The sequence below is a fragment of the Pseudomonas sp. SDT291_1_S447 genome (assembly GCF_054070155.1).
In genome coordinates, this window is record NZ_JBSVXS010000035.1 from 1 (window position 1) to 50,475 (window position 50,475).

A 50,475-nucleotide genomic window follows, 5' to 3' on the forward strand; every position below is an offset into this window, starting at 1 on the left:
TCAAGATTAAATTCCGAAACCCCAATTGCGAAAGCAGTTGGGGTTTTGTTTTGCCCGCAGGAAATGTATCTGCTTGATTTCTATGCAACGGCCCGGGGCATGGCTATTATTCGGGCCTCATTGTGAGGCGAGACCTGCATGCTGACGTTGTTGAACCTTCTGAAGGATGGTCGATTCCATTCTGGTCAGGATCTGGGCGCTGCCCTGGGAATAAGTCGAAGTGCGGTATGGAAGCAGCTTCAGCATCTGGAGGCTGATCTTGGCTTATCCCTTCATAAAGTTCGGGGGCGGGGCTATCAACTGGCTGCACCATTGATGCTGCTCGACTCTCTGACTATATCTGCAATGGCGCCAAGCTGGCCGGTGACCGTTCTGGATTCGGTCGACTCGACAAACGCTGAGGCTTTGCGCGCGATCGGCCAAGGTAGTTTGGCCCCCTTTTTGGTGCTCGCAGAACGGCAGGTCTCCGGGCGTGGGAGAAGAGGTCGTAAATGGGTGAGTCCGTTCGCTGAAAATCTTTATTACAGCCTTGTCCTGCGTATTGATGGCGGAATGCGCCAGCTCGAGGGCTTGAGTCTTGTCGTGGGGTTGGCTGTCTTGCAGGCTCTGCGAAATTTTGGTGTGCCAAGTGCCGGATTGAAGTGGCCCAACGATGTCTTGGTAGGTAACAAGAAAATCGCCGGCATTCTTCTGGAGCTCGTTGGAGATCCGGCAGATGTTTGCCATGTGGTGTTGGGTATTGGTATCAACGTGAATATGCAGCTTGCTGATGAGGTTGACCAGCAGTGGACCTCTATCCGGCTTGAGTCAGGCAAGAGCAGTGATCGTAATGCTTTGGTGGTTGAGCTGAGTGAGCAGTTAAGTGCTTACATCCAGCGTCATCAGACGGATGGTTTCTCGGTTCTCCAGGCAGAATGGGAGGCCAATCACCTGTGGCAGGATCGGCCTGTATCATTGATTGCGGGTTCGAGTCAGGTAGATGGCGTGGTGCTCGGAATAGATAGTCAGGGTGCTCTGCGCATGAAGGTGAGTGGCGTGGAAAAAGTCTTTAGTGGTGGTGAGCTCAGTCTGAGGTTGCGTGATGATTCTTGAGCTCGACTGCGGGAACAGCTTTATTAAATGGCGAGTACTGAAGGCTGCGCCCGACGCTCTCTTTTCTGAAGGGGTTGTCGACTCTGATCTGGCGTTGCTTGATAGTTTGAGATCTCTTGATGGGCTTGTGCTGCGCAAGTGTCGCCTGGTGAGTGTCAGGACTGCAGAGGAAACTGATGCATTGATCGATGCGATCGAGCGGGAGTTCGGTATTTCGGTTGTGTGCGCTGAGTCCGCTCGTGAAATGTCTGGTGTCAAAAATGGTTATGAAGACTACGAGCGTCTCGGGCTCGATAGATGGTTGGCCATGCTTGGCGGGTTTCATCTGGCATCGGGCAGCGCTTGCCTGGTACTCGATTTCGGTACGGCAGTAACTGCTGATTTTATTGCCGCTGATGGAGAGCATTTGGGCGGCTTTATTTGCCCGGGGATGCCGTTGATGCGAAATCAGTTGCGTACTCATACCCGTAAGATTCGCTATGGCGACCTGGCGGCTGAACGCGCGCTGTCCAGCAATGCGCCTGGGCGGAGCACTGTTGAGGCGGTGGAGCGTGGGTGTTCGTTAATGTTGCGAGGTTTTGTGCTGACTCAACTGGAAATGGCGAGTTCCTACTGGGGGAAAGATTTCGCAGTCTTTATAACTGGCGGTGATGCTGTTTTGGTCGCAGATGTCGCGCCTGAGGCCCGAGTCGTACCCGACCTCGTTTTTGTGGGCTTGGCTATGGCGTGTCCTTTTTCCTGAGGTTTGTATGCGTTGGTTGTTTCTCCTGCTCCTTGTTCTTAATGGTTTCTATTATGTCTGGCATCAGCAGGAGGCGCCCTTGCGGGCGAAGGACGTGACGCCTCTTAGTTTGTATCGAGGTTCCCAGCAAGACATTCGCTTGCTCAGCGAAACGACGGGTGAGGTTCGGGAGGGGCAGGCGGGGCGTCGGCAACAGTGTCTTTTCCTTGGCGGTTTTTCTCGGCAGGAATCGATTCCAGCGCTCCAGCAGCGTCTGGCTGAAATGGGGGTTGATGTAAAATCTTCGACGAGGGATGTATCTGGGGCTGGTTATTGGTTGTCTGTTTCGCCTCAGGGCCAGCGTTTGCTGGGGGATGTACAGTTGCAAAACCTTTCCAACGAATTCAATGAGTTAAAACATAAAATAATGCTATGTGAGGGGGTTGCACCTACTGAATAGTTTGCATAGAATGGCGCCCGCTCCACAGCGAAGACCTAAACAGGAATTCAAAGTGAAGCGATGTCAACGCAGCTAACCTCAGGTTTTTAAATGAGAAAATGCTTGACAAGGGTTTGGCATAGTATAGAATGCCGGCCTGATTAGGAGGGGTTCCCGAGCGGCCAAAGGGATCAGACTGTAAATCTGACGTCTACGACTTCGAAGGTTCGAATCCTTCTCCCTCCACCAGATTTAAGCGTGAGCTGCAGGCTCTGCGGGTATAGTTTAGTGGTAGAACCTCAGCCTTCCAAGCTGATGATGCGGGTTCGATTCCCGCTACCCGCTCCAAGTTTGCAGGTTGTGCAAAGTGTTTTGCTCTTGTAGCTCAGTTGGTAGAGCACACCCTTGGTAAGGGTGAGGTCAGCGGTTCAAATCCGCTCAAGAGCTCCATATAACAAGGCAGATATGAAAATATCTGCCTTTGTTTTAATGGTTGATATTGTTTGTCTAATTTCTTCTGTTGAGGGTGATATCGATGGCTAAGGAAAAATTTGATCGTTCCCTGCCCCACGTCAACGTTGGGACCATTGGTCACGTTGACCACGGTAAAACCACTCTGACCGCTGCTCTGACTCGCGTCTGCTCCGAAGTTTTCGGTTCGGCCGTAGTTGAATTCGACAAGATCGACAGCGCTCCAGAAGAAAAAGCTCGCGGTATCACCATCAACACCGCGCACGTTGAGTACAACTCGCTGATCCGTCACTACGCTCACGTTGACTGCCCAGGTCACGCTGACTATGTGAAGAACATGATCACCGGTGCTGCTCAAATGGACGGCGCTATCCTGGTTTGCTCGGCCGCTGATGGTCCGATGCCACAAACGCGTGAGCACATCCTGCTGTCCCGTCAGGTAGGCGTTCCGTACATCGTGGTTTTCCTGAACAAGGCTGACCTGGTAGACGACGCAGAGCTGCTGGAACTGGTTGAGATGGAAGTTCGCGACCTGCTGTCCACCTATGACTTCCCAGGCGACGACACTCCGATCATCATCGGTTCGGCTCGTATGGCTCTGGAAGGCAAAGACGATAACGAGATGGGCACCACTGCCGTCAAGAAGCTGGTTGAAACTCTGGACAGCTACATCCCAGAACCAGTTCGTATGATCGACAAGCCATTCCTGATGCCAATCGAAGATGTATTCTCGATCTCGGGTCGTGGTACTGTTGTGACTGGTCGTATCGAGCGGGGTATCGTTCGCGTTCAGGATCCGCTGGAAATCGTTGGTCTGCGTGACACCACCGTTACTACTTGCACCGGTGTTGAAATGTTCCGCAAGCTGCTCGACGAAGGTCGTGCTGGCGAGAACTGCGGCGTTCTGCTGCGTGGTACCAAGCGTGACGACGTTGAGCGTGGTCAGGTTCTGGTTAAGCCGGGTTCGGTTAAGCCGCACACCAAGTTCACCGCAGAAGTTTACGTTCTGAGCAAGGAAGAAGGCGGTCGTCACACTCCGTTCTTCAAAGGCTACCGTCCACAGTTCTACTTCCGTACTACTGACGTGACTGGTAACTGCGAGCTGCCAGAAGGCGTTGAAATGGTAATGCCAGGTGACAACATTCAGATGACTGTTACCCTGATCAAAACCATCGCGATGGAAGACGGTCTGCGTTTCGCTATCCGTGAAGGCGGTCGTACCGTCGGCGCTGGCGTCGTAGCTAAAATCATCGAGTAAGTGGTTGTAATGTATTTTTCGGGCCGGCATAATGGTCGGCCTGATTTTGTTTTAGGTCAGTAGCTCAATTGGCAGAGCGACGGTCTCCAAAACCGTAGGTTGGGGGTTCGATTCCCTCCTGACCTGCCAGATTCACTCGGTGTGTCTGGCTTTCTTTTCACAGGATCTTCATAGATGACTCCTAAAGCTGAAGCTCAAGGCTCTCGCTTCGATCTGCTCAAGTGGCTTGTAGTTGTCGCTTTGGTGGTTGTTGGCGTTGTTGGCAATCAGTATTACTCTGCTTCGCCGATCCTGTACCGTGTACTCGCTTTGCTTGTCATTGCTGCTGTAGCTGCCTTTGTAGGCCTGCAGACTGCGAAGGGCAAGTCTTTCTTTGTACTGGTTAAGGAAGCTCGCACCGAGATTCGTAAAGTCGTGTGGCCAACTCGCCAAGAAACCACGCAGACCACCCTGATTGTGGTGGCTGTTGTTCTGGTTATGGCGTTGCTGTTGTGGGGGCTTGATTCCCTGCTCGGCTGGCTTGTTTCCTTGATTGTCGGCTAAGGGTGTCCCGTGGCTAAGCGTTGGTATGTTGTGCATGCTTACTCGGGTTACGAGAAGCATGTGATGCGCTCGCTTGTCGAGCGCGTGAAGCTGGCTGGCATGGAAGATGGCTTCGGCGAGATTCTGGTTCCCACTGAAGAAGTGGTTGAAATGCGTAATGGCCAGAAACGCAAAAGCGAGCGCAAGTTCTTTCCAGGCTATGTTCTGGTTCAGATGGATATGAATGAGGGTACTTGGCACTTGGTCAAGGATACTCCTCGGGTGATGGGTTTCATTGGCGGTACAGCCGATAAGCCTGCACCAATCACCGATAAAGAGGCGGAAGCAATTCTGCGTCGTGTTGCTGATGGTAGCGACAAGCCTAAGCCGAAGACTCTCTTCGAGCCGGGTGAAACGGTGCGAGTCAACGACGGTCCATTCGCTGATTTCAATGGCGTTGTTGAAGAAGTTAACTACGAAAAGAGCCGGATCCAGGTGGCAGTGCTCATTTTCGGTCGCTCTACCCCGGTAGAGTTGGAGTTCAGTCAGGTCGAAAAGGTCTAGCTGAACAAGCATCCCAACCCCGCAGCCGTAGGCTGTGGGGTTTTGTCGTCACTGGGATAAACGCGCAAGTAACCGGGGAGCCTTTCGAGGCGTTCGAACCCGTAATTGGAGTGCCTCATGGCCAAGAAAATTACCGCTTACATCAAGCTGCAAGTGAAGGCCGCTCAGGCTAACCCAAGTCCACCAGTTGGTCCTGCTCTGGGTCAGCACGGCGTGAACATCATGGAATTCTGCAAGGCTTTCAACGCCCGTACTCAGGGTCTTGAAGCTGGCCTGCCGACTCCAGTGATCATCACTGTCTACAGCGACCGTAGCTTCACTTTCGAAACTAAATCCACCCCTGCTTCGGTTCTGCTGAAGAAGGCGGCCGGTCTGACTAGCGGTTCCGCTCGTCCGAACACCGTTAAGGTTGGTACCGTTACCCGTGCTCAGCTGGAAGAAATCGCGAAAACCAAAAACGCGGATCTGACTGCAGCTGATATGGATGCAGCCGTGCGTACTATCGCCGGTTCTGCTCGTAGCATGGGCCTTAACGTGGAGGGTGTGTAATGGCTAAGCTGACTAAGCGTCAAAAGGCTATCGCCGGCAAAATCGAAGCAGGCAAGGCCTACAACATTGTAGACGCTGCTGCTCTGCTGGCTGAGCTGTCGACTGTCAAGTTCAGCGAGTCGTTCGACGTTGCTGTAAACCTGGGTGTTGACCCGCGTAAATCCGACCAGGTTGTCCGTAGCGCTACTGTGCTGCCACACGGCACTGGCAAGACCGTTCGCGTTGCTGTGTTCACCCAAGGTCCAGCTGCTGAGGCCGCTCTGGCTGCCGGCGCTGACCGTGTAGGTATGGACGACCTGGCTGCCGAAATGAAAGGCGGCGACCTGAACTATGACGTAGTGATTGCATCCCCGGATGCCATGCGCGTTGTAGGTCAACTGGGTCAGATCCTCGGTCCACGTGGTCTGATGCCTAACCCTAAGGTTGGTACTGTAACTCCAGACGTAGCTACTGCGGTTAAAAACGCTAAAGCTGGTCAGGTTCGTTATCGCACCGACAAAAACGGCATCATTCACACTTCCGTTGGCAAGATGGGCTTCGACGCCGTCAAGCTGAAGGAAAACGTTGAAGCCCTGATCGCTGATCTGAAGCGTATCAAGCCAGCTTCTTCGAAAGGTATCTACGTCAAGCGCGTTACCCTGAGCACCACTATGGGCCCAGGTCTGGTCATCGACCAGAGCTCGCTCGACGCGTAAGACAAAGGTTGGCGCGATGGTTCGCGCCAATTGAAAGATTGGGGTCCCTGCCTGGCGGGGGCTATCCAAGACCGTAGGCGACGCAAGTCTTAAACCATAAGCCTACGCAGATGGTGCTCCCGGTTCCTTACCGAATCAGACACCAAAACGACATTCGGTTCCGATCGAATGAAACGGTAACAAGCAGGAGTTAAACCCGTGGCAATTAATCTCGAAGACAAGAAGGCCATCGTCGCTGAAGTCAACGAGGCTGCCAAAGTCGCTCTGTCCGCTGTCGTGGTTGATGCACGTGGCGTAACAGTAGGCGCAATGACCGGACTCCGTAAAGAGGCTCGTGAAGCTGGCGTTTACGTACGTGTTGTACGTAACACCCTGCTCAAGCGCGCTGTTGCTGACACTCAATACAGTGTCCTCAACGACGTGTTCACCGGCCCGACCCTGATTGCATTCTCGAACGAACATCCGGGTGCTGCTGCCCGTATCTTCAAAGAGTTTGCCAAGGGTCAGGACAAGTTCGAGATCAAGGCAGCTGCGTTCGAGGGCAAGTTCCTCGCAGCTAATCAGATCGACGTACTGGCAACTCTGCCGACCCGTGACGAAGCAATTTCTCAGCTGATGAGCGTGATTCAAGGCGCTACCAGCAAATTGGCTCGTACTCTGGCGGCAATTCGCGACCAGAAAGAAGCTGCCGCAGCCTAAGGCTCGTCAACTTCTCGCGTTTTTTGTTTATTTCGATGGTCGCGTAGGCCGTCCCCCAATTCAGGAATTGAGTCATGTCTCTGACTAACGAACAAATCATCGAAGCAATCGGCCAGAAATCCGTAGTGGAAATCGTTGAGCTGATCAAAGCGATGGAAGAAACCTTCGGTGTTACCGCTGCTGCTGCTTCGGCTGGTCCAGCTGCTGCTGCCGCTGTTGTTGAAGAGCAAACCGAGTTCAACGTTGTTCTGCTGGAAGCTGGCGAGAAGAAGGTTAACGTGATCAAGGCAGTTCGTGAACTGACCGGTCTGGGCCTGAAAGAAGCCAAAGAGAAAGTAGACGGCGCTCCTCAGGTTGTAGCTGAAGGCGTTTCGAAAGAAGCTGCTGAAGACGCCAAGAAGAAGCTGGAAGAAGCAGGCGCTAAAGTCGAACTGAAATAAGTATCGACTTTGCTCCTCCAGCCCGAGCGTCAAGCGACAGGCTGATGGCTGGTGGCTCTTGCCACCGGCCTTTTTCCGTTATTGGCAGCCGACTGGGTCGGTGCTGATAAGGGCGCTGTAACCACCCGATGCGGTGGAGCAAACCATGGGGTTTGCACGATTTTCTGGCTGCTCCCGTCGGGAGGGGCCAAACAAGCAGGTGACCAAGCTGGGGAACGCTGATGGCTTACTCATATACTGAGAAAAAACGTATCCGCAAGGACTTTAGCAAGTTGCCGGACGTCATGGATGTGCCTTACCTCCTGGCCATCCAGCTGGATTCGTATCGTGAATTCTTGCAAGCGGGAGCGACTAAAGATCAGTTCCGCGACGTGGGCCTGCATGCGGCCTTCAAATCCGTTTTCCCGATCATCAGCTACTCCGGCAATGCTGCGCTGGAGTACGTCGGTTATCGCCTGGGCGAACCGGCATTTGATGTCAAAGAATGCGTATTGCGCGGTGTAACTTTCGCCGTACCTTTGCGGGTAAAAGTGCGCCTGATCATTTTCGACAAAGAATCGTCGAACAAAGCGATCAAGGACATCAAAGAGCAAGAAGTCTACATGGGTGAAATCCCCCTGATGACTGAGAACGGTACCTTCGTAATCAACGGTACCGAGCGTGTAATCGTTTCCCAGCTGCACCGTTCCCCGGGCGTGTTCTTCGACCACGACCGCGGCAAGACGCATAGCTCCGGCAAACTGCTGTACTCCGCGCGCATCATTCCTTACCGCGGTTCGTGGCTGGACTTCGAGTTCGACCCGAAAGACTGCGTGTTCGTGCGTATCGACCGTCGTCGCAAGCTGCCGGCATCGGTACTGCTGCGTGCGCTCGGTTACACCACTGAAGAAGTGCTGGACGCGTTCTACACCACCAACGTCTTCAAGCTGAGCGGCGAAACCCTCAGCCTGGAACTGATTGCTTCGCGTCTGCGTGGTGAAATTGCGGTTCTGGACATTCAGGACGAGAAGGGCAAGGTCATTGTTGAAGCGGGCCGCCGTATTACCGCGCGCCACATCAACCAGATCGAAAAAGCCGGCATCAAGACTCTGGAAGTACCTCTGGACTACGTCCTGGGCCGTACTACCGCCAAGGTCATCGTGCACCCGGCCACCGGCGAAATCCTGGCAGAGTGCAACACCGAGCTGAACACTGAAGTCCTGGCAAAAATTGCCAAGGCTGGTGTTGTTCGCATCGAAACTCTGTACACCAACGATATCGACTGCGGTCCGTTCGTCTCCGACACTCTGAAGATCGACTCCACCAGCAACCAATTGGAAGCGCTGGTCGAGATCTATCGCATGATGCGTCCAGGCGAGCCGCCAACCAAAGACGCTGCCGAAACCCTGTTCAACAACCTGTTCTTCAGCCCTGAGCGCTATGACCTGTCTGCGGTCGGCCGGATGAAGTTCAACCGTCGTATCGGTCGTACCGAGATCGAAGGTTCGGGCGTGCTGTGCAAGGAAGACATCGTCGCGGTACTGAAGACTCTGGTCGACATCCGTAACGGTAAAGGCATCGTCGATGACATCGACCACCTGGGTAACCGTCGTGTTCGCTGCGTAGGCGAAATGGCCGAGAACCAGTTCCGCGTTGGCCTGGTACGTGTTGAGCGTGCGGTCAAAGAGCGTCTGTCGATGGCTGAAAGCGAAGGCCTGATGCCGCAAGACCTGATCAACGCCAAGCCAGTGGCTGCGGCGGTGAAAGAGTTCTTCGGTTCCAGCCAGCTCTCGCAGTTCATGGACCAGAACAACCCGCTGTCCGAGATCACCCACAAGCGTCGTGTCTCTGCACTCGGCCCTGGCGGTCTGACTCGTGAGCGCGCAGGCTTTGAAGTCCGTGACGTACACCCGACTCACTACGGTCGTGTATGCCCGATTGAAACGCCGGAAGGTCCGAACATCGGTCTGATCAACTCCCTGGCTGCGTACGCTCGCACCAACCAGTACGGCTTCCTGGAAAGCCCGTACCGCGTGGTGAAAGAGGGTGTGGTCACCGACGAGATCGTGTTCCTGTCCGCTATTGAAGAAGCCGATCACGTGATCGCGCAGGCTTCGGCGACCATGAACGACCAGAAAGTCCTGATCGACGAACTGGTAGCCGTACGTCACCTGAACGAATTCACCGTTAAGGCGCCTGAAGAAGTCACCTTGATGGACGTTTCGCCGAAGCAGGTAGTTTCGGTTGCAGCGTCGCTGATTCCGTTCCTCGAGCACGACGACGCCAACCGTGCGTTGATGGGTTCGAACATGCAGCGTCAAGCTGTACCAACCCTGCGCGCTGACAAGCCGCTGGTAGGTACCGGCATGGAGCGTAACGTAGCCCGTGACTCCGGCGTTTGCGTCGTGGCTCGTCGTGGCGGCGTGATCGACTCCGTCGACGCCAGCCGTATCGTGGTTCGTGTTGCTGATGACGAAGTTGAAACCGGCGAAGCTGGTGTCGACATCTACAACCTGACCAAATACACCCGCTCGAACCAGAACACCTGCATCAACCAGCGTCCGCTGGTAAGCAAGGGTGATCGCGTTCAGCGTAGCGACATCATGGCCGACGGCCCGTCCACCGACATGGGTGAACTGGCGCTGGGTCAGAACATGCGCATCGCGTTCATGGCATGGAACGGCTTCAACTTCGAAGACTCCATCTGCCTGTCCGAGCGTGTGGTTCAGGAAGACCGTTTCACCACGATCCACATTCAGGAACTGACCTGTGTGGCCCGTGACACCAAGCTTGGCCCAGAGGAAATCACTGCGGACATCCCTAACGTGGGTGAAGCTGCACTGAACAAACTGGACGAAGCCGGTATCGTTTACGTAGGTGCTGAAGTTGGCGCAGGCGACATTCTGGTAGGTAAGGTCACTCCGAAAGGCGAGACCCAACTGACTCCGGAAGAAAAACTGCTGCGTGCAATCTTCGGTGAGAAAGCCAGCGACGTTAAAGACACTTCCCTGCGCGTACCTACCGGTACCAAGGGTACTGTCATCGACGTACAGGTCTTCACCCGTGACGGCGTTGAGCGTGATGCTCGTGCACTGTCGATCGAGAAGACTCAGCTCGACGAGATCCGCAAGGATCTGAACGAAGAGTTCCGTATCGTTGAAGGCGCGACTTTCGAACGTCTGCGTTCCGCTCTGGTAGGCCACAAGGCTGAAGGCGGCGCAGGTCTGAAGAAAGGTCAGGACATCACCGACGAAGTTCTCGACGGTCTTGAGCATGGTCAGTGGTTCAAACTGCGCATGGCTGAAGATGCTCTGAACGAGCAGCTCGAGAAGGCTCAGGCCTACATCGTTGATCGCCGCCGTCTGCTGGACGACAAGTTCGAAGACAAGAAGCGCAAACTGCAGCAGGGCGATGACCTGGCTCCAGGCGTGCTGAAAATCGTCAAGGTTTACCTGGCAATCCGTCGTCGCATCCAGCCGGGCGACAAGATGGCCGGTCGTCACGGTAACAAAGGTGTGGTCTCTGTGATCATGCCGGTTGAAGACATGCCGCACGATGCCAATGGCACCCCGGTCGACGTCGTCCTCAACCCACTGGGCGTACCTTCGCGTATGAACGTTGGTCAGATCCTTGAAACCCACCTGGGTCTCGCGGCCAAAGGTCTGGGCGAGAAGATCAACCGGATGGTCGAAGAGCAGCGTAAAGTCGCTGAACTGCGTACCTTCCTGGACGAGATCTACAACCAGATCGGCGGTCGTAACGAAGATCTGGACAGCTTCTCCGATCAGGAAATCCTGGATCTGGCGAAGAACCTGCGTGGCGGTGTTCCAATGGCCACCCCAGTGTTCGACGGCGCCAAGGAAAGCGAAATCAAGGCCATGCTGAAACTGGCAGACCTGCCGGAAAGCGGCCAGATGCAGCTGACTGACGGCCGTACCGGCAACAAGTTCGAGCGTCCAGTTACCGTTGGCTACATGTACATGCTGAAGCTGAACCACTTGGTAGACGACAAGATGCACGCGCGTTCTACCGGTTCGTACAGCCTGGTTACCCAGCAGCCGCTGGGTGGTAAGGCGCAGTTCGGTGGTCAGCGTTTCGGGGAGATGGAGGTCTGGGCACTGGAAGCATACGGTGCTGCTTACACTCTGCAAGAAATGCTCACAGTGAAGTCGGACGATGTGAACGGCCGTACCAAGATGTACAAAAACATCGTGGATGGCGATCACCGTATGGAGCCGGGCATGCCCGAGTCCTTCAACGTGTTGATCAAGGAAATTCGTTCCCTCGGCATCGATATCGATCTGGAAACCGAATAACACGTGACGCGAATCGAGAGCGGGGCAGGATTGCCCGCTCTCTGCTCCGCCAGGAGGAAAGGCCTTGAAAGACCTACTGAATTTGCTGAAAAACCAGGGTCAAGTCGAAGAGTTCGACGCCATCCGTATCGGATTGGCCTCGCCTGAGATGATCCGCTCATGGTCGTTCGGTGAAGTTAAAAAGCCGGAAACCATCAACTACCGTACGTTCAAACCTGAGCGTGACGGCCTGTTCTGCGCCAAGATCTTTGGCCCGGTAAAGGATTACGAGTGCCTGTGCGGTAAGTACAAGCGCTTGAAGCACCGTGGTGTGATCTGCGAAAAGTGCGGCGTTGAAGTTGCACTGGCCAAGGTTCGTCGTGAGCGCATGGCGCACATCGAACTGGCTTCGCCGGTCGCCCACATCTGGTTCCTGAAATCGCTGCCGTCCCGTATCGGCTTGCTGATGGACATGACCCTGCGTGATATCGAACGCGTTCTCTACTTCGAGAGCTATGTCGTTATCGATCCAGGCATGACCACCCTTGAAAAAGGTCAGCTGCTGAACGACGAGCAGTACTTCGAAGCGCTGGAAGAGTTCGGTGACGACTTCGACGCCCGTATGGGTGCTGAAGCTGTCCGTGAACTGCTGCACGCTATCGACCTGGAACACGAGATTGGCCGTCTGCGTGAAGAAATTCCGCAAACCAACTCCGAAACCAAGATCAAGAAGCTGTCCAAGCGTCTGAAGTTGATGGAAGCCTTCCAGGGTTCCGGCAACCTGCCAGAGTGGATGGTGCTGACCGTTCTGCCGGTTCTGCCGCCAGATCTGCGTCCACTGGTCCCGCTGGATGGCGGTCGTTTCGCGACTTCCGACCTCAACGATCTGTATCGTCGAGTGATCAACCGTAACAACCGTTTGAAGCGCCTGCTGGATCTGTCCGCTCCGGACATCATCGTGCGCAACGAAAAGCGTATGTTGCAGGAAGCTGTCGATGCGCTGCTCGACAACGGTCGTCGTGGCCGCGCTATCACCGGTTCGAACAAGCGTCCTCTGAAATCCCTGGCTGACATGATCAAGGGTAAGCAAGGTCGTTTCCGTCAGAACTTGCTCGGTAAGCGTGTTGACTACTCCGGTCGTTCGGTAATTACCGTAGGCCCGACCCTGCGCCTGCACCAGTGCGGTCTGCCGAAGAAGATGGCTCTCGAGCTGTTCAAACCGTTCATTTTCGGCAAGCTCGAAATGCGTGGTCTTGCGACCACCATCAAAGCGGCCAAGAAAATGGTCGAGCGCGAACTGCCAGAGGTTTGGGACGTTCTCGCTGAAGTGATTCGCGAACACCCGGTTCTTCTCAACCGTGCACCGACCCTTCACCGTCTGGGTATCCAGGCGTTTGAACCGGTACTGATCGAAGGTAAGGCTATCCAGCTGCACCCTCTGGTCTGCGCCGCGTACAACGCCGACTTCGACGGCGACCAAATGGCCGTGCACGTACCGCTGACACTGGAAGCCCAGTTGGAAGCGCGTGCGTTGATGATGTCGACCAACAACATTCTGTCGCCAGCCAACGGTGAACCAATCATCGTTCCGTCGCAGGACGTTGTATTGGGTCTGTACTACATGACTCGTGAAGCGATCAACGCCAAAGGCGAAGGTCGTGTGTTCGCGGATCTGCAGGAAGTTGACCGTGTGTTCCGTGCCGGCGAAGCCGCACTGCACGCCAAGGTTAAAGTACGTATCAACGAAACCGTCAACGACCGTGACGGCAACAGCGTGAGCGGTACCCGTATCGTCGACACCACTGTCGGCCGTGCGCTGCTGTTCCAGGTTGTGCCAAAAGGTCTATCGTACGACGTCGTCAACCTGCCGATGAAGAAAAAGGCGATCTCCAAGCTGATCAACCAGTGCTACCGCGTGGTTGGTTTGAAAGAGACCGTGATCTTCGCTGACCAGTTGATGTACACCGGTTTCGCTTACTCGACCATCTCCGGCGTTTCCATCGGTGTTAACGACTTTGTTATCCCGGATGAAAAAGCCCGCATCATCGGTGCAGCCACCGACGAAGTGAAAGAGATCGAGAGCCAGTACGCCTCCGGCCTGGTAACCCAGGGCGAGAAGTACAACAAAGTGATCGACCTTTGGTCGAAAGCGAACGACGAAGTTTCCAAGGCGATGATGGCCAACCTCTCGAAAGAGAAGGTTATTGACCGTCATGGCGTTGAAGTCGATCAAGAGTCTTTCAACTCGATGTACATGATGGCTGACTCGGGTGCGCGGGGTTCCGCAGCACAGATTCGTCAGCTGGCCGGTATGCGTGGTCTGATGGCCAAGCCGGACGGTTCCATCATTGAAACGCCGATTACTGCGAACTTCCGTGAAGGTTTGAGCGTACTTCAGTACTTCATCTCCACTCACGGTGCTCGTAAAGGTCTGGCGGATACCGCGTTGAAAACTGCGAACTCCGGTTACCTGACTCGTCGTCTGGTAGACGTGGCGCAGGATCTGGTTGTAACCGAGATCGATTGCGGCACCGAACACGGTCTGCTGATGACTCCGCACATTGAAGGCGGTGACGTTGTAGAGCCGTTGGGTGAGCGCGTATTGGGTCGTGTTATTGCCCGTGACGTATTCAAGCCAGGTACCGAGGACGTCATCGTTCCTGCCGGCACTCTGGTAGACGAGAAGTGGGTTGAATTCATCGAGCTGAACAGCATCGACGAAGTGATCGTGCGTTCGCCGATCAGCTGCGAAACCCGCTATGGCATTTGCGCCAAGTGCTACGGCCGTGATCTGGCTCGTGGTCACCAGGTGAACATCGGTGAAGCGGTCGGCGTTATCGCTGCCCAGTCCATCGGTGAGCCGGGTACCCAGCTGACGATGCGTACGTTCCACATCGGTGGTGCGGCAAGCCGTACTTCCGCAGCCGACAGCGTTCAGGTGAAGAATGGCGGTACCGTCCGTCTGCACAACCTGAAACACGTTGAGCGAGTGGATGGTCACCTGGTTGCTGTGTCCCGTTCCGGTGAGCTGGCCATCGCTGATGACTTCGGTCGTGAGCGCGAGCGTTACAAGCTGCCGTACGGTGCTGTGATTTCGGTTAAAGAAGGTGACAAGGTCGACGCTGGCGCAATCGTGGCCAAGTGGGATCCTCACACTCACCCGATCGTTACCGAAATGAAAGGTACCGTGACCTACGTGGGCATGGAAGAAGGCATCACGATCAAACGTCAGACTGACGAATTGACCGGTATGACCAACATTGAAGTACTTGACGCGAAAGATCGTCCAGCTGCGGGCAAAGAAATCCGTCCAGCAGTGAAGATGGTCGACGACAACGGCAAGGATCTGTTGCTGCCAGGCACTGACGTTATCGCTCAGTACTTCCTGCCAGCCAACGCCCTGGTCGGTGTGGCGGACGGTGCGAAGATCGCGATCGGTGATGTTATCGCGCGTATCCCGCAAGAAACTTCGAAGACCCGTGACATTACCGGTGGTCTGCCGCGTGTTGCCGACTTGTTCGAAGCCCGTCGTCCGAAAGAAGCGTCGATTCTGGCTGAAGTCAGCGGCACCATCGCGTTCGGTAAAGAGACCAAAGGCAAGCGCCGTCTGGTCATTACCCCGAACGACGGTTCCGATCCGTACGAAGAGCTGATTCCGAAGTGGCGTCACCTGAACGTGTTCGAAGGCGAACAAGTAAACCGCGGCGAAGTTATCTCCGACGGCCCAAGCGATCCGCACGACATCCTGCGTCTGCTGGGTGTGAGCGCGCTGGCCAAGTACATCGTTAACGAGATCCAGGACGTTTACCGTCTGCAAGGCGTGAAGATCAACGATAAGCACATCGAGACCATCCTGCGTCAGATGCTGCGTAAAGTTGAAATCGCTGAATCCGGCGATTCGAGTTTCATCAAGGGCGACCAGATGGAACTGACTCACGTACTGGTAGAGAACGAGCGTTTGGGCGGCGAAGACAAGTTCGTCTCCAAGTACACTCGCGTTCTGTTGGGTATCACCAAGGCGTCGTTGTCCACCGAATCGTTCATCTCGGCGGCTTCCTTCCAGGAAACCACCCGCGTACTGACCGAAGCGGCAGTCACCGGCAAGCGCGATTACCTGCGCGGCCTGAAAGAAAACGTAGTCGTGGGTCGTCTGATCCCGGCCGGTACCGGTCTGGCCTATCACAGCGAGCGCAAGCGTCGCCGTGATGCTGACAAGCCGTTGCGCGTAAGCGCCAGTGAAGTGGAAGCTGCACTGACCGAAGCGCTGAACTCGAGCGGTAACTGAGTTCTGCGGTAAATGAGCTGAGGCCCTGATCGCTCCGTTCGTCGAATCGAGACATATTGTCAAGGTTCGACGGGCGGGGAGGTCGGGGCCTTGCCTTGACTGGGGACAAGATCCTCTTTAGACTCTTGATCCCCTAAATTTGGCGGGAATTCGTTCCTGCCATTTTGCTTTTCTTGCAAGACAATAGCGTCGCAAGACAACAGTGGAGCTAGTAGATGGCAACTATCAACCAGCTGGTACGTCAGCCGCGTAAGCGTATCGTCGAGAAATCCGACGTACCTGCGCTGCAGAACTGCCCGCAACGTCGTGGCGTGTGCACCCGTGTGTACACCACTACGCCGAAAAAACCTAACTCGGCACTGCGTAAAGTATGCCGTGTGCGCCTGACCAACGGTTTCGAGGTTTCCTCGTACATCGGTGGTGAAGGTCACAACCTGCAAGAGCACAGCGTGGTACTGATCCGCGGCGGTCGTGTAAAAGACTTGCCAGGTGTTCGTTACCACACCGTTCGCGGCTCCTTGGATACTTCCGGCGTTAAAGGCCGTAACCAGGGTCGTTCGAAGTACGGTACCAAGCGTCCGAAGTAATCGGCCGCTTTGCAGATTTTCATTTTATTGAGTCGATAAGAGTAAGGTCGGGCACGCATCCATTGGATCTGTCCCGAGCTAACCTGAAGACCGCTTGAGGGCTTATCATGCCAAGACGTCGCGTAGCAGCAAAGCGTGAGATTCTGGACGATCCGAAATACGGAAGCCAGATCCTCGCCAAATTCATGAACCACGTTATGGAAAGCGGCAAGAAAGCCGTTGCCGAGCGTATCGTTTATGGTGCCCTGGAAACCGTTGCGACCCGTAAGGCTGGCACCGATCCCCTGGAACTCTTCGAAAAAGCACTCGACGCCATCGCTCCGCTGGTCGAAGTGAAGTCGCGCCGCGTTGGTGGTGCTACTTACCAGGTTCCGGTCGAGGTTCGTCCTTCCCGTCGTAACGCTCTGGCAATGCGCTGGTTGGTAGACTTCGCCCGTAAGCGTGGCGAGAAGTCTATGGCTCTGCGTTTGGCTGGCGAACTGCTGGATGCTGCTGAAGGTAAAGGTGCTGCTGTTAAGAAGCGTGAAGACGTGCACCGTATGGCTGAAGCCAACAAAGCTTTCTCGCACTACCGCTTCTAATTTTAGCTTCACTAATTTTGCGAGGGCTTTATGGCTCGTACTACTCCGATTAGCCGCTACCGTAACATCGGTATCGTCGCTCACGTGGATGCTGGTAAAACCACCACCACCGAGCGCGTCCTTTTTTACACCGGCAAAAGTCACAAAATGGGCGAGGTGCATGATGGCGCCGCGACCACAGACTGGATGGTGCAGGAGCAGGAGCGTGGTATTACCATTACTTCTGCTGCCATCACCGCTTTCTGGAAAGGTTCCGAGAAGCAGTACAAGGACGAGCACCGCTTCAACGTAATCGATACCCCGGGCCACGTTGACTTCACTATTGAAGTTGAGCGTTCCCTGCGCGTACTCGACGGCGCTGTCGTTGTGTTCTGCGGTACTTCGGGTGTTGAGCCTCAGTCGGAAACCGTATGGCGTCAAGCCAACAAATACGGTGTTCCACGTCTTGTTTACGTAAACAAGATGGACCGTGCTGGTGCCAACTTCCTGCGCGTGATCGGTCAGATCAAGCAGCGTCTGGGTCACACTCCGGTGCCGATCCAGTTGGCCATCGGTTCCGAAGACAACTTCCAGGGTCAGATCGATCTGATCAACATGCAAGCTGTCTACTGGAACGACTCTGACAAGGGTATGGTCCCTGTTCGCAAGGACATTCCTGCCGAGCTCCAAGAGCTGGCTGAAGAGTGGCGCAACAACATGGTTGAAGCTGCTGCTGAAGCCAACGAAGAGCTGATGAACAAGTACCTGGAAGGCGAAGAGCTGTCGATCGAAGAGATCAAAGCTGCTTTGCGTCAGCGTACTATCGCCGGCGAAATCGTTCTGGCTGTTTGCGGTTCTTCGTTCAAGAACAAGGGCGTTCCCCTGGTTCTCGACGCCGTTATCGACTTCCTGCCTGCACCGACCGACATTCCTGCGATCAAGGGTACTGACCCTGATAACGAGGAAATCGAGCTGGAGCGTCATGCAGACGATGCGGAGCCGTTCTCGGCTCTGGCGTTCAAGATCGCTACCGACCCATTCGTGGGTACCTTGACCTTCGTCCGTGTTTACTCGGGCGTGTTGAACTCCGGCGACGGCGTGATCAACTCGGTTAAAGGTAAAAAAGAGCGCGTGGGTCGTATGGTGCAAATGCACGCAAACGCCCGTGAAGAGATCAAGGAAGTACGCGCTGGTGACATCGCGGCCCTGATCGGCATGAAGGACGTCACCACTGGTGAAACCCTCTGCAACGCTGACAAGCCAATCATCCTGGTTCGCATGGACTTCCCGGAGCCGGTTATTTCGGTTGCCGTAGAGCCTAAGACCAAGGATGACCAGGAAAAAATGGGTATCGCTCTGGGCAAGCTTGCTCAGGAAGACCCGTCTTTCCGCGTTAAAACTGATGAAGAGACTGGTCAGACGATCATCTCCGGCATGGGCGAGCTGCACCTGGACATCCTGGTTGACCGGATGCGCCGTGAGTTCAACGTCGAAGCCAACATCGGCAAGCCTCAGGTTTCGTATCGTGAGCGCATCACGAAGAACTGTGAAATCGAAGGCAAGTTCGTTCGTCAATCCGGCGGTCGTGGTCAGTTCGGTCACTGCTGGATCCGTTTTGCTCCTGCTGACGAAGGTCAGGAAGGTCTGCAATTCGTGAACGAAGTTGTAGGTGGTGTGGTTCCTAAGGAATACATCCCGGCTATCCAGAAGGGTATCGAAGAGCAGATGAAGAACGGCGTTGTTGCCGGCTATCCGCTGATCGGCCTGAAGGCTACCGTGTTCGATGGTTCTTACCACGACGTCGACTCCAACGAGATGGCGTTTAAAGTGGCTGCCTCCATGGCGACCAAGCAACTGGCCCAGAAGGGCGGTGGTGAGTTGCTTGAGCCGATCATGGCTGTAGAGGTTGTTACGCCTGAAGACTATATGGGTGATGTGATGGGCGACCTTAACCGTCGTCGCGGCATGATCCAGGGTATGGAAGACACAGTGTCCGGCAAGGTTATCCGTGCCGAAGTTCCACTGGGTGAGATGTTCGGTTATGCGACCGACGTTCGTTCCATGTCTCAGGGTCGCGCAAGCTACTCTATGGAATTCAAAAAATACGATACGGCTCCGTCGCACATCGTCGAATCCGTAACCAAAAAACAAGGCTGATTCAGCCCCTTTAGGCTAGGAGTTAATTGTCGTGGCTAAAGAAAAATTTGATCGTTCCCTACCGCACGTCAACGTTGGCACTATCGGTCACGTTGACCACGGTAAAACCACTCTGACCGCTGCTCTGACTCGCGTCTGCTCCGAAGTTTTCGGTTCGGCCGTAGTTGAATTCGACAAGATCGACAGCGCTCCAGAAGAAAAAGCTCGCGGTATCACCATCAACACCGCGCACGTTGAGTACAACTCGCTGATCCGTCACTACGCTCACGTTGACTGCCCAGGTCACGCTGACTATGTGAAGAACATGATCACCGGTGCTGCTCAAATGGACGGCGCTATCCTGGTTTGCTCGGCCGCTGATGGTCCGATGCCACAAACGCGTGAGCACATCCTGCTGTCCCGTCAGGTAGGCGTTCCGTACATCGTGGTTTTCCTGAACAAGGCTGACCTGGTAGACGACGCAGAGCTGCTGGAACTGGTTGAGATGGAAGTTCGCGACCTGCTGTCCACCTATGACTTCCCAGGCGACGACACTCCGATCATCATCGGTTCGGCTCGTATGGCTCTGGAAGGCAAAGACGATAACGAGATGGGCACCACTGCCGTCAAGAAGCTGGTTGAAACTCTGGACAGCTACATCCCAGAACCAGTTCGTATGATCGACAAGCCATTCCTGATGCCAATCGAAGATGTATTCTCGATCTCGGGTCGTGGTACTGTTGTGACTGGTCGTATCGAGCGGGGTATCGTTCGCGTTCAGGATCCGCTGGAAATCGTTGGTCTGCGTGACACCACCGTTACTACTTGCACCGGTGTTGAAATGTTCCGCAAGCTGCTCGACGAAGGTCGTGCTGGCGAGAACTGCGGCGTTCTGCTGCGTGGTACCAAGCGTGACGACGTTGAGCGTGGTCAGGTTCTGGTTAAGCCGGGTTCGGTTAAGCCGCACACCAAGTTCACCGCAGAAGTTTACGTTCTGAGCAAGGAAGAAGGCGGTCGTCACACTCCGTTCTTCAAAGGCTACCGTCCACAGTTCTACTTCCGTACTACTGACGTGACTGGTAACTGCGAGCTGCCAGAAGGCGTTGAAATGGTAATGCCAGGTGACAACATTCAGATGACTGTTACCCTGATCAAAACCATCGCGATGGAAGACGGTCTGCGTTTCGCTATCCGTGAAGGCGGTCGTACCGTCGGCGCTGGCGTCGTAGCCAAAATCATCGAGTAATCTCTTTTATAGAGTTTGCTTGTTGACTTGAAAAAGCCCCCGCTCAGCGGGGGCTTTTTTATTGGGTTGACACCTATCTGGGGCGTCTATAGAATTGCGCCTCCTTTTAACGGGCGTATTGCGCTCGGTGGGAATAGCAGCCGGAGTCTGAAATCCAATGCAAAATCAGCAAATCCGTATCAGGTTGAAGGCTTTCGACCATCGCCTGATCGACCAATCAACCCAGGAAATCGTGGAAACCGCGAAACGTACTGGTGCTCAAGTGCGTGGTCCAATTCCACTGCCTACCCGTAAAGAGCGGTTCACCGTTCTGGTTTCTCCGCACGTCAACAAAGACGCGCGCGACCAGTACGAAATCCGCACTCATAAGCGTGTTCTGGACATCGTCCAGCCAACGGATAAAACCGTTGATGCTCTTATGAAGCTTGATCTTGCGGCCGGTGTGGAAGTGCAGATCAGCCTCGGCTAAGACTCGGTCTTAGTCGTGTAACGCTCTGAAATGGGCGGCCATAGCGGGTGAAAGCCCCGTACACTCATGAGGTTTACAACATGACTATTGGTGTAGTCGGTCGTAAATGCGGTATGACCCGTATTTTCACCGAAGAAGGTGTCTCCATTCCGGTCACGGTCATTGAGATCGAACCGAATCGCGTCACCCAGTTCAAAACTGAAGAGACCGATGGCTATCGTGCAGTGCAAGTCACTGTCGGCGAGCGTCGTGCTTCGCGTGTAACAGCAGCTCAGGCTGGCCACTTCGCTAAAGCGAACGTTGCCGCTGGTCGCACTACCATGGAATTCCGTCTTGAAGAAGGCGAGTACCAGGCTGGCGATCTGATCAACGCTGAAATCTTCGCCGCTGGTCAACTGGTTGATGTAACCGGTCAGTCCAAGGGTAAAGGCTTCCAGGGTACGATCAAGCGTTGGAATTTCCGCGGGCAAGATAACACCCACGGTAACTCCGTATCCCACCGCGTCCCAGGCTCTATCGGCCAGTGCCAGACTCCTGGTCGTGTATTCAAGGGCAAAAAAATGTCCGGTCATATGGGCGCTGAGCGCGTGACCGTGCAGTCCCTGGAAGTAGTGCGCGTGGACGCTGAACGCAATCTGTTGTTGGTCAAGGGTGCTGTTCCTGGCGCTACTGGCGGCAACCTGGTTGTACGTCCAGCAGCCAAGGCTCGCGGTTAAGGGGAAGCTGACATGCAATTAAATGTAAATGACGCTCAAGCGATCGAAGTTTCCGAACTGACATTTGGCGGCGAATTCAACGAGACGCTGGTTCACCAAGCAGTCGTGGCCTACATGGCTGGCGGCCGTCAAGGTACCAAGCAGCAGAAGACCCGTTCCGACGTTCGTGGTGGCGGTAAGCGCCCATGGCGTCAGAAAGGTACTGGCCGTGCTCGTGCCGGTACTATCCGTAGCCCAATCTGGCGTGGCGGCGGTACCACTTTTGCAGCACGTCCACAGGATCACTCCCAGAAGCTGAACAAGAAGATGTATCGCGCAGCAATGCGTTCCATCCTTGCTGAGCTGGTGCGTACTGATCGTCTGGTCGTGGTTCAGGATTTCGCTGTTGAAACTCCGAAAACCAAAGATCTGCTGGGCAAGCTGAACAACATGAGCCTGACCGACGTTTTGATCGTGTCGGACGCTGTTGATCAGAACCTGTACCTGGCTGCTCGTAACCTGCCGCACGTAGATGTACGTGACGTCCAAGGTTCCGATCCAGTTAGTCTGATCGCATACGACAAGGTGTTGATCACCGTGTCGGCCGTGAAGAAATTCGAGGAGCTGCTGGGATGAACCAGGAACGCGTATTTAAAGTTCTGCTTGGCCCGCACGTTTCCGAGAAGGCTACGGTTCTGGCAGACAAGAAAGGCCAGTTCGTTTTCAAGGTTGCTACTGACGCAACCAAGCTGGAAATCAAGAAGGCCGTCGAAAGCCTGTTCAGCGTGAAAGTAGAGCGCGTCACTACCCTGAATGTTCTGGGTAAGAGCAAGCGCACTGCTCGCGGTCTGGGCAAGCGTAATGACTGGAAGAAGGCAGTTATCTCCCTTCAGCCAGGCCAAGATCTCGATTTCAGCAGCAGTGCTGAGTAAGGAAGGGGTGCATCATGGCAATCGTTAAATGCAAACCGACTTCCCCTGGCCGCCGTTTTGTGGTCAAGGTGGTCAACCAGGAGCTGCATAAAGGCGCTCCTCACGCACCGCTGCTCGAGAAAAAATCGAAGACTGGTGGTCGTAACAACAATGGCCGTATTACCACGCGTCACATCGGTGGTGGTCATAAGCAGCATTATCGTATGGTCGATTTCCGTCGCAACGACAAAGATGGCATCGTCGCCACTGTCGAGCGTATCGAATACGATCCAAACCGTACTGCTCACATCGCACTGCTCTGCTACGCAGACGGCGAGCGCCGCTACATCATCGCCCCTAAAGGCGTGAGTGCTGGCGACCAGCTGATCGCAGGCGCTCTGGCTCCAATCAAGCCAGGTAACGCTCTGCAACTGCGCAACATTCCAGTCGGTTCTACCGTACACGGCATCGAACTGAAGCCAGGTAAAGGCGCACAGATCGCTCGTTCTGCTGGTGCTTCGGCTCAGCTGATCGCTCGTGAAGGCGTTTACGTTACCCTGCGTCTGCGTTCCGGTGAAATGCGTAAAGTGCTGGCTGAATGCCGTGCGACCCTGGGCGAAGTCTCGAACTCCGAGCACAGCCTGCGTTCGCTGGGTAAAGCTGGTGCCAAGCGCTGGCGTGGCGTTCGCCCAACCGTTCGTGGTGTTGCCATGAACCCGGTTGACCACCCACATGGTGGTGGTGAAGGTCGTACCTCTGGTGGTCGTCATCCGGTATCGCCATGGGGCTTCCCGACTAAGGGCGCGAAGACTCGTGGTAATAAGCGTACCGACAAAATGATCGTCCGTCGTCGCAAGTAAATAGAGGGATACGACAGTGCCACGTTCTCTGAAAAAAGGTCCTTTTATTGATCTTCACCTACTGAAGAAGATCGAAGTGGCGGCGGAAAAGAACGATCGCAAACCAATTAAGACTTGGTCGCGTCGTTCGATGATCCTGCCACAAATGGTCGGTCTGACCATCGCAGTACACAACGGTCGTCAGCACGTCCCAGTTCTCGTTAACGAAGACATGGTCGGCCACAAACTGGGCGAGTTCGCCGGTACCCGCAACTATCGCGGGCACGTGGCTGACAAGAAAGCCAAGCGTTAAGGGGTTAGGAAATGGAAGTAGCCGCTAAGTTGTCGGGCGCTCGAATCTCCGCCCAGAAAGCCCGCTTGGTCGCCGACCAGATCCGCGGGAAGAAGGTGGGCGAAGCGCTCAACTTGTTGGCTTTCAGCAGTAAGAAAGCCGCCGAGATCATGAAGAAAGTGCTGGAGTCGGCCGTAGCCAACGCCGAGCATAACGAAGGCGCAGACGTTGATGACCTGAAGGTCAGCACCGTTTTCGTCAACGAAGGGCGTTCGCTGAAGCGCATCATGCCACGTGCCAAAGGCCGTGCTGATCGCATCGTCAAGCGGTCTTGCCATATCACTGTCAAGGTTGCTGACAAGTAACGGAGTCGAAGAGATGGGTCAGAAAGTACATCCCATTGGCATTCGCCTGGGAATCGTCAAGGAGCACACCTCCGTCTGGTACGCAGACGGTCGGACTTATGCGGACTACTTGTTCGCAGATCTGAAAGTGCGTGAGTATCTCCAAGACAAACTAAAAAGCGCGTCCGTAAGCCGTATCGATATCCATCGTCCGGCCCAAACTGCACGTATCACCATCCACACCGCTCGTCCAGGTATCGTTATCGGGAAGAAAGGTGAAGATGTTGAGAAACTGCGTCAGGACCTGACCAAGCAAATGGGTGTGCCTGTGCACATCAATATCGAAGAGATCCGCAAGCCGGAGCTCGACGGTATGCTGGTTGCGCAGAGCGTAGCTCAGCAGCTGGAGCGTCGTGTAATGTTCCGTCGCGCTATGAAGCGCGCAGTTCAGAACGCAATGCGCATTGGTGCCAAGGGCATCAAAATCCAAGTGAGCGGTCGTCTCGGCGGTGCTGAAATCGCACGTACTGAATGGTATCGCGAAGGTCGTGTGCCATTGCACACCCTGCGTGCCGACATCGACTATGCCAACTACGAAGCTCACACCACTTACGGTGTGATCGGTGTAAAGGTTTGGATCTTCAAAGGCGAAGTAATTGGTGGTCGCCAAGAAGAGCTGAAACCACAAGCACCAGCGCCTCGTAAAAAAGCTGCTAAGTAAGGGGTACGCCAAATGTTGCAACCTAAGCGTACGAAGTTCCGCAAGCAGATGACAGGCCACAACCGTGGTCTGGCTCAGCGCGGTAGCAAAGTCAGCTTCGGCGAGTTCGCGCTGAAGTCTGTAGCTCGTGGTCGTCTCACCGCTCGTCAGATCGAGTCAGCGCGTCGTGCTCTGACCCGTCACGTTAAACGTGGCGGCAAGATCTGGATCCGTGTATTCCCGGACAAGCCTATTTCCAAAAAGCCCCTCGAAGTTCGTATGGGTAAAGGTAAGGGTAGTGTGGAGTACTGGGTTGCCCAGATTCAGCCAGGCAAAGTCCTGTATGAAATCGAGGGTGTTTCTGAAGAGCTGGCGCGTGAGGCTTTTGCCCTGGCTGCTGCAAAGCTGCCGCTCGCCACCGCCTTTGTTAAACGGACGGTGATGTGATGAAAGCGAATGAACTTCGTGAAAAATCCGCACAGCAGCTGAACGAGCAACTGCTCGGCTTGCTGCGCGACCAGTTCAATCTGCGTATGCAGAAAGCAACTGGCCAGTTGGGGCAGTCTCATCTGCTCTCGCAAGTTAAACGTGACATCGCTCGCGTGAAGACTGTGCTCAACCAGCAGGCAGGTAAGTGATCATGGCTGAAGCCGAAAAAACTGTCCGTACGCTGACTGGCCGTGTTGTCAGCGACAAGATGGACAAAACCATCACCGTATTGATCGAGCGTCGCGTAAAGCACCCGATCTACGGTAAATACGTTAAGCGTTCGACTAAGCTGCACGCGCACGACGAAACCAACCAGTGCCACATCGGCGACAAAGTCACTATTCGTGAAACTCGTCCTATGGCCAAGACCAAGTCTTGGGCGCTGGTTGATGTTCTCGAACGCGCTGTGGAAGTCTAAGGACTAGGGGTCGGAGAAATTATATGATTCAGACTCAATCCATGCTCGATGTGGCCGATAACAGCGGCGCTCGCCGTGTTATGTGCATCAAGGTGCTGGGTGGCTCCCATCGTCGTTACGCTGGTATCGGTGACATCATCAAAGTTACCGTGAAGGAAGCAATTCCTCGCGGTAAAGTGAAAAAAGGCCAAGTGATGACTGCTGTTGTAGTCCGCACTCGTCACGGCGTACGTCGTGCTGATGGCTCCATTATCCGCTTTGATGGCAACGCTGCTGTTCTTCTGAACAACAAGCAAGAGCCGATCGGCACCCGTATCTTTGGGCCAGTGACCCGTGAACTTCGTACTGAGAAGTTCATGAAGATCGTCTCGCTCGCCCCAGAAGTGCTGTAAGGAGATCCGACATGCAAAAGATTCGTCGTGACGACGAGATCATCGTGATCGCCGGCAAAGACAAAGGTAAGCGCGGTAAGGTGCTCAAGGTTCTTGCTAATAACCGTCTGGTTATCAGCGGTCTGAACCTGGTCAAGCGTCATACCAAGCCTAACCCGATGTCGGGCGTGCAAGGCGGTATCGTCGAAAAAGAAGCTCCACTGGACGCTTCTAACGTCGCCATTTTCAACGGCGAAACCAACAAGGCTGACCGCGTTGGTTTCAAAGTAGAAGACGGCAAGAAAATTCGTGTCTTCAAGTCGACCCAAAAAGCGGTTGATGCTTGAACACTGCTAGGTAGAAGACCATGGCACGACTAAAAGAGATTTACTGGAAGGAAATCGCACCGAAGCTTAAGGAAGAACTTAAGCTTTCGAACGTGATGGAAGTTCCACGCGTTACAAAAATCACCCTGAACATGGGTCTGGGCGAAGCTGTTGGTGACAAAAAAGTCATCGAGCATGCTGTTGCTGACCTGGAAAAGATCACCGGCCAAAAAGTCGTTGTGACGTACGCTCGTAAATCCATCGCTGGCTTTAAAGTCCGTGAAGGATGGCCGATCGGCGTCAAGGTGACTCTGCGCCGTGAGCGTATGTATGAGTTCCTGGATCGTCTGCTTTCGATCTCCCTGCCTCGGGTTCGCGACTTCCGCGGCCTGAATGCCAAGTCCTTCGATGGTCGTGGTAACTACAGCATGGGCGTGAAAGAGCAGATCATTTTCCCGGAAATCGACTACGACAAGATCGATGCTCTCCGCGGTCTGGACATTACCCTGACCACCACTGCCAAGAACGATGATGAAGGCCGCGCTCTGCTGCGTGCTTTCAAATTCCCGTTCCGCAACTGATTGGAGTAGGAAAATGGCCAAGAAGAGCATGAAAAACCGTGAGCTGAAGCGTCAGCTCACCGTTGCCAAGTACGCCACCAAGCGTGCAGCGCTGAAAGCTATCATCGTTGATCTGAACGCAAGTCCAGAAGCACGTTGGGAAGCTACCGTAGCTCTGCAGAAGCAACCACGTGACGCAAGCGCTTCGCGCATGCGTAACCGTTGCCGCCTGACTGGTCGTCCGCACGGCGTTTACCGCAAGTTCGGCCTTGGCCGTAACAAGCTGCGTGAAGCTGCAATGCGTGGTGACGTACCAGGTCTGGTTAAAGCCAGCTGGTAATTGCTGTCAAAGTCTCGATGTTCGGGTTCGCAAGAACCTGACCATCGGTGGCCTTGAATCTGAATCAAGCCCCTTTTGGGGCTTGATTCATTTCTGGGGTATGTCTAGAATGATCGGCTCGCCTGAGCCCGTGTTTTTCATGCCCGGAAGTTCTCGGCGACAAGTAGTAGCCGCAAGGCTAATTTTTCTGTATTAGGAGCGTCTAGCCCATGAGTATGCAGGACCCGTTAGCGGACATGCTAACTCGAATCCGTAATGCCCAGATGGCTGAAAAGTCTGTCGTAAGCATGCCATCTTCCACGTTGAAGGCGGCTGTAGCAAAAGTCCTGAAGGACGAAGGTTACATCGCGGATTTTCAGATCACCACCGACGCTAAGCCGTCGTTGTCCATCGAGCTGAAGTACTTCGAAGGCCGCCCGGTTATCGAAGAAGTGAAGCGCGTTAGTCGTCCAGGCCTGCGTCAGTACAAGTCCGTTGAAGATCTGCCGAAAGTTCGTGGCGGTCTTGGCGTGTCTATCGTCTCCACCAACAAAGGTGTGATGACGGATCGTGCTGCGCGCGCTGCCGGTGTCGGCGGCGAAGTTCTTTGCACTGTGTTCTAAGGGGGGATAAGCATGTCTCGCGTCGCTAAGAACCCCGTTAAGCTGCCAGCCGGTGTCGAAGTAAAATTCGCAGGCCAACAGCTTTCGGTGAAGGGTGCCAAGGGTACTCTTGAACTGAACATCCATTCGTCCGTTGAGATCGTTGAAGAAGCTGGTGAGCTGCGTTTCGCTGCTCGCAATGGCGATCAACAAACTCGCGCAATGGCCGGTACCACGCGTGCGTTGGTAAACAACATGGTCCAAGGCGTAAGCCAAGGCTTCGAGCGCAAGCTCCAGCTGGTCGGTGTTGGTTACAAAGCGCAAGCAAAAGGCACGGTTCTGAACCTGGCCCTTGGCTTCTCGCACCCAGTGGATTACGAACTGCCGGAAGGCATCACCGCTGAGACTCCTAGCCAGACCGATATCCTGATCAAGGGCATCGATAAGCAGCTGGTAGGTCAAGTGGCTGCTGAGATCCGCGACTTCCGTCCACCAGAGCCGTACAAAGGCAAAGGTGTGCGCTACGCGGACGAAGTCGTCCGTCGTAAAGAAGCCAAGAAGAAGTAGGGCATAGCAAATGACCGACAAAAAAGTTACTCGACTGCGTCGCGCTCGCAAAGCACGCCTGAAAATGCACGAACTCGAAGTCGTGCGTCTCTGCGTGTTCCGCTCGTCGCAGCACATCTACGCCCAGGTCATCTCGGCCGACGGCAACAAAGTCCTGGCAAGCGCCTCGACTTTGGATAAAGAACTGCGTGATGGCGCCACTGGCAACATCGACGCGGCCACAAAGGTTGGCCAGCTGGTCGCTACGCGTGCTAAGGCCGCTGGCGTCTCGCAAGTGGCTTTCGACCGCTCTGGCTTCAAGTACCACGGCCGCGTTAAAGCGCTGGCTGATGCTGCTCGTGAAGCTGGGCTGGAGTTCTAAGTTATGTCAAATAACGACCAAAAGCGCGACGAAGGCTACATTGAGAAGCTGGTTCAAGTTAACCGCGTAGCCAAAACCGTTAAAGGCGGCCGTATCTTCACTTTCACCGCGTTGACCGTGGTTGGTGATGGTAAAGGGCGTGTTGGCTTCGGCCGTGGCAAGTCGCGTGAAGTGCCTGCTGCGATCCAGAAGGCAATGGAAGCTGCTCGCCGCAACATGATCCAAGTTGATCTGAACGGCACCACTCTGCAGTACGCAATGAAGTCCGCTCACGGCGCTTCGAAGGTGTACATGCAGCCTGCTTCTGAAGGTACCGGTATCATCGCTGGCGGCGCTATGCGTGCTGTCCTCGAAGTTGCTGGCGTTCAGAACGTTCTGGCCAAGTGCTACGGCTCGACTAACCCGGTAAACGTGGTTCACGCCACTTTCAAAGGTTTGAAAGCTATGCAGTCTCCTGAATCCATTGCCGCCAAGCGTGGCAAAAGCGTCAAGGAGATCTTCTGATCATGGCTACCGTTAAAGTAACGCTGATCAAAAGCATGACCGGCCGCATCCCTAACCACAAACTGTGCGTTAAGGGTCTGGGTCTGCGTCGCATCGGTCACACTGTAGAAGTCCAGGATACTCCCGAGAATCGCGGGATGATCAACAAGGCTTACTACATGCTGCGTGTCGAGGGTTAATCGATGAAACTCAATGATCTGAGTCCAGCGCCGGGTTCCCGTCGCGAAAAGCATCGTCCGGGCCGTGGTATCGGTAGCGGTTTGGGTAAGACTGGTGGCCGTGGTCACAAAGGTCAGACCTCCCGCTCCGGTGGCACCATTGCTCCAGGCTTTGAAGGCGGTCAACAGCCGCTGCATCGTCGCCTGCCGAAGTTCGGTTTCGTTTCCCTGAAAGCCATGGATCGCGCAGAAGTGCGTCTGTCCGAACTGGCTAAAGTGGAAGGCGACATCGTCACCGTGCAGTCCCTGAAAGATGCCAACGTGATCAACGTCAACGTACAGCGTGTGAAAATCATGCTGTCCGGTGAAGTGACTCGCGCTGTCACTATCGGCAAGGGAATCGGCGCCACCAAAGGTGCGCGTGCGGCTATCGAAGCAGCTGGCGGCAAGTTCGAGGAATAAATGGCTAAGCAAGGTGCTCTCTCTGCGCTCGGCAAAGGCGGTATGTCTGAACTCTGGGCTCGTCTGCGTTTTCTGTTCCTGGCGATTATCGTCTACCGAATAGGCGCACACATCCCGGTTCCAGGTATCAACCCGGACCGACTCGCAGACCTGTTTCGACAGAATGAGGGGACCATTCTTAGCTTGTTCAACATGTTCTCCGGCGGCGCGCTGGAACGGATGAGCATCTTTGCACTGGGGATCATGCCGTACATTTCGGCTTCGATCATCATGCAATTGATGACAGCCGTCAGCCCGCAGCTGGAGCAGTTGAAGAAGGAAGGTGAAGCTGGCCGTCGCAAGATTAGCCAGTACACCCGCTACGGCACCGTCGTCCTCGCTCTGGTTCAGGCTATTGGCATGTCCATTGGTCTGGCGGGGCAGGGCGTTGCGTTCACTGGTGACTTTGGCTTCCATTTCGTCGCGGTATCCACTTTTGTGGCTGGTGCGATGTTCATGATGTGGCTGGGTGAGCAGATTACTGAGCGTGGTGTAGGCAACGGTATCTCGATGTTGATTTTTTCGGGTATCGTCGCCGGTCTTCCGAGAGCAATCGGGCAGTCTTTCGAGTCTGCGCGTCAGGGTGATATCAACATCTTCGCCTTGGTTGCCATCGGTTTGCTGGCAGTAGCGATTATCGGTTTCGTGGTGTTCATTGAGCGTGGTCAGCGTCGTATTGCTGTTCACTACGCCAAGCGTCAGCAGGGCCGCAAGGTTTTTGCTGCGCAGACTAGCCACCTGCCGTTGAAGGTGAACATGGCCGGTGTTATTCCGGCTATTTTCGCGAGCAGCATTTTGCTGTTCCCGGCTTCGTTGGGTGCCTGGTTCGGTCAGTCTGAAGGTATGGGCTGGTTGCAGGACATCTCGCAGTCGATCGCTCCTGGTCAGCCGTTGAATATTCTGCTGTTTAGTGCAGGGATTATTTTCTTCTGCTTCTTCTATACGGCGTTGATGTTCAATCCGAAAGACGTAGCGGAAAACCTGAAGAAGTCCGGTGCCTTTATTCCGGGCATCCGTCCAGGTGAGCAGTCTGCGCGCTATATTGATGGCGTTCTGACTCGCTTGACCATGTTCGGTGCTCTTTACATGACGGCCGTGTGCCTGTTGCCCCAGTTCCTGGTGGTTGCAGCAAACGTTCCGTTCTACCTTGGCGGGACCTCGTTGCTGATCGTGGTCGTGGTTGTGATGGACTTCATGTCCCAAGTACAATCGCACCTCGTTTCGCACCAGTACGAATCCCTGATGAAGAAAGCCAACCTGAAGGGTTACGGCAGCGGCATGTTGCGCTGAGTACCCATAAGGTTCGAGGAGTTGGTGATGAAAGTTCGTGCATCGGTGAAAAAGCTGTGCCGTAACTGCAAGATTATTCGCCGCGAAGGTGTTGTTCGAGTAATTTGCAGCGCGGAACCGCGTCACAAACAGCGCCAAGGCTGAGTGTGATTGTGCTTCAAGCCCGGTAGCTAGTGCGCTACCGGGTTGATTATTTGTTATTACAGCGATATTATCTCGCGCCCTATTTCTTGGCTTCCGGGGCGTAGGTAGCTGTCAATTGGAGTCCCACTGAATGGCCCGTATTGCAGGCGTTAACATTCCAGATAACAAGCATACTGTTATCTCGCTGACCTACATCTATGGTGTTGGTCGCACTACTGCGCAGAAAATTTGCGCAGAGACTGGGGTAAACCCAGCCGCAAAGATCAAAGATCTGAGCGACGAGCAGATTGAGCAGTTGCGTGGCGAAGTGGCGAAGTTCACCACTGAAGGTGACCTGCGTCGCGAAATCAACATGAAAATCAAGCGTTTGATGGACCTCGGTTGCTACCGTGGTCTGCGTCATCGTCGTGGTCTTCCAGTGCGCGGTCAGCGTACCAAGACTAACGCGCGTACCCGTAAAGGTCCGCGTAAGCCGATCCGCAAGTAATCGCCCACGCGAATCGACAGGAAATTAATCATGGCAAAACCTGCTGCTCGTCCTCGTAAAAAAGTTAAAAAGACAGTGGTTGATGGCATCGCCCACATCCATGCTTCTTTTAACAACACCATCGTGACCATCACCGACCGTCAAGGTAACGCGCTTTCTTGGGCTACCTCCGGTGGTTCGGGTTTCCGCGGTTCCCGCAAGTCCACCCCGTTTGCTGCTCAAGTAGCTGCTGAACGTGCTGGTCAAGCTGCGCTGGAATATGGCCTGAAAAACCTCGACGTTAACGTCAAAGGTCCAGGTCCAGGTCGTGAGTCTGCTGTCCGTGCATTGAACGGCTGTGGCTATAAGATCGCCAGCATCACCGACGTGACGCCAATCCCGCACAACGGGTGCCGTCCGCCGAAGAAGCGCCGCGTGTAATCCAGGAGATTGTAAAGAATGGCTCGTTACATTGGTCCAAAATGCAAACTCGCTCGTCGCGAAGGCACCGATCTCTTCCTGAAGAGCGGCGTGCGCGCGATCGAATCGAAGTGCAACATTGAAGCAGCACCTGGTATCCACGGCCAACGCCGCGGTCGCCAGTCCGATTACGGCACCCAACTGCGTGAAAAGCAGAAGGTCCGTCGTATCTACGGCGTTCTCGAGCGTCAGTTCAGCGGCTACTACAAAGAAGCTGCTGGCAAGAAAGGTGCAACCGGTGAAAACCTGCTGCAACTGCTCGAATGCCGTCTGGACAACGTTGTATACCGTATGGGCTTTGGTTCGACTCGTGCCGAATCCCGTCAGCTGGTATCGCACAAGTCGATCAGCGTTAACGGTCAGACCGTAAACGTTCCGTCGTATCAGGTTCGTGCTGGTGACGTGGTTGCAGTTCGCGAGAAAGCAAAAAACCAACTTCGCATTGTCCAAGCTCTCGATCTGTGTGCCCAACGTGGCCGCGTAGAATGGGTAGAAGTAGACACTGAGAAGAAGTCGGGCGTTTTCAAGAACGTTCCTGCTCGCAGTGATCTGTCCGCCGACATCAACGAAAGCCTGATTGTCGAGCTCTACTCCAAGTAAGGGCTAGAAAATAGGTGCATCCATGCAGATTTCGGTAAATGAGTTCCTGACACCCCGCCATATTGATGTGCAGGTTGTCAGTCCAACCCGCGCCAAGATCACTCTCGAGCCTCTCGAGCGTGGTTTTGGCCACACCCTGGGCAACGCGCTGCGACGCATCCTGTTGTCCTCAATGCCCGGCTGCGCAGTAGTCGAGGCCGAGATTGACGGTGTGCTCCACGAGTACAGCGCCATCGAAGGTGTACAGGAAGACGTAATTGAAATCCTGTTGAACCTTAAAGGTCTGGCCATCAAGCTGCACGGTCGTGACGAAGTTACGCTGACCTTGTCGAAGAAGGGTTCGGGGGTGGTTACCGCTGCCGATATTCAGCTGGATCATGATGTCGAGATCGTTAATCCCGATCACGTAATCGCTAACCTGGCGTCTAACGGCGCCCTGAACATGAAGCTCACCGTAGCTCGTGGTCGTGGTTATGAACCAGCCGACTCGCGTCAGAGCGATGAAGACGAAAGCCGCAGCATCGGTCGCTTGCAGCTTGACTCTTCGTTCAGCCCGGTTCGCCGTATCGCATACGTGGTGGAAAACGCCCGTGTCGAGCAGCGTACCAACCTGGACAAGCTGGTTATTGATCTGGAAACCAACGGTACTCTGGATCCTGAAGAGGCTATCCGCCGCGCTGCAACCATCCTGCAACAGCAGTTGGCTGCGTTCGTCGACCTCAAAGGTGACAGTGAGCCAGTGGTTGTCGAGCAGGAAGACGAGATCGATCCGATCCTGCTTCGCCCGGTTGACGATCTGGAACTGACTGTACGTTCGGCTAACTGCCTTAAGGCGGAAAACATCTACTACATCGGCGACCTGATTCAGCGTACCGAAGTAGAGCTGTTGAAGACTCCGAACCTGGGCAAGAAATCCTTGACTGAAATCAAGGACGTTCTGGCCTCCCGCGGTCTGTCCCTCGGCATGCGCCTCGACAACTGGCCGCCTGCAAGTCTTAAGAAGGACGACAAGGCGACTGCCTGATCGTCGTAATCACCGAACGTAGTGTTTGGTAAGGAATGAACCATGCGTCATCGTAAAAGTGGTCGTCACCTGAGCCGCACCAGCTCGCACCGCAAGGCCATGTTCCAAAACATGGCGGTGTCGCTGTTCGAGCACGAGCTGATCAAAACTACTCTGCCAAAAGCCAAAGAACTGCGTCGCGTTGCTGAGCCGCTGATCACTCTGGCCAAGACAGACAGCCTGGCTAACCGCCGTCTGGCTTTCGACCGTACTCGTTCGAAAGCTATCGTTGGTAAGCTCTTCAACGATCTGGGCAAGCGTTACGCTACCCGTGAGGGTGGCTACCTGCGCATCCTCAAGTGCGGTTTCCGCGCTGGCGACAACGCGCCTATGGCGTACGTCGAGTTGGTTGATCGTGCTACTGCTGGCGAAGCTGTATCCGCCGAGTAAGACGTCAGTCTGAAACAAAGAACCGGGCCTAGTGCCCGGTTTTTTGTGCCTGCAAGAAAATGCGCTGTTCGTACAAGTTTCTGACACCTTTCTGTTGGCACTATGTGCTGGGAAACATAATTAGTAATTATCTATCGATGTCTGCAAGTTAATGAATTTGTAGGCGTCACATGGATGATCGATACTTCCTAGCAAGCCGATTAGCCGGCAGTTTCAAGACTGACAGAGGAAGAAGACCGTATGAGCCAGATCAAAACGCTTACGACCGCCAGTGGCGCACCTGTCGCTGATAACCAGAATTCTCGCTCCGCCGGCCCACGTGGCCCGCTGCTGCTCGACGACTTTCATCTGATCGAGAAGCTCGCCCACTTCAATCGGGAAAACATCCCTGAGCGCCGCGTACATGCCAAAGGCTCGGGTGCTTACGGCACGTTTACCGTGACTCGTGACATAACCGAGTACACCAGCGCCAAGCTGTTCGAATCTGTCGGCAAGCAGACCCCGACGTTTTTGCGATTCTCCACTGTCGGTGGCGAGCGCGGTTCGGCGGATACCGAGCGAGACCCTCGTGGTTTCGCGCTGAAGTTCTACACCGAAGAAGGTAACTGGGACATCGTTGGCAACAACACGCCAGTGTTCTTCATTCGCGATCCGTTGAAATTCCCTGATTTCATCCACACCCAAAAGCGCCTGCCGCAAAGCAACCTGAAAAGCGCGCAGATGATGTGGGACTTCTGGTCGCATTCGCCTGAGGCGCTGCACCAGGTCACCATTCTGTTCTCCGATCGTGGTATTCCTGATGGCTACCGTCACATGCACGGCTTCGGCAGCCATACCTACAGCCTGATCAGCGCAAAAGGTGAGCGTCACTGGGTTAAATGGCACTACAAGACCAAACAAGGCATCAAGAATCTGGCTCCGGCCGATGCTGCACGGTTGGCTGGCACCGATCCGGATTACGCCCAGCGTGATCTGTTCGAGGCGATCGAGCGCGGTGAATTCCCGAAATGGCGCGTGTGCATCCAGGTCATGACCGAAGCTCAGGCGGCGGCACATTACGAGAATCCTTTTGACGTCACCAAAACCTGGTCGCAGAAAGAGTTCCCGTTGATCGAGGTGGGTGAGTTGGAGCTGAACCGCAACCCGCAGAACTATTTCGCAGAAGTCGAGCAAGCGGCATTCGGCCCAAGCAATATGGTTCCAGGTGTTGGTCTGTCGCCAGATCGTATGTTACAGGGCCGCGTATTTGCGTACGCTGACGCTCACCGCTACCGCGTGGGTACCAATCACCAGCAACTGCCGGTAAACGCGCCACGCAGCCCGGTAAACACTTACCAGCGCGACGGCTCAATGGCGTTCGGCAGCAACGGTGGTGCCGCGCCTAACTACGAACCGAACAGCTACACCGAAGCGCCGAAACAAGCTCCGCGTTACGCAGAACCTGCACTGGCCTTGAGTGGTGCTGCCGATCGCTACGATCACCGCGAAGACACCGATTACTACAGCCACGCCGGTGCGCTGTTCCGCCTGATGAGCGACGATCAGAGAGCATTGCTGGTCAGCAATATCGCCGGCGCCATGTCGGGTGTTTCCAGTGATGTGGTCGATCGTCAGTTGCAGCATTTCTACAAAGCCGACCCGGCGTATGGAGAAGCAATCGCAAAGCTGCTCAACGTACAGCTTAACGAAGTCTAAACGAGAAGCAGAACCGCCCTCATTTGGGCGGTTTTTGCGTTATTTAGGCTGCTTTTCACAGAATATCTTCGCTTTTATTGCGTGAAGCGGGTGACCTTCCAGTCAGGTTGGTTCAAACTACAGACTTTCAAGTAGGGAGATGTAGGGCGATGCAAGGCCACCCAGACGTAATCGATTACCTCAACACGTTGCTGACCGGCGAACTGGCCGCGCGTGATCAATATTTCGTTCATTCGCGGATGTATGAGGACTGGGGGTTCACCAAGCTCTACGAGCGAATCAACCACGAGATGGAAGAAGAAGCTGGCCACGCTGATGCGTTGATGCGCCGGATTCTGATGCTCGAAGGCACGCCGCGCATGCGTCCGGATGATCTGGATGTCGGCACCACTGTGCCGGAAATGCTCGAAGCCGATCTGCGCCTTGAGTACAAAGTACGCGCCGCACTGTGCAAAGGCATCGAGCTGTGCGAGCAGCACAAAGACTATGTCAGCCGCGAGATCCTGCGGGTTCAGCTCAACGATACCGAAGAAGATCACACCTACTGGCTGGAAAAGCAGTTGGGCCTGATCAAACTGATCGGCCTTGAGAACTACCTGCAATCTCACACTTCCTGATTGCAATCGATACAAAAAAGCCCCTGTCACTGATGAAGTAACAGGGGCTTTTTCGTGTCTGGCGTTTAAGCCCGATCGCGAATCAGCAATGGCTTGAGGTAATGGCCAGTGTGAGATTGCTTCATCTCGGCCACCTGCTCCGGCGTGCCGGTGGCAATGATCTGCCCACCTTTGGAGCCACCCTCCGGTCCGAGATCTACCAGCCAGTCGGCAGTTTTGATCACATCGAGGTTGTGCTCGATCACCACCACGGTGTTGCCGTGGTCGCGCAGGCGATGCAGCACGTCGAGCAATTGCTGGATATCCGCGAAGTGCAAACCGGTGGTCGGCTCATCGAGGATGTACAGCGTCTTGCCGGTATCGCGCTTGGATAGCTCGCGAGACAACTTGACCCGCTGCGCCTCACCACCAGAAAGCGTCGTTGCCGACTGCCCGAGCTTGATGTACGACAGACCGACATCCATCAGTGTTTGCAGCTTGCGCGCAAGTGCTGGCACCGCGTCGAAGAACACCCGGGCTTCCTCGATGGTCATCTCGAGGGTTTCGTGGATGCTCTTGCCCTTGTATTTGATTTCAAGGGTTTCGCGGTTGTAGCGCTTGCTCTTGCACACATCGCACGGCACGTAGATGTCCGGCAGGAAATGCATCTCAACCTTGATCAGGCCATCGCCCTGACAAGCTTCGCAGCGACCGCCCTTGACGTTGAACGAGAAACGTCCCGGACCGTAACCACGGGAACGTGACTCAGGTACGCCGGCGAACAACTCGCGGATAGGCGTGAAAAGCCCGGTATACGTCGCTGGGTTGGAGCGCGGCGTACGACCGATCGGGCTCTGGTCGATGTCGACGACTTTGTCGAGATGTTCCAGGCCTTTGATGCTGTCGTGTGCAGCGGCCTCCAGCGTGGTCGCGCCATTGAGTGCCGTGGCGCTCAGCGGGAACAGTGTGTTGTTGATCAGCGTCGATTTGCCAGACCCGGATACACCGGTGACGCACGTCAGCAAGCCAATCGGGATTTCCAGGTCGACGTTGCGCAAGTTGTTGCCGCGCGCACCCTTGAGCGACAGGGTCAGCTTTTTATTGCGCGGTGTGCGCTTGGCCGGCACTTCGATCTTCACTCGGCCTGACAGGTATTTACCGGTCAGGGAATCCGGATGCGCCATGACTTCAGCCGGCGTACCTTCGGCAACGATCTGCCCGCCGTGTACGCCAGCGCCCGGGCCGATATCGACGACATAGTCAGCCAAGCGAATCGCATCTTCGTCGTGCTCGACCACGATTACCGTGTTACCGATGTCGCGCAGGTGCTTGAGCGTGCCGAGCAGTCGATCATTGTCACGCTGGTGCAAGCCAATGGACGGTTCGTCGAGGATGTACAAAACACCCACCAGGCCAGCGCCGATCTGGCTGGCCAGACGAATGCGTTGTGCTTCACCACCGGAAAGGGTGTCAGCGCTGCGATCCAGCGACAGATAATCCAGACCGACGTTAACGAGAAACTGCAGACGCTCACGGATTTCCTTGAGAATCTTGTCCGCGATCTCGCCACGGCGGCCGGTCATCTTCAGTTGGCCGAAGTATTCGCAAGCATCGCCGATCGGCAGATTGGTCACTGCCGGCAATGTCTTCTCGCCAACCCACACGTGGCGCGCTTCGCGACGCAGGCGCGTGCCACGGCAGTCCGGGCAGGACTGAGTGCTGAGGAACTTCGCCAACTCTTCGCGCACGCTCGCCGACTCGGTCTCGCGGTAGCGACGCTCCAGGTTGGGCACGATGCCTTCGAACGGGTGCGAGCGTTTGACGATATCGCCACGGTCGTTGAGGTATTTGAAGTCGACGTTCTGCGAGCCGCTGCCGTGCAGGATGGATTTCTGCTGATCGGCCGGCAATTCGTTGAATGGCACTTCCAGGCTGAAACCGTAATGCGAGGCCAATGAGCCGAGCATCTGGAAGTAATAGACGTTGCGCCGGTCCCAGCCACGTATTGCGCCCTCGGCCAAGGTCAGCTCACCGTTGACCAGTCGCTTGATGTCGAAGAACTGCTTGACCCCCAGGCCATCGCAAGTCGGGCAGGCGCCGGCCGGGTTGTTGAAGGAAAACAGCTTGGGCTCCAGCTCGCTGATCGCATGGCCACAGATCGGGCAGGCAAAGCGCGCGGAGAAGATCATCTCTTCGCCCGGCTCATCGTCCATCGGCGCGACCAGTGCAATGCCGTCCGCCAGTTTCAGCGCAGTCTCGAAAGACTCGGCCAGACGTTGCTGCAGATCGGCGCGTACCTTGAAACGGTCGACGATTACATCGATCGAGTGCTTCTTCTGTTTATCCAGTTTCGGCAGTTCGTCGAGCTCACAGATCCGGCCGTTGACCCGGGCGCGAACGAAACCTTGTGCGCGCAGCTCTTCGAAGACCGAAAGGTGTTCACCTTTACGCTCGCGGATCACCGGCGCCAACAGCATCAGTTTGCTGCCTTCCGGCTGCGCCAGCACCAGGTCGACCATCTGGCTGACGGTCTGCGCTTCCAGCGGAATATCGTGATCCGGGCAGCGCGGCGTACCGACGCGTGCATAGAGCAGGCGCAGGTAATCGTAGATTTCGGTAATTGTGCCGACCGTGGAGCGCGGGTTGTGCGAAGTCGACTTCTGTTCGATGGAGATCGCTGGCGACAGGCCTTCGATGGTGTCGACGTCGGGTTTTTCCATCATCGACAGGAACTGGCGGGCGTAAGCCGACAGCGATTCGACATAGCGGCGCTGGCCTTCGGCGTACAACGTATCGAAGGCCAGGGACGACTTGCCGGATCCGGACAGGCCGGTGATGACGATCAGCTTGTCCCGTGGCAGGGTCAGGTCGATGTTCTTCAGGTTGTGGGTACGGGCCCCACGTATCAGGATCTTGTCCAAAGTGGCCTCGCTCGGCGGGCGTCGAAAACGTAGGAGTATACGGGCAAATACTGGATGGATGCACACTATCAAACGAAGGGTTTTTTGCCCTGGATGAAGAGAGTTTCATCTATACGCGTCAAAGCGTCGCGATCTACCCCGTCTTCCGATGGGACTGGTAGAATCGCCGCCGGTTCACACGAGGTTTTTCCATGCACGATCCCCACAGCGAACGCATGAGTGGCAGCGAGACCCGCGCGGCGAGCGGTCTGGCCCTGGTGTTCGCCTTCCGTATGCTTGGCATGTTCATGGTGTTGCCGGTACTGGCGACCTACGGCATGGATCTGGCAGGCGCGACCCCGGCCCTGATCGGGTTGGCTATCGGCGCGTACGGCCTGACCCAGGCAATTTTTCAGATTCCGTTCGGCGTCATTTCGGACCGCATTGGCCGCCGTCCGGTGATTTACCTCGGGCTGATCGTCTTTGCTCTCGGCAGTGTGTTGGCGTCTCAGGCCGATTCGATCTGGGGCGTGATTGCCGGCCGGATCCTGCAAGGCGCCGGGGCGATCTCCGCAGCAGTCATGGCGCTGCTTTCCGACCTGACCCGCGAACAACATCGCACCAAAGCGATGGCCATGATCGGTATGACCATCGGTCTGTCGTTCGCCGTGGCCATGGTGGTCGGGCCGCTGTTGACCCGTGCTTTCGGGCTCTCTGGATTGTTTCTCGCCACCGGCGGCATGGCGCTGGTGGGCATCGTCATCGTGATGTTCATGGTGCCGAAATCCACCGGGCCGTTGACTCACCGCGAGTCCGGCGTGGCGCGTCAGGCCTTGATGCCGACGCTCAAGCATCCTGACCTGTTGCGCCTTGATCTGGGCATCTTTGTGTTACATGCCATGTTGATGTCCAGCTTCGTTGCGTTACCCCTGGCGCTGGTGGAAAAAGCCGGTTTGCCCAAGGAACAGCACTGGTGGGTCTATCTCACCGCACTGCTGATTTCGTTCTTCGCCATGATCCCCTTCATCATCTACGGCGAGAAGAAACGCAAAATGAAACGAGTTTTGCTCGGCGCCGTCATGACGCTGATGCTGACTGAGCTATTCTTCTGGCAGTTCGGCGACAGCCTGCGGGCTCTGGTGATCGGTACGGTGGTGTTCTTCACCGCGTTCAATCTGCTGGAGGCTTCATTGCCGTCGCTGATCAGCAAGGTTTCACCGGCGGGCGGGAAGGGCACGGCGATGGGCGTGTATTCCACCAGCCAGTTCCTCGGTTCGGCACTCGGCGGGATACTCGGCGGCTGGCTGTTTCAGCATGGCGGTCTGTCGGTTGTGTTCCTTGGATGTGCCGGGCTGGCTGCACTTTGGTTGGCCTTTGCTGTTACCATGCGTGAACCTCCCTACGTGACGAGCCTGCGCTTGCCGTTGTCGCCCGAGGCGATCCGCGAAGCGGGTCTGGTCGAGCGCCTCAAGGCCCTCGTAGGGGTAACCGATGCAGTGATAGTTGCTGACGAAGCGGCTGTTTACATCAAACTGGACAAAGAATTAGTGGATCGCGACACCCTCGAACGCCTGGTGAACAACCCGGCCGGGGCTGCTTGCGAAGCCTAGGAGAACGTTATGGCCCGTGGGGTTAACAAAGTCATATTGGTCGGCACTTGCGGCCAGGATCCCGAAGTTCGCTACCTGCCTAACGGTAACGCCGTGACCAACCTGAGTCTGGCCACCAGCGAACAGTGGACCGACAAGCAAACCGGTCAGAAGGTCGAGAAGACCGAGTGGCACCGTGTTTCGATGTTCGGCAAAGTTGCCGAAATCGCCGGCGAATACCTGCGCAAGGGTTCGCAGGTGTACATCGAAGGCAAGCTGCAGACCCGTGAGTGGGAAAAAGACGGTATCAAGCGTTACACCACCGAAATCGTGGTCGACATGCAAGGCACCATGCAACTGCTCGGCGGCCGTCCACAACAGGGCGACCAACAAGGCGGTGGCAACAACTACCAGCAGTCCGCTCCGGCCCCACGCCAGCAGGCGCCGCGTCCGCAGCAGTCGGCTCCACAGCAGCGTTCGGCCCCGGCTCCACAACAGGCCGCACCGCAACCGGCTCCGGATTTCGACAGCTTTGATGACGATATTCCGTTCTGATTTGTTGCTGTAACCGCTGCAAATAAAAAGGCCCGTCGCTTAAACGACGGGCCTTTTTTGTGCGAAAAAATCAGCGCTAACCCCGATCAACTGTAGGAGCTGTCGAGTGAAACGAGGCTGCGATCTTTTGATCTTGAAATCAAAGTCAAAAGATCGCAGCGTGCCGCAGCTCCTACAGGAAGGATCCGTGGTTCAGTCGAGGATCAGATGCGGCAGAAACCGGCTCGAATCTTTAGTGATCAGGCTGTTGTCTTCCCTTACACCAATCCCCGCTGCCTGATCGCCAATCACCCACGAACCGATCAACGTGTAGCTGTCACCAAATTTCGGCAATGGCGCAAATTCCTGCAAGATAAACGGCGCATCCGTGTAGGGCCCATCCTCTTTGACGATCAGACCGTCAGCCGTTTGCAACTCAATGTTCGCGCCTTCGCGGGAAAAGTACGGCTTGCGTACCCAACCCTTGGGCACCGCGCTGGCCGGATTTGGGTCGAGATGCGCCGCCAGCAGATTCGGATGCCCTTTGTGCATCTCCCACAGCAACGGCAGTGCACCCTTGTTCGACAGGATCGCCTTCCACGGCGGTTCGAAAAACTGCGTATCGCTCTCGGCAATTGCCGCCCCGAACGGCTCGTGGAAGATGAATTCCCAAGCATGCAGCTTGAACAGGTGCGGAATCCAGCGATCCTCCAGGTCGACGAACCGCCCTTCAGCCGTCAAACCGATGTCTTCGATATCGATGTGCCGAGACTCGATGCCGACCTTCTCGGCGATCAGTCGCAGGTAATCCGTGGTGCCCTTGTCCTCGACCGAGTCTTTCATCGAGGCAAAGTAGAACGGTCGCTTCAGCTGTAATTCGGCGAAGGCTCGATGCAACTGGGTGTCGATGCTGTTGAACTGGTCGGCATGGCGCGGCAGCGTGCCGCGCTCGATGCATTGTTCCAGCCAGCCCCACTGGAACGCCGCCGCTTCGTAAAGACTGGTCGGGGTGTCGTAGTTGAGCTCCAGCAGCTTTGCCGGGCCGTTGCCGCTGTAGGAAAAGTCCATGCGGCCGTACAGATGCGGATGACCTTCCAGCCAGGACGTGCGGATCATGTCGTAGTACGCCGGCGGGATGCTCAGGCGATCCAGCAGTTCTTCGCTGTGCACCACGCGGTCGACCAGGTCCATGCACATCTCGTGCAGTTCAGTGGTCGGGTCCTCGAGATCGTTTTCGATCTGCGCGAGCGTGAACTGGTAGTACGCGCTTTCGTCCCAGTACGGCTCGTCGTCGATGGTGTGGAACATGAAGCCGAGGCTTTCGGCAGTCTGCTTCCAGTCGGGGCGCTCGGCGCAGAGGATCTTCTTCATCGTCAGCTGCTCGAACGACCGGAACTGCTGCCCCAGCCACCCCAACCGCTGCGCGCGCTGGACTGGCTGCCGAAGCCGCCGCGTGAGGTCGAAGACGCCACGTTGACCGGTTTGCTTTTGCTGCTCTCGTAATCAGGTTGGCTGCGAGTCGTGGTTTCGGCTCTGCGGTACTGCGTCGAGGTGTTGTACGGCTGGCGGGTTTCGCGATCGCGGTAAACCGTGCGTTCGGCGTTGTTGCTCATCGCGTTGCCGATCAGCCAGCCGGTCAGCCAGCCATTTCCGCCACCGCCGCCGCCACCACCGCTGGAGACGTGCGAAGTGCTTTGCACATTCTGCGCCGTTGCATTACCGGCGGGCATCTGCGCATCAGCGATGGCGTCGAGGTTCTGCGCCGGCTCACCTTCCTGCGGCACTTTGAAGCCGCCGAGTTTCGGCACAAAGCGGCCGTCGGAATTTTTCTGGCACCAGTCAGCGGCAAAGTCCGCATCGCATTTGGCCTTGTTGTCGTACGCCGGGGCGATGCGCCGGTGTTCGGTCAGGGCGGCGACGTAGGCGTTGGAGCAGACATCGGCGGCCACTTCGGCGTCGACGCACTGTTCCACATTCTGGAAACTGCGTGGTTGATCTGCGGCTGTCGCCTGGCCGGAAATGGCCATGGCCACCGAAGCGGCAAGGGACAACTGAACGTATTTGCTGCGTTTCATCTAAGGCTTCCTGCCGATCAGTTGGACGGTGTCATGCACGCGGCGTTGAGCATGCCGACGCTGATCGCGACCGCCGCGACATAGATGCCGGAAGCGATTTCACCGTTGGCGATGCGCTGGGACGTGCCTTTGAGCACCAGGCCCGTGGCGAGGAACGCGAATAGTTGCACGACGGCGGCAATCACTGCCCACAGTACAAAGTCGAGGACGTTGACCGAAAACGCGATCACGTTACTGGCCGGAATCGCGAAGCCGATGATCGCGCCGGACAGGGCGATGGCGGCGGCGATGTTGCCGGAGCGGATCAGCTCGAATTCCTTGTGCGGCGTGATGCGCGTGTAGACGAATTGAAACAGCATGAACAGCAGTACGGCGCCGATGAGGTAGACGACGAAACCGACCAGCGCGGTTTTGTTCAGCGAAACGGCCAGCATTTCCAGCATGAAAAACTTCCTTTTTTAAATGGTGCTCAGATCTGTCGTGTACAGCGAAATGCCCAGCGAGGTGCTCAGGCTGACGGTGCCTTCTTCGTCCTGTTCGACGGAGAACAGCAGCAATTCGCGGCGATCGGTCAGGCCGGTCTCGCGCGCATAAAGCATTGAGTGATGTTCGATGGTGTAGCTCTCGTCCGGATTGACCACTTGCTCGGTCATCGGCACGAGTTCGGTCTGGCCTCGTTCGGTGCCCCACTCGCGGGTGTATTCGACACCGTCGTGGCTGTAGGCGGGCAGGCCGATCTGGCTGTCGGGGCCGGCGAGGCGCTGCAGTTCGGCGTCACTGTTGACGGTCACGTAACTGAGGTAATTGAACAGGGTGACCGATTCGATCTGATCTTCACCGGTAACGTGAATCTGTAGCCAAAAATCCTCGTCGTTCATGTAATAGCGGTGCAGTTTGTTGGACTGGCCGAGGTCGACCCAGCCGTGGCTCCAGATCGCCTGATCGAAGGGCACGCGCACCGTGGTCGAGCCATCGAGCAGCAGCGCCAGGGTTGTATCGAACCTGACGGCCTTGCCCTGAGCCATGCCAAGTGGGCCACTGGCAACGGTCGGTGTTGGCGCAGCGGTCTGCCAGTTGCTGGTGCCCAGCAAGTCTTTAAACCATCCCATGGGTACGTTCCTTGAAGCGGGTGGAGGTGTTCGTCGGCGAAAAAGCGTGGCTAGTGTACCGGGCTGCGCGATCAACAACACGCCACAAACCATGTAGGAGTGAGCCTGCTCGCGATGGCGGCGGTTCAGACAACACTGAGGTTGAATGTTCCGGCCTCATCGCGAGCAGGCTCACTCCTACAAGGGTTTTGTGCAAATGCTTACTGAGCAGACTTTTGCTTCAGGCGCTCAAGAATCGCATTGGCGCTGCCTTCGTTCGGCGTGATGCCGGCGTCGCGCAGTTTGCGTTCCAGATCGTTGCCGGTCGACGCGTCAGCCAGCTCGTCCGCAGCGCTGAGTTCAGCCGCGCGTTGCTGCTGCTTGGCTTGCAAGCGGTTCAACGTGCCGACGGCGGTTTCCAGTTTGCCATTGGCGCCACCACTGGCGATGGAGGCGCTGACCTGGGCTTTCTGCACGCTTTCGCGGGCCTTGGCCATGTCTACTTGCTGGCGCAGGCTCTTGATACGCGACTCGGCCTTGCTGATGTCTTTGCGCATGTTTTCGGCGTAGGTGCCAAATTCGTCGCTCTGCTTTTTCTCAACATCCAGCTCGTTGGTCAGGGTCGAAATCGCTTCGGCCACTTCCAGCGCCAGGTCTTCACGGCCGGCGTTCAGCGCCGAGACCGCTTTGGCTTCCAGATCCTTGATCTTGGCGTCGTACTCGCTCACGCGGTCGGCGGCCAGTTTGTGTTTGGCCATGATGGTGACCAGTTCGCGGCGTGCGTTCGACAGTGCGCTGTCGGCGTCGCGGATTTCCTGATCGAGGATACGCAGGGCCTGTTGGTCAGCGATCGCTTCGCCAACTTCATTGGCGCCGCCGCGCAGTGCGGTGAACAACTTGCTCCAGATGGACTGAGTCATTGGATATTCCCTGTTGATTACTTGAAGAAGTGTTCGAAGGCTTCGCTCGCGCGCTGCACGTTGTCGACCAGGGTTTTCACCTCGGTGACGACGTTGGTCAGGCTCGAGTCGGCGCTGAGGGCGCCAAACATGTTGTAAACGGTCTGCCCGTTCGGCATCGACTCGATACCGATCGACGACAGCGGGAACATTTCCCGGCTGCGCAACACGGCGTCGTTGAAGGCCGCTACGTCCGAGATCGAATCGATGTCCACCAGCACGGTGTCGACGATGATCTGCTGGCCGGCCAGGGCGATGTGAATCGGCAGACCGCCGAATTCGTTCATTTCCAGCTTGATGCTGGGTTCGGAGCTCTGGATCAGCGACAGCGTGATCTCTTGCGAAGCCACCTCGTCCAGGGCCTTGAGGGCGTTGAAGAGGCTATCGATGGTCCAGTTGTTGCCTGCGCTCATGTAATTCTCCGACATGAAAGAGCCAGCCAGAATCGGTTGGCGTAGCTGTTGCTCCATTTGCTTGAGCAAGCTTCGGTTTTCGGGAAGCACCCAAGTTTCGTGTTTCACATAACCGGCAGCGGCCAGGCCCGCGCGCATCTGCTTCATATAGAAGCTCGACGGTTTTTTCGCCGACGGTTTCGCGCGCTCCCCCTTGGGGCTCTCTGATTTCGCGGTGGGGGAACGGCTTTTCATGGCAGTGGCTCGGTTATGGACATCTCACGCGTGAGCCACACTACAACCAATTCAAAATGCCATCAATGGCTCACGCGTGAGATTTTTATGACAGGCGAAAAAAGACCCGCGGCAAGGCGGGCCTGGTGTTTTTGCAGAATATTGCTTAGTGCTGGGCGGTGAGGAATTGATCAGTGGATACCACGCTGGCGTAGGCGAAACCGAGCGCCGACATGAAAGCAGCGTGGACGTGGGCCGCTGGCACCGTAAGCCCATTGAATTCCAGGTCACGGCTGGCGCAAGCGTCGTGAATCACCGTGACGGCGTAACCCAGATCCGCCGCCGCCCGGGTAATGCCGTCAACGCACATGTGGCTCATGCTGCCGACCACCACCAGTTCCTTGACGCCTTGTGCGTCGAGGATCGCTTGCAGTTCGGTTTCGCGGAACGAGTTGACGAAGTGCTTGAGCACCACCGGTTCATCGGCGCGATTGAGCACTTTCGGGTGCAACTTGGCGCCGTCCGAACCCGGGGTGAAAAACGGCGCGTCCGCTGAGGTGAATTCGTGGCGAATGTGTATTACCGAATCGCCGGCCTCGCGGAACGCGGCGATCAGCCGGGCGGCGTTGTCGGCAGCGGCATCGGCACCGGCCAGCGGCCACTTGCCTTGGGGGAAGTAGTCGTTCTGGATATCGACTACGATGAGCGCTTGCTTGGCCATGGGTGTGTCCTCGATGTGTTGGCTGGAAGTGGCTTCAGTATTGGCTTTGTTCAGCGCTTCGAGGATTGGCCGCACCGACAATAGACAGGGGAAAACTGACAATGGGCGCAGAAAGGGCTGCCATCGCTGAACTGGGCGTGCTGATCTATCCCGGCGCGCAGATGGCAGCGGTACATGGCCTGACCGATCTGTTTGCGGTGGCCAACCGGATTGCCGCCGAGCATCAGGCTGCGCAACTGCCTTTGTTGCGGGTGAGTCATTGGCAGGTCGAAGGCGAGCATCCGCCAACGCGCACTTACGCCAGTCATGCGGGTGACGACAGCGCTTTGCTGGCGGTGCTGATTCCGCCATCGATCGGCGGGTTCTCGTTGGCGCAAGCACCGGGCAGCCTGATGCAATGGTTACGCGCTCAGCATGCCAACGGCGCGACGCTGGGCGGGGTTTGCGTAGGCTCGCTGCTGTTGGCTGAAAGCGGTCTGCTCGACGGCCGCAGCGCCACCACCCACTGGACCTCGGCCAAGGCCTTCGCCGAGCGTTACCCGAAGATCAAGCTCAAGGCTGATACGCCGATTGTCGACGACGGCGACCTGATCACCACGGCCGGATTGATGGCGTGGTCGGAACTGGGATTACGTCTGGTCGACAGGTTGCTCGGGCCAAGCATTGCCACCGGCACCGCGCGATTTCTGGTGATAGAGCACAGTGACAGCGCCAGTGAGTGCGGCAGTAATTTCGCGCCGATTCTCGGGCATGGCGATGCGGCGATTCTCAAGGTGCAGCACTGGCTGCAAAGCACCGGTGCGACGGATGTTTCCTTGACTGCGATGGCGGAGCGGGCGGGGCTGGAGGAACGCACATTTCTGCGCCGGTTTCGTGCGGCAACCGGGTTGAAACCGACCGAGTACTGCCAGCATCTGCGGGTGGGCAAGGCGCGGGAGATGCTCGAGTTCAGCAATGGCACGATTGATCATATTGCCTGGACGGTGGGCTATCAGGATCCGGGGGCGTTTCGTGCGATATTCAAGAAGATCACCGGGCTGGTGCCGAGTGATTATCGGGCGCGGTTTGGTGTGACCCCGATCCCGAAAGCAACGAACATCTAATGTAGGAGTGAGCCTGCTCGCGATAGCAATCTGTCAGAAAACCGTGAGGTGACTGACCCACCGCTATCGCGAGCAGGCTCACTCCTACAAGAGACCGCACAAGGTTCGGGATCGTGCAATTTGCCGGGGTTTTGCACGCGTTCGTGCAGATTGAAACAGGCGTGATGCCAGTACGTTTTCGGCAAGTTTCTGATTGCTCTAGGATTTTCGTAGAGCGGCCGTTGGCCTGATCTCTGCACCTCTCATCGCTACAGTCATCGAACCGATGGAAGGGGAACGCATGACCCCGACACCCCGCAGGAAAATCGTCGTCGCCCACTCGGTGCGCGCCGGCGCGCCGCAACATGAAGTACAGACCAACAAGGCGCTGGCACGATGGCTGACGCAGATTCTCGGATGCAAGTTCGGCGGCAGCTACGACCCGGACAAACACCGCGGCCGCGACCTGTATCTGCTACCGACGCAAACCATCGTCGGCACGGCCAGCGCTCATCAACTCGGCATCAAAGGCCCTGATGATCTGTGGGGCGGCTTTGTCGAACATGACTTCATCTGCACCAAAGCCATCAGTCACGGTTTGCGCAGTCATCTGGCTCATGCGCCGCAAGGCTGGTCGCCGTTATTTTCCGAGCGCGTGCGTAACGTGGTCCTCGATGGCCTAAGCGTTTTTGCGCTGGAAGACGCGCGGCCCGCTGCCGAGCACTTGCTGTACAGCGGCCCGATCCGCTTGAAGCCGGTTCACGCCTGCGCCGGTCGCGGGCAGGAAGTGATCAAAAGCCTCGATGCTTTCGACGAAATCCTTACCCGCCCCGGCATTGAAAAACAATTCAGCGAAGGCATGGTGCTGGAACAGGACTTGAGCGATGTCGTCACCCACAGCGTCGGCCAGTCATTCATCGGCGACAAGGTGCTGAGCTACTGCGGTGATCAATACTTGACCAAGGATGCCCACGGCGAAGACGTGTACGGCGGCTCGAACCTGTTGGTGGTGCAGGGCGGCTATGACGATCTGCTGGCGCTGGATCTGGCGGATGATGTGCGCCTGGCCATCGAACAGGCGCAGATTTTTGACAGCGCCGCCAATGAAGCCTATCCGCGCTTCTATGCCTCGCGGCGCAATTACGACATTGCCCAGGGCCTGGACAGCAACGGCAAATCCCGTAGCGGCGTGCTCGAACAATCCTGGCGCATGGGCGGCGCCAGCAGTGCCGAAGTGGCGGCGCTGCAAAGCTTCGTCAACGATCCGGGAATGCGCGCGATCCGCGTGTCTTCGGTAGAAACCTACATCGATCAGCCGTTGCCAGCGGACGCCATCGAGGTGTATCGCGGCCCGGCCGAAAACAGTGATTTTCTCCTTAAATACGTAACGGTCAAATCCTATGACGGCTAGAAGCGAAAGCATTCAAATCGACATTGATGATGAACAGATGAGCGGGACATTTCTCAGTCCCAAATCGAAAGTGCCGGGGGTATTGTTTGTGCACGGTTGGGGCGGTAGTCAGGAGCGCGACCTTGAGCGCGCCAAAGGCATCGCCGGTCTCGGTTGCGTGTGCCTGACCTTCGATTTGCGCGGGCACACCGGCGGTACCGGGATCCCGCTGACCCGTGTAACGCGCGAAGACAATCTGCGTGATTTGCTCGCGGCGTATGACCGCTTGCTCGCGCATCCGGCGCTCGACACCTCGGCGATCGCCGTGGTCGGCACCAGTTATGGCGGTTACCTGGCGGCGATCCTGACTTCGCTGCGTCCGGTACGCTGGCTGGCGTTGCGCGTGCCGGCACTGTATCGCGACGAGCAATGGCACACACCCAAGCGTGAGCTGGACAAGGCCGATTTGCGTGATTACCGCAGCACGCTGGTGCGCGCGGACACTAATCGGGCATTGCATGCCTGCTCGCAATTCACCGGGGATGTGTTGCTGGTGGAGTCGGAAACCGACGATTACGTCCCGCATGCAGCGATCATGAGTTACCGCGCGGCGTGTCAGCAGACCCATTCATTGACGCACCGGATTATCGACGGCGCCGACCATGCGTTGAGCGAACCGGTGTCGCAGCAGGCGTACACCTCGATTCTGGTGGACTGGATTACCGAGATGGTCGTCGGTGAACGGTTGAGCATTATCCAATCCTGAAGATCAAAAGATCGCAGCCTTCGGCAGCTCCTACATTTGAAATGTATTCTCCCTGTA

Annotated in this window: 59 protein-coding genes and 4 tRNA genes; 55 read left to right on the top strand and 8 right to left on the bottom strand. The window is 56.0% G+C overall.

Annotated elements, in window-relative coordinates:
• Positions 1-138 precede the first annotated feature (138 nt).
• From birA to bfr, 50 genes are all read left to right on the top strand, one after another.
• Positions 139-1,092, top strand: a complete 954-nt coding sequence (birA, locus tag ACW9IR_RS13830; protein WP_102901737.1) for a bifunctional biotin--[acetyl-CoA-carboxylase] ligase/biotin operon repressor BirA — start codon at positions 139-141, stop codon at positions 1,090-1,092.
• Positions 1,082-1,834, top strand: coding sequence for a pantothenate kinase (locus ACW9IR_RS13835; RefSeq protein ID WP_102901736.1), 753 nt, complete (start codon positions 1,082-1,084; stop codon positions 1,832-1,834). Before birA ends, ACW9IR_RS13835 begins: the two co-directional genes overlap by 11 nt.
• A 7-nt stretch (positions 1,835-1,841) precedes the next feature.
• Positions 1,842-2,273, top strand: coding sequence for a hypothetical protein (locus ACW9IR_RS13840; protein ID WP_102901735.1), 432 nt, complete (start codon positions 1,842-1,844; stop codon positions 2,271-2,273).
• Positions 2,274-2,416: 143 nt separating this feature from the next.
• Positions 2,417-2,501, top strand: a tRNA-Tyr gene (locus tag ACW9IR_RS13845).
• Between the two features lie 25 nt (positions 2,502-2,526).
• Positions 2,527-2,600 (top strand) — tRNA-Gly (locus ACW9IR_RS13850).
• Between the two features lie 26 nt (positions 2,601-2,626).
• A tRNA-Thr gene (locus ACW9IR_RS13855) sits at positions 2,627-2,702 on the top strand.
• Positions 2,703-2,787: 85 nt separating this feature from the next.
• Positions 2,788-3,981 (top strand): elongation factor Tu, encoded by a 1,194-nt coding sequence (tuf, locus tag ACW9IR_RS13860; protein WP_095122212.1) that lies wholly within the window; start codon positions 2,788-2,790, stop codon positions 3,979-3,981.
• A gap of 53 nt (positions 3,982-4,034) precedes the next feature.
• Positions 4,035-4,110: transfer RNA gene (locus ACW9IR_RS13865), tRNA-Trp, on the top strand.
• A gap of 45 nt (positions 4,111-4,155) precedes the next feature.
• Positions 4,156-4,524: a preprotein translocase subunit SecE gene (secE, locus tag ACW9IR_RS13870; protein WP_007916493.1), complete on the top strand. Its 369-nt coding sequence runs from the start codon at positions 4,156-4,158 to the stop codon at positions 4,522-4,524.
• 9 nt (positions 4,525-4,533) lie between these two features.
• On the top strand, positions 4,534-5,067 hold the full coding sequence (gene nusG, locus ACW9IR_RS13875) for a transcription termination/antitermination protein NusG (protein WP_007916492.1): 534 nt from the start codon (positions 4,534-4,536) through the stop codon (positions 5,065-5,067).
• A 117-nt stretch (positions 5,068-5,184) separates the two neighbouring features.
• A complete protein-coding gene (gene rplK, locus ACW9IR_RS13880) occupies positions 5,185-5,616 on the top strand; it encodes a 50S ribosomal protein L11 (RefSeq protein ID WP_003228756.1) in 432 nt (143 codons plus the stop codon).
• On the top strand, positions 5,616-6,311 hold the full coding sequence (gene rplA / locus ACW9IR_RS13885; RefSeq protein ID WP_007916481.1) for a 50S ribosomal protein L1: 696 nt from the start codon (positions 5,616-5,618) through the stop codon (positions 6,309-6,311). Before rplK ends, rplA begins: the two co-directional genes overlap by 1 nt.
• 198 nt (positions 6,312-6,509) lie before the next feature.
• Complete coding sequence (gene rplJ, locus ACW9IR_RS13890; protein WP_008081912.1) at positions 6,510-7,010, top strand: 50S ribosomal protein L10; 501 nt, start codon at positions 6,510-6,512, stop codon at positions 7,008-7,010.
• Between the two features lie 74 nt (positions 7,011-7,084).
• The gene (rplL, locus tag ACW9IR_RS13895; protein ID WP_003228750.1) at positions 7,085-7,450 is read left to right on the top strand and encodes a 50S ribosomal protein L7/L12; all 366 of its coding nucleotides are present in this window, start codon (positions 7,085-7,087) and stop codon (positions 7,448-7,450) included.
• 221 nt (positions 7,451-7,671) lie between these two features.
• Positions 7,672-11,745, top strand: coding sequence for a DNA-directed RNA polymerase subunit beta (rpoB, locus tag ACW9IR_RS13900; RefSeq protein ID WP_016984190.1), 4,074 nt, complete (start codon positions 7,672-7,674; stop codon positions 11,743-11,745).
• 64 nt (positions 11,746-11,809) lie between these two features.
• Positions 11,810-16,009 (top strand): DNA-directed RNA polymerase subunit beta', encoded by a 4,200-nt coding sequence (rpoC, locus tag ACW9IR_RS13905; RefSeq protein WP_034156498.1) that lies wholly within the window; start codon positions 11,810-11,812, stop codon positions 16,007-16,009.
• Positions 16,010-16,224: 215 nt separating this feature from the next.
• The gene (gene rpsL / locus ACW9IR_RS13910; protein ID WP_003186084.1) at positions 16,225-16,596 is read left to right on the top strand and encodes a 30S ribosomal protein S12; all 372 of its coding nucleotides are present in this window, start codon (positions 16,225-16,227) and stop codon (positions 16,594-16,596) included.
• A gap of 107 nt (positions 16,597-16,703) precedes the next feature.
• Positions 16,704-17,177, top strand: a complete 474-nt coding sequence (gene rpsG / locus ACW9IR_RS13915; RefSeq protein WP_007916467.1) for a 30S ribosomal protein S7 — start codon at positions 16,704-16,706, stop codon at positions 17,175-17,177.
• Between the two features lie 30 nt (positions 17,178-17,207).
• Positions 17,208-19,313, top strand: a complete 2,106-nt coding sequence (fusA, locus tag ACW9IR_RS13920; RefSeq protein WP_016984188.1) for an elongation factor G — start codon at positions 17,208-17,210, stop codon at positions 19,311-19,313.
• A 31-nt stretch (positions 19,314-19,344) separates the two neighbouring features.
• Positions 19,345-20,538, top strand: a complete 1,194-nt coding sequence (tuf, locus tag ACW9IR_RS13925) for an elongation factor Tu (protein ID WP_095122212.1) — start codon at positions 19,345-19,347, stop codon at positions 20,536-20,538.
• A gap of 157 nt (positions 20,539-20,695) precedes the next feature.
• Positions 20,696-21,007 (top strand): 30S ribosomal protein S10, encoded by a 312-nt coding sequence (gene rpsJ / locus ACW9IR_RS13930; RefSeq protein WP_003186070.1) that lies wholly within the window; start codon positions 20,696-20,698, stop codon positions 21,005-21,007.
• 80 nt (positions 21,008-21,087) lie between these two features.
• On the top strand, positions 21,088-21,723 hold the full coding sequence (gene rplC / locus ACW9IR_RS13935; RefSeq protein WP_003228738.1) for a 50S ribosomal protein L3: 636 nt from the start codon (positions 21,088-21,090) through the stop codon (positions 21,721-21,723).
• Positions 21,724-21,735: 12 nt separating this feature from the next.
• Complete coding sequence (gene rplD, locus ACW9IR_RS13940; protein ID WP_007918468.1) at positions 21,736-22,338, top strand: 50S ribosomal protein L4; 603 nt, start codon at positions 21,736-21,738, stop codon at positions 22,336-22,338.
• Complete coding sequence (rplW, locus tag ACW9IR_RS13945; RefSeq protein ID WP_002555488.1) at positions 22,335-22,634, top strand: 50S ribosomal protein L23; 300 nt, start codon at positions 22,335-22,337, stop codon at positions 22,632-22,634. The genes rplD and rplW overlap by 4 nt, the downstream gene beginning before the upstream one ends.
• 14 nt (positions 22,635-22,648) lie before the next feature.
• On the top strand, positions 22,649-23,473 hold the full coding sequence (gene rplB, locus ACW9IR_RS13950) for a 50S ribosomal protein L2 (protein ID WP_003228734.1): 825 nt from the start codon (positions 22,649-22,651) through the stop codon (positions 23,471-23,473).
• A 16-nt stretch (positions 23,474-23,489) separates the two neighbouring features.
• A complete protein-coding gene (gene rpsS, locus ACW9IR_RS13955) occupies positions 23,490-23,765 on the top strand; it encodes a 30S ribosomal protein S19 (RefSeq protein ID WP_011336172.1) in 276 nt (91 codons plus the stop codon).
• Between the two features lie 11 nt (positions 23,766-23,776).
• Entirely contained in the window at positions 23,777-24,109 is a 333-nt protein-coding gene (rplV, locus tag ACW9IR_RS13960; protein ID WP_003103908.1) for a 50S ribosomal protein L22, read from the top strand.
• Between the two features lie 13 nt (positions 24,110-24,122).
• Positions 24,123-24,809 (top strand): 30S ribosomal protein S3, encoded by a 687-nt coding sequence (gene rpsC, locus ACW9IR_RS13965; protein WP_003176422.1) that lies wholly within the window; start codon positions 24,123-24,125, stop codon positions 24,807-24,809.
• A gap of 12 nt (positions 24,810-24,821) precedes the next feature.
• Positions 24,822-25,235 (top strand): 50S ribosomal protein L16, encoded by a 414-nt coding sequence (rplP, locus tag ACW9IR_RS13970; RefSeq protein ID WP_007896757.1) that lies wholly within the window; start codon positions 24,822-24,824, stop codon positions 25,233-25,235.
• Positions 25,235-25,426: a 50S ribosomal protein L29 gene (rpmC, locus tag ACW9IR_RS13975; RefSeq protein WP_002555481.1), complete on the top strand. Its 192-nt coding sequence runs from the start codon at positions 25,235-25,237 to the stop codon at positions 25,424-25,426. The genes rplP and rpmC overlap by 1 nt, the downstream gene beginning before the upstream one ends.
• 2 nt (positions 25,427-25,428) lie before the next feature.
• Positions 25,429-25,695: a 30S ribosomal protein S17 gene (rpsQ, locus tag ACW9IR_RS13980; RefSeq protein WP_003194644.1), complete on the top strand. Its 267-nt coding sequence runs from the start codon at positions 25,429-25,431 to the stop codon at positions 25,693-25,695.
• 23 nt (positions 25,696-25,718) lie between these two features.
• On the top strand, positions 25,719-26,087 hold the full coding sequence (gene rplN / locus ACW9IR_RS13985; RefSeq protein ID WP_002555479.1) for a 50S ribosomal protein L14: 369 nt from the start codon (positions 25,719-25,721) through the stop codon (positions 26,085-26,087).
• 11 nt (positions 26,088-26,098) lie between these two features.
• Positions 26,099-26,413, top strand: coding sequence for a 50S ribosomal protein L24 (rplX, locus tag ACW9IR_RS13990; RefSeq protein ID WP_008081905.1), 315 nt, complete (start codon positions 26,099-26,101; stop codon positions 26,411-26,413).
• 20 nt (positions 26,414-26,433) lie between these two features.
• The gene (rplE, locus tag ACW9IR_RS13995; protein ID WP_003176415.1) at positions 26,434-26,973 is read left to right on the top strand and encodes a 50S ribosomal protein L5; all 540 of its coding nucleotides are present in this window, start codon (positions 26,434-26,436) and stop codon (positions 26,971-26,973) included.
• Between the two features lie 13 nt (positions 26,974-26,986).
• Entirely contained in the window at positions 26,987-27,292 is a 306-nt protein-coding gene (rpsN, locus tag ACW9IR_RS14000) for a 30S ribosomal protein S14 (protein ID WP_003228726.1), read from the top strand.
• Between the two features lie 209 nt (positions 27,293-27,501).
• Entirely contained in the window at positions 27,502-27,894 is a 393-nt protein-coding gene (gene rpsH, locus ACW9IR_RS14005; RefSeq protein WP_077574736.1) for a 30S ribosomal protein S8, read from the top strand.
• Positions 27,895-27,906: 12 nt separating this feature from the next.
• Entirely contained in the window at positions 27,907-28,440 is a 534-nt protein-coding gene (rplF, locus tag ACW9IR_RS14010; RefSeq protein ID WP_003176412.1) for a 50S ribosomal protein L6, read from the top strand.
• 10 nt (positions 28,441-28,450) lie between these two features.
• Positions 28,451-28,801 carry a 50S ribosomal protein L18 gene (gene rplR / locus ACW9IR_RS14015; protein WP_003186037.1) on the top strand — a complete coding sequence of 117 codons (351 nt, stop codon included), beginning with the start codon at positions 28,451-28,453 and terminating at the stop codon, positions 28,799-28,801.
• Between the two features lie 3 nt (positions 28,802-28,804).
• Positions 28,805-29,305, top strand: coding sequence for a 30S ribosomal protein S5 (rpsE, locus tag ACW9IR_RS14020; protein ID WP_003186035.1), 501 nt, complete (start codon positions 28,805-28,807; stop codon positions 29,303-29,305).
• 2 nt (positions 29,306-29,307) lie between these two features.
• Positions 29,308-29,484 (top strand): 50S ribosomal protein L30, encoded by a 177-nt coding sequence (gene rpmD / locus ACW9IR_RS14025; RefSeq protein WP_003176408.1) that lies wholly within the window; start codon positions 29,308-29,310, stop codon positions 29,482-29,484.
• 3 nt (positions 29,485-29,487) lie between these two features.
• Positions 29,488-29,925 carry a 50S ribosomal protein L15 gene (gene rplO / locus ACW9IR_RS14030; RefSeq protein WP_003228720.1) on the top strand — a complete coding sequence of 146 codons (438 nt, stop codon included), beginning with the start codon at positions 29,488-29,490 and terminating at the stop codon, positions 29,923-29,925.
• Positions 29,926-31,254 (top strand): preprotein translocase subunit SecY, encoded by a 1,329-nt coding sequence (secY, locus tag ACW9IR_RS14035; RefSeq protein ID WP_003228718.1) that lies wholly within the window; start codon positions 29,926-29,928, stop codon positions 31,252-31,254.
• 27 nt (positions 31,255-31,281) lie between these two features.
• On the top strand, positions 31,282-31,398 hold the full coding sequence (gene rpmJ, locus ACW9IR_RS14040) for a 50S ribosomal protein L36 (RefSeq protein WP_002555468.1): 117 nt from the start codon (positions 31,282-31,284) through the stop codon (positions 31,396-31,398).
• A gap of 130 nt (positions 31,399-31,528) precedes the next feature.
• Positions 31,529-31,885 (top strand): 30S ribosomal protein S13, encoded by a 357-nt coding sequence (gene rpsM, locus ACW9IR_RS14045; RefSeq protein ID WP_009045849.1) that lies wholly within the window; start codon positions 31,529-31,531, stop codon positions 31,883-31,885.
• Between the two features lie 30 nt (positions 31,886-31,915).
• Positions 31,916-32,305, top strand: coding sequence for a 30S ribosomal protein S11 (rpsK, locus tag ACW9IR_RS14050; RefSeq protein ID WP_002555466.1), 390 nt, complete (start codon positions 31,916-31,918; stop codon positions 32,303-32,305).
• Positions 32,306-32,323: 18 nt separating this feature from the next.
• Positions 32,324-32,944: a 30S ribosomal protein S4 gene (rpsD, locus tag ACW9IR_RS14055; RefSeq protein ID WP_003176404.1), complete on the top strand. Its 621-nt coding sequence runs from the start codon at positions 32,324-32,326 to the stop codon at positions 32,942-32,944.
• A 22-nt stretch (positions 32,945-32,966) separates the two neighbouring features.
• The gene (locus ACW9IR_RS14060) at positions 32,967-33,968 is read left to right on the top strand and encodes a DNA-directed RNA polymerase subunit alpha (protein WP_003186012.1); all 1,002 of its coding nucleotides are present in this window, start codon (positions 32,967-32,969) and stop codon (positions 33,966-33,968) included.
• Positions 33,969-34,010: 42 nt separating this feature from the next.
• Positions 34,011-34,397 (top strand): 50S ribosomal protein L17, encoded by a 387-nt coding sequence (rplQ, locus tag ACW9IR_RS14065; protein ID WP_003176402.1) that lies wholly within the window; start codon positions 34,011-34,013, stop codon positions 34,395-34,397.
• Positions 34,398-34,637: 240 nt separating this feature from the next.
• Positions 34,638-36,092 (top strand): catalase, encoded by a 1,455-nt coding sequence (locus tag ACW9IR_RS14070; RefSeq protein ID WP_102901734.1) that lies wholly within the window; start codon positions 34,638-34,640, stop codon positions 36,090-36,092.
• A gap of 149 nt (positions 36,093-36,241) precedes the next feature.
• Complete coding sequence (gene bfr / locus ACW9IR_RS14075) at positions 36,242-36,709, top strand: bacterioferritin (protein WP_007918444.1); 468 nt, start codon at positions 36,242-36,244, stop codon at positions 36,707-36,709.
• Positions 36,710-36,774: 65 nt separating this feature from the next.
• Here the strand turns inward: bfr and uvrA are convergent, their stop codons facing one another.
• Positions 36,775-39,609 carry an excinuclease ABC subunit UvrA gene (uvrA, locus tag ACW9IR_RS14080; RefSeq protein ID WP_457463719.1) on the bottom strand — a complete coding sequence of 945 codons (2,835 nt, stop codon included), beginning with the start codon at positions 39,607-39,609 and terminating at the stop codon, positions 36,775-36,777.
• A gap of 191 nt (positions 39,610-39,800) precedes the next feature.
• On the opposite strand from uvrA, the gene ACW9IR_RS14085 reads away from it, so the two are divergent.
• Together ACW9IR_RS14085 and ACW9IR_RS14090 are read left to right on the top strand one after the other, a co-directional pair.
• Entirely contained in the window at positions 39,801-41,198 is a 1,398-nt protein-coding gene (locus ACW9IR_RS14085; RefSeq protein WP_102901732.1) for an MFS transporter, read from the top strand.
• Between the two features lie 9 nt (positions 41,199-41,207).
• Entirely contained in the window at positions 41,208-41,732 is a 525-nt protein-coding gene (locus ACW9IR_RS14090; RefSeq protein ID WP_008081898.1) for a single-stranded DNA-binding protein, read from the top strand.
• 192 nt (positions 41,733-41,924) lie between these two features.
• On the opposite strand, the gene ACW9IR_RS14095 is transcribed toward ACW9IR_RS14090, so the two are convergent.
• The 7 genes from ACW9IR_RS14095 to ACW9IR_RS14125 form a co-directional block, all read right to left on the bottom strand.
• Positions 41,925-43,082: a glutathionylspermidine synthase family protein gene (locus ACW9IR_RS14095; RefSeq protein WP_457463721.1), complete on the bottom strand. Its 1,158-nt coding sequence runs from the start codon at positions 43,080-43,082 to the stop codon at positions 41,925-41,927.
• 2 nt (positions 43,083-43,084) lie between these two features.
• Positions 43,085-43,786: a DUF1190 domain-containing protein gene (locus ACW9IR_RS14100; protein WP_186614156.1), complete on the bottom strand. Its 702-nt coding sequence runs from the start codon at positions 43,784-43,786 to the stop codon at positions 43,085-43,087.
• A 17-nt stretch (positions 43,787-43,803) separates the two neighbouring features.
• A complete protein-coding gene (locus ACW9IR_RS14105; RefSeq protein ID WP_095122202.1) occupies positions 43,804-44,229 on the bottom strand; it encodes a DUF350 domain-containing protein in 426 nt (141 codons plus the stop codon).
• 15 nt (positions 44,230-44,244) lie between these two features.
• The gene (locus ACW9IR_RS14110) at positions 44,245-44,895 is read right to left on the bottom strand and encodes a DUF2491 family protein (RefSeq protein WP_102901729.1); all 651 of its coding nucleotides are present in this window, start codon (positions 44,893-44,895) and stop codon (positions 44,245-44,247) included.
• 200 nt (positions 44,896-45,095) lie between these two features.
• Complete coding sequence (locus tag ACW9IR_RS14115) at positions 45,096-45,794, bottom strand: PspA/IM30 family protein (RefSeq protein WP_038362095.1); 699 nt, start codon at positions 45,792-45,794, stop codon at positions 45,096-45,098.
• Positions 45,795-45,811: 17 nt separating this feature from the next.
• A complete protein-coding gene (locus ACW9IR_RS14120; RefSeq protein WP_095122196.1) occupies positions 45,812-46,480 on the bottom strand; it encodes a YjfI family protein in 669 nt (222 codons plus the stop codon).
• A 145-nt stretch (positions 46,481-46,625) separates the two neighbouring features.
• Entirely contained in the window at positions 46,626-47,180 is a 555-nt protein-coding gene (locus ACW9IR_RS14125) for a cysteine hydrolase family protein (RefSeq protein ID WP_102901727.1), read from the bottom strand.
• A 101-nt stretch (positions 47,181-47,281) separates the two neighbouring features.
• Between ACW9IR_RS14125 and ACW9IR_RS14130 the strand changes: the two genes are divergently transcribed.
• From ACW9IR_RS14130 to ACW9IR_RS14140, 3 genes are all read left to right on the top strand, one after another.
• Entirely contained in the window at positions 47,282-48,283 is a 1,002-nt protein-coding gene (locus ACW9IR_RS14130) for a GlxA family transcriptional regulator (protein ID WP_457463725.1), read from the top strand.
• Between the two features lie 280 nt (positions 48,284-48,563).
• A complete protein-coding gene (locus ACW9IR_RS14135; protein ID WP_457463727.1) occupies positions 48,564-49,673 on the top strand; it encodes a DUF3182 family protein in 1,110 nt (369 codons plus the stop codon).
• Positions 49,663-50,418: an alpha/beta hydrolase family protein gene (locus ACW9IR_RS14140; protein ID WP_102901724.1), complete on the top strand. Its 756-nt coding sequence runs from the start codon at positions 49,663-49,665 to the stop codon at positions 50,416-50,418. Before ACW9IR_RS14135 ends, ACW9IR_RS14140 begins: the two co-directional genes overlap by 11 nt.
• Positions 50,419-50,475 lie beyond the last annotated feature (57 nt).

Bases quoted from the DNA above. Each gene is read 5' to 3' on its own strand.
- rpsE (WP_003186035.1), top strand. From the start codon at position 28,805: ATGTCAAATAACGACCAAAAGCGCGACGAAGGCTACATTGAGAAGCTG.
- rpsK (WP_002555466.1), top strand. From the start codon at position 31,916: ATGGCAAAACCTGCTGCTCGTCCTCGTAAAAAAGTTAAAAAGACAGTG.
- rplX (WP_008081905.1), top strand. From the start codon at position 26,099: ATGCAAAAGATTCGTCGTGACGACGAGATCATCGTGATCGCCGGCAAA.
- rpmJ (WP_002555468.1), top strand. From the start codon at position 31,282: ATGAAAGTTCGTGCATCGGTGAAAAAGCTGTGCCGTAACTGCAAGATT.
- rpsL (WP_003186084.1), top strand. From the start codon at position 16,225: ATGGCAACTATCAACCAGCTGGTACGTCAGCCGCGTAAGCGTATCGTC.
- rplL (WP_003228750.1), top strand. From the start codon at position 7,085: ATGTCTCTGACTAACGAACAAATCATCGAAGCAATCGGCCAGAAATCC.
- ACW9IR_RS14125 (WP_102901727.1), bottom strand. From the start codon at position 47,180: ATGGCCAAGCAAGCGCTCATCGTAGTCGATATCCAGAACGACTACTTC.
- rplD (WP_007918468.1), top strand. From the start codon at position 21,736: ATGCAATTAAATGTAAATGACGCTCAAGCGATCGAAGTTTCCGAACTG.
- ACW9IR_RS14110 (WP_102901729.1), bottom strand. From the start codon at position 44,895: ATGGGATGGTTTAAAGACTTGCTGGGCACCAGCAACTGGCAGACCGCT.
- rpsQ (WP_003194644.1), top strand. From the start codon at position 25,429: ATGGCTGAAGCCGAAAAAACTGTCCGTACGCTGACTGGCCGTGTTGTC.
- rpmD (WP_003176408.1), top strand. From the start codon at position 29,308: ATGGCTACCGTTAAAGTAACGCTGATCAAAAGCATGACCGGCCGCATC.
- ACW9IR_RS14120 (WP_095122196.1), bottom strand. From the start codon at position 46,480: ATGAAAAGCCGTTCCCCCACCGCGAAATCAGAGAGCCCCAAGGGGGAG.
- rplN (WP_002555479.1), top strand. From the start codon at position 25,719: ATGATTCAGACTCAATCCATGCTCGATGTGGCCGATAACAGCGGCGCT.
- rpsD (WP_003176404.1), top strand. From the start codon at position 32,324: ATGGCTCGTTACATTGGTCCAAAATGCAAACTCGCTCGTCGCGAAGGC.
- rplW (WP_002555488.1), top strand. From the start codon at position 22,335: ATGAACCAGGAACGCGTATTTAAAGTTCTGCTTGGCCCGCACGTTTCC.
- rplK (WP_003228756.1), top strand. From the start codon at position 5,185: ATGGCCAAGAAAATTACCGCTTACATCAAGCTGCAAGTGAAGGCCGCT.
- rpsJ (WP_003186070.1), top strand. From the start codon at position 20,696: ATGCAAAATCAGCAAATCCGTATCAGGTTGAAGGCTTTCGACCATCGC.
- rplP (WP_007896757.1), top strand. From the start codon at position 24,822: ATGTTGCAACCTAAGCGTACGAAGTTCCGCAAGCAGATGACAGGCCAC.
- ACW9IR_RS14095 (WP_457463721.1), bottom strand. From the start codon at position 43,082: ATGAAGAAGATCCTCTGCGCCGAGCGCCCCGACTGGAAGCAGACTGCC.
- secY (WP_003228718.1), top strand. From the start codon at position 29,926: ATGGCTAAGCAAGGTGCTCTCTCTGCGCTCGGCAAAGGCGGTATGTCT.
- ACW9IR_RS14070 (WP_102901734.1), top strand. From the start codon at position 34,638: ATGAGCCAGATCAAAACGCTTACGACCGCCAGTGGCGCACCTGTCGCT.
- ACW9IR_RS13835 (WP_102901736.1), top strand. From the start codon at position 1,082: ATGATTCTTGAGCTCGACTGCGGGAACAGCTTTATTAAATGGCGAGTA.
- bfr (WP_007918444.1), top strand. From the start codon at position 36,242: ATGCAAGGCCACCCAGACGTAATCGATTACCTCAACACGTTGCTGACC.
- rplE (WP_003176415.1), top strand. From the start codon at position 26,434: ATGGCACGACTAAAAGAGATTTACTGGAAGGAAATCGCACCGAAGCTT.
- ACW9IR_RS14135 (WP_457463727.1), top strand. From the start codon at position 48,564: ATGACCCCGACACCCCGCAGGAAAATCGTCGTCGCCCACTCGGTGCGC.
- ACW9IR_RS14105 (WP_095122202.1), bottom strand. From the start codon at position 44,229: ATGCTGGAAATGCTGGCCGTTTCGCTGAACAAAACCGCGCTGGTCGGT.
- rplV (WP_003103908.1), top strand. From the start codon at position 23,777: ATGGAAGTAGCCGCTAAGTTGTCGGGCGCTCGAATCTCCGCCCAGAAA.
- rpsN (WP_003228726.1), top strand. From the start codon at position 26,987: ATGGCCAAGAAGAGCATGAAAAACCGTGAGCTGAAGCGTCAGCTCACC.
- rpmC (WP_002555481.1), top strand. From the start codon at position 25,235: ATGAAAGCGAATGAACTTCGTGAAAAATCCGCACAGCAGCTGAACGAG.
- rpsH (WP_077574736.1), top strand. From the start codon at position 27,502: ATGAGTATGCAGGACCCGTTAGCGGACATGCTAACTCGAATCCGTAAT.
- rpsC (WP_003176422.1), top strand. From the start codon at position 24,123: ATGGGTCAGAAAGTACATCCCATTGGCATTCGCCTGGGAATCGTCAAG.
- ACW9IR_RS14100 (WP_186614156.1), bottom strand. From the start codon at position 43,786: ATGAAACGCAGCAAATACGTTCAGTTGTCCCTTGCCGCTTCGGTGGCC.
- rplQ (WP_003176402.1), top strand. From the start codon at position 34,011: ATGCGTCATCGTAAAAGTGGTCGTCACCTGAGCCGCACCAGCTCGCAC.
- rplB (WP_003228734.1), top strand. From the start codon at position 22,649: ATGGCAATCGTTAAATGCAAACCGACTTCCCCTGGCCGCCGTTTTGTG.
- ACW9IR_RS14130 (WP_457463725.1), top strand. From the start codon at position 47,282: ATGGGCGCAGAAAGGGCTGCCATCGCTGAACTGGGCGTGCTGATCTAT.
- ACW9IR_RS14140 (WP_102901724.1), top strand. From the start codon at position 49,663: ATGACGGCTAGAAGCGAAAGCATTCAAATCGACATTGATGATGAACAG.
- birA (WP_102901737.1), top strand. From the start codon at position 139: ATGCTGACGTTGTTGAACCTTCTGAAGGATGGTCGATTCCATTCTGGT.
- secE (WP_007916493.1), top strand. From the start codon at position 4,156: ATGACTCCTAAAGCTGAAGCTCAAGGCTCTCGCTTCGATCTGCTCAAG.
- rplO (WP_003228720.1), top strand. From the start codon at position 29,488: ATGAAACTCAATGATCTGAGTCCAGCGCCGGGTTCCCGTCGCGAAAAG.
- rplC (WP_003228738.1), top strand. From the start codon at position 21,088: ATGACTATTGGTGTAGTCGGTCGTAAATGCGGTATGACCCGTATTTTC.
- rplR (WP_003186037.1), top strand. From the start codon at position 28,451: ATGACCGACAAAAAAGTTACTCGACTGCGTCGCGCTCGCAAAGCACGC.
- rplF (WP_003176412.1), top strand. From the start codon at position 27,907: ATGTCTCGCGTCGCTAAGAACCCCGTTAAGCTGCCAGCCGGTGTCGAA.
- rpsM (WP_009045849.1), top strand. From the start codon at position 31,529: ATGGCCCGTATTGCAGGCGTTAACATTCCAGATAACAAGCATACTGTT.
- rpoB (WP_016984190.1), top strand. From the start codon at position 7,672: ATGGCTTACTCATATACTGAGAAAAAACGTATCCGCAAGGACTTTAGC.
- ACW9IR_RS14090 (WP_008081898.1), top strand. From the start codon at position 41,208: ATGGCCCGTGGGGTTAACAAAGTCATATTGGTCGGCACTTGCGGCCAG.
- ACW9IR_RS13840 (WP_102901735.1), top strand. From the start codon at position 1,842: ATGCGTTGGTTGTTTCTCCTGCTCCTTGTTCTTAATGGTTTCTATTAT.
- ACW9IR_RS14060 (WP_003186012.1), top strand. From the start codon at position 32,967: ATGCAGATTTCGGTAAATGAGTTCCTGACACCCCGCCATATTGATGTG.
- ACW9IR_RS14085 (WP_102901732.1), top strand. From the start codon at position 39,801: ATGCACGATCCCCACAGCGAACGCATGAGTGGCAGCGAGACCCGCGCG.
- tuf (WP_095122212.1), top strand. From the start codon at position 2,788: ATGGCTAAGGAAAAATTTGATCGTTCCCTGCCCCACGTCAACGTTGGG.
- rplA (WP_007916481.1), top strand. From the start codon at position 5,616: ATGGCTAAGCTGACTAAGCGTCAAAAGGCTATCGCCGGCAAAATCGAA.
- fusA (WP_016984188.1), top strand. From the start codon at position 17,208: ATGGCTCGTACTACTCCGATTAGCCGCTACCGTAACATCGGTATCGTC.
- ACW9IR_RS14115 (WP_038362095.1), bottom strand. From the start codon at position 45,794: ATGACTCAGTCCATCTGGAGCAAGTTGTTCACCGCACTGCGCGGCGGC.
- rpsG (WP_007916467.1), top strand. From the start codon at position 16,704: ATGCCAAGACGTCGCGTAGCAGCAAAGCGTGAGATTCTGGACGATCCG.